This is a genomic window from Martelella sp. AMO21009, assembly GCF_053484295.1.
Window position 1 is genome coordinate 1 of sequence record NZ_JBAKFR010000002.1, and the last position, 57,671, is coordinate 57,671.

The window sequence follows — 57,671 nt, forward strand, 5'->3', positions numbered from 1 at the left end:
CAATCCAGCGGCCCGCAGCTGCATCACAACAATAGCGCAGATCCAACAAACAATGGTCGGGCTGGACCCAAGCATCCAGGCCCACACGGAGAACTTTGCATGGACCCTCGGGTCAAGCCCGAGGGTGACACGCAGGGCGGGAAGGAGCGGCCTCGTCCAGCTTCACTTCAACGCCGAAATCAGCGCCTTCAGCTCGTTTTCCACCTTCGGACGGATATCGTCGCGTTTCAGGGCGAGCGCCACATTGGCGATGATGAAGCCTTCCTTGGAGCCGCAGTCGAAGGTTTGGCCGTCGAACTTGTAGCCGTAGAAATCCTGTTCCCTGGCAAGCGTCAACATGCCGTCGGTAAGCTGGATCTCGTTGCCCGCGCCGCGTTCGGTCTTGCCCAGGATCGGGAAGATTTCCGGTTGCAGGATGTAGCGGCCATTGATGAAATAATTCGACGGCGCGGTGCCCTTTTCCGGCTTCTCCACCATCTCCGTGATCTTGAAACCGCTGCCCACCGCCTCCCCGACGCCGACAATGCCGTATTTGTGCGCCTGTTCGGGATCGCATTCCTCTACGGAGACGACATTGCCGCCGGCGACTTCGTAGACATCCATCATGCCCTTGAGGCACGGCGTCTCGGCATCCATCACCATGTCCGGCAGGATCAGGGCGAACGGGTCGTGGCCGACGATCTCGCGCGCGCACCAGACCGCGTGGCCGAGCCCGTGCGGCTCCTGCTGGCGGGTGAAGGTGGAGGTGCCGGCAGTCGGCAGAAGGCTCGAAAGCAGGCTCAGCTCGGCATTCTTGTTGCGGGCCTTCAGCGTCGATTCCAGCTCGTACTGGATATCGAAATAATCCTCGATGACGTTCTTGTTGCGGCCGGTGACGAACACGAAATGCTCGATCCCCGCCTCGATCGCCTCATCGACCACATACTGGATGATCGGCTTGTCGACGACGGGCAACATTTCCTTCGGCACCACCTTGGTGGCGGGAAGAAACCGCGTTCCGAGCCCCGCGACCGGAAGCACTGCCTTGCGAACCTTCTTATGCTGAGCCAAGCCCCTCTCCTTTATAGACAATCATCGAAAATGAATGAACTCTGGCAATATTGTTCAGGTCTAGCAAGAGACAAGGGGCAGCGCAATCAAGCCGCCGCCCCTCGCAGAAATTTATCAAAAAAGGTCAGCCCGCCGGGAGCGGACCCGCGGCTTTACCGCGGCAGCAGGGTCTCGCCCATCAGCGCCTCGTCGATGGCGCGCGCCGCCTGGCGTCCCTCGCGGATCGCCCAGACCACCAGCGACTGGCCGCGGCGCACGTCGCCCGCCGTCCAGAACTTGTCGACCGAGGTCTTGTAGTCATCATCATTGGCGACGACGTTGACCGAGCCGCGGCTGTCGGTGTTAAGCGTCAGCCGGCCTTCGAGATCGGCCAGAACGCCGCTCTTGAACGGTCCCCTGAAGCCGATCGCGATGAAGGCGAGATCGGCCTTGATGACGAATTCCGTGCCGGGAATCGGCTTGCGCTTTTCATCCACATGGCAGCATTTCACGCCGGTGAGCACGCCATCCTCGCCAACGAATTCGAGCGTCGCCACCTGGAACTCGCGGACAGCGCCTTCGGCCTGCGAAGACGAGGTGCGCATCTTAGTGGCCCAGAACGGCCAGACGGCGAGCTTGTCTTCCTTTTCGGGCGGCTGTGGGCGAATGTCGAGCTGGGTGACCTTGACGGCGCCCTGGCGGAAGGCGGTGCCCACACAGTCGGACGCCGTGTCGCCGCCGCCGACGACCACGACATGCTTGCCGCCGGCGAGGATAGGCTCGGACGGCCAGCCGGTGCTGTCGATATTCTCGCGGCCGACGCGGCGGTTCTGCTGCACCAGGAAGGGCATCGCGTCATGCACGCCATGCAGATCGCCGCCGCCGATGCCGGAAGCGCGCGGGGTTTCCGAGCCGCCGCAGTAGAGCACGGCGTCGTAATCGGCAAGAAGCTGGTCGACCGTCACATCGACGCCGACATTGACGCCGCAATGAAATTCGACACCTTCGCCGCGCATCTGCTCAACGCGGCGGTCGATGAAGTTCTTCTCCATCTTGAAGTCGGGAATGCCGTAACGCAGCAGCCCGCCGGGCTTGGACTCGCGCTCATAGAGGTGAACCTCGTGGCCGGCGCGGCCAAGCTGCTGGGCGGCCGACATGCCGGCCGGACCGGAGCCGATGACCGCCACCTTCTTGCCGGTCTTCACTGTTGCCGGCTGCGGAACGATATAGCCCAGCTCATAGGCCTTGTCGGCGATTGCCTGCTCGACCGTCTTGATCGCGACCGGGATATCCTCGAGGTTCAGCGTGCAGGCCTCTTCGCAGGGCGCGGGGCAGACGCGGCCGGTGAATTCCGGGAAATTATTGGTCGAATGGAGGTTGGCAATCGCCTCTTTCCAGTTGCCGTTATAGACCAGATCGTTCCAGTCCGGGATCTGGTTGTGGATCGGACAGCCGGTCGGGCCATGGCAATAGGGGATGCCGCAGTCCATGCAGCGGGCCGCCTGCTTCTGCACCTCGGGGTCCGACATCGGGATCGTGAATTCGCGGAAATGACGGATGCGATCGGAGGCCGGCTGATACTTCGCGACCTGCCGGTCGATTTCCATGAAACCTGTAACTTTACCCATGATTTTCCCTGAATTACTCGATGACGACCGCAGTGCCGGAAACCGATACCATCAGCATGGTTCCGCGATCGGAGGTAATGTTTTCATAGTCGAGATCGACCCCGATGACGGCATTGGCGCCAAGCCGCTCCGCCTGATGTTCCATTTCCGCATAGGCGGTTTCGCGCGCCTCGCGCAGCGAGGCTTCATAGGCCGCCGAACGCCCGCCGACGATATCGCGGATGCCGGCCATGAAATCGCGGAAAATATTGGTCCCGAGAATGGTCTCGCCGGTGACGATGCCTTTATAGGCCACGATCTTGTGGCCTTCGAGCGTATTCGTGGTGGAAATCAGCATTGCGACACCTCGGTTTCAACCGGAGCCTTGCGGCTCATCCAAACTCTATTCACGTTCCCAGTTCTCGACCTTGAGGCCTGGAACCCGCTCAAACTCTCTCTCATTCGCCGTCACCAGCACCGCATCGAGCGCAAGCGCGTGGGCGGCGATCAGCATGTCCATCTGGCCGATCGGCGTGCCGGCCTTTTCAAGCGCCAGCCGCAATTCGGCATATTTCCACTCTGCCGGGCTCTCCCATGGCTGGATGTCCAGACTGCCAACCAGCGCCTCGACATCCCTCTTGAGCCGCTCGGAGCCCCGTCTCAGATAACCGAACCGAAGCTCGGCCACCACGACGATACTGGTACATAGCGAAACCGCATCTTCCTCGAACAATCTCCGGCCGACGGGTCCGGCCGGAAATTTCAGCGCATGCGATATCGCATTTGTATCCAGCAGATACCTCATTTCTAAAGATCGACGTCCCGCGGCGGCAGGTCTTCGATCTCCGGCAACCATTCATCTTCCGGCAGAGGCGGCTGCGCGCGAAGCCACTCGATAACCTCCCGTGGCGTCATCTTCTTCTTCACCGGCTCGATCGTGATCAGGCCGCTCTCTTCCTGTCTGATGATGACCTCGTCGCCTTCCAGTTCGAATTCGCTCGGAATTCGCACGGCGCGGCTGCGGCCATTCATGAAAATCCGGGACTTTCTTTCCTTGGTGATACGGTTGGACATCTCAGCCTCCATACCTGTGATATGACATTGTCATATCACAGGCATTTCGAAGCAACAATCACTCCGCCGCCACGCCCATGCGCATGCGCTCCATCTCTTCCAGAGCGCGGCGATATTCGACCGGCATGACCTTGCGGAACATCGGGCGGTAATGCGCCCAGTCGTCCAGGATCGCCTTGGCGCGCGCCGAACCGGTGTAGAGCAGGTGGTTGGTGATCAGCCGCACAAGGCGCTCCTCGTCATGGCGGGTCATGTCGCCGGAAACGTCAACGCGGCCCTTGTGCATGATGTCGCCGCCATGGTGGTGGAGCTTTTCGAGCATGTCGTCTTCTTCCGGAACCGGCTCCAGCATGACCATGGCCATGTTGCAGCGGTCGGCAAAGCCGCCATCCTCGTCCAGCACATAGGCAACGCCGCCGGACATGCCGGCCGCGAAGTTGCGGCCCGTCTGGCCAAGCACGACGACGATGCCGCCGGTCATGTATTCGCAGCCATGATCGCCGACGCCTTCGACAACGGCGGCCGCACCGGAGTTCCGCACCGCAAACCGCTCGCCGGCCACGCCATGGAAATAGCATTCGCCCGAGGTCGCGCCGTAAAGCACGGTATTGCCGACGATGATCGATTCCTCCGGCACGATCGGCGTGTTTTCCGGCGGACGGATGATGATCTTGCCGCCCGAAAGCCCCTTGCCGACATAGTCATTGCCGTCGCCGACGAGATCGAATGTCACGCCGTTTGCAAGGAACGCGCCGAAGGACTGGCCGGCCGTGCCCGTGAGCTTGACCGTGATCGTGTCTTCCTTCAGGCCCTTCTCGTTCCAGCGCTTGGCAACCTCGCCCGAAAGCATCGCGCCGGCGGAGCGGTCGACGTTCTTGATCTCGGTCTCGATCGTGACCTTTTCCTTGTTCTCCAGCGCCGGCATCGCTTCGGCGATCAGCTTGCGGTCAAGAATGTCGTCGATCGGGTGCTTCTGGCGCTCGGTCCAGAAGGTCGCTTCCTTGGGTGCTGCCACCTTGTGGAAGATCCTCGAGAAATCGAGACCCTTCGACTTCCAGTGCGCGATCGCCTCGTCCTTGTCGAGATATTCGACAGCGCCGATGACGTCGTTGAGACTGGTGAAGCCGAGTTCGGCCAGCAGCTCGCGCAGTTCCTCGGCCACGAAGAAGAAGTAGTTGACGACGTGTTCCGGCGCGCCCTTGAAGCGCTTCCTCAGGACCGGGTCCTGGGTCGCGACGCCCACCGGGCAGGTGTTGAGGTGGCACTTGCGCATCATGATACAGCCGGCCGCAATCAGCGGCGCGGTGGAGAAGCCGAATTCATCGGCCCCCAGCATTGCGCCGATCAGCACGTCGCGGCCGGTCTTCAGCCCGCCATCGACCTGCAGCGCGATGCGCGAGCGGAGCCCATTCAGCACCAGCGTCTGCTGGGTTTCGGCAAGGCCGATTTCCCAGGGGCTGCCGGCATGCTTCAGCGAGGTCAGCGGCGAAGCGCCGGTGCCGCCGTCGAAGCCCGAGATCGTGATGTGGTCGGCGCGCGCCTTGGCAACGCCAGCGGCAACCGTGCCGACGCCCACTTCCGACACCAGCTTGACCGACACATCCGACGTCGGGTTGACGTTCTTCAGGTCGTAGATCAGCTGCGCCAGATCCTCGATCGAATAGATATCGTGGTGCGGCGGCGGCGAAATCAGGCCGACGCCCGGCGTCGAGTGCCGGGTCTTGGCGATCGTCGCGTCGACCTTGTGGCCGGGCAGCTGGCCGCCTTCGCCGGGCTTTGCGCCCTGCGCCACCTTGATCTGCAGCATGTCGGCATTGACAAGATATTCGGCGGTGACGCCGAAACGGCCCGACGCGATCTGCTTGATTGCGGAGCGTTCACGCGGATAGGAGCCGTCCGGCAGCTTCAGATAGCGATCGCTCTCCTCGCCGCCCTCACCGGTGTTCGACTTGCCGCCGATCTGGTTCATGGCAATCGCGAGCGTGGTGTGGGCCTCGCGCGAGATCGAGCCGAACGACATCGCCCCGGTCGAGAACCGCTTGACGATTTCCGAAGCCGGCTCGACATTTTCAAGCGGCACCGGCTTGCGGCCGATCTCACTCGCATTCTTGATCCGGAACAGGCCGCGGATCGTGTTCATGCGCAGCGCGGTGGCATTTTCCATCTTGGCGAAGGCATCGTAGCGGTCACGGGCATTGCCGCGCACGGCGTGCTGCAGCTCGGCCACCGCATCCGGCGTCCAGGCATGGGCCTCGCCGCGCATGCGGTAGGCATATTCGCCGCCGATATCGAGCGTGGAGGACAGCACCGGGTCCTTGCCGAAGGCAGACGCATGACGGGCCACGGTTTCTTCCGCAACCTCGGTCAGGCCGACACCCTCGATCATCGAGGCGGTTCCGAAGAAGAACCGTTCTACGAATTCCGAAGACAGGCCGATCGCATCGAAAATCTGCGCGCCGCAATAGGATTGATAGGTCGAAATGCCCATTTTCGACATGACCTTGAGCATGCCCTTGCCGACCGCCTTGATGAAGCGATAGACCACCTCGCCGGCATCGACCTCCTGCGGGAACATGCCCCTTGCATGCATGTCGGAGAGCGTATCGAAGGCAAGATAGGGATTGATCGCCTCCGCGCCGTAGCCCGCGAGACAGCAGAAGTGATGCACTTCGCGCGGCTCGCCGGATTCGACCACGAGGCCGACAGAGGTGCGAAGCCCCTTGCGGATCAAGTGGTGGTGTACGGCGGCGGTCGCCAGCAGCGCGGGGATCGCGATCCGGTCCGGGCCGATCTGCCGGTCGGACAGCACGATGATGTTGTAGCCGCCGCGCACGGCAGCTTCAGCGCGCTCGCACAGCCGGTCGATCATCGCCGGCATGCCTTCCGCGCCCTGCTCGACGCCGTAGGTGATGTCGAGGGTCTTGGTGTCGAAACGGTCCTCGGTGTGACCGATGGAGCGGATCTTTTCAAGATCGCCATTGGTCAGGATCGGCTGGCGCACTTCCAGGCGCTTTTCACGCGAGGCGCCCTCATGATCGAGGATGTTCGGACGCGGACCGATGAACGAGACCAGGCTCATCACCAGTTCCTCGCGGATCGGGTCGATCGGCGGGTTGGTGACCTGGGCGAAGTTCTGCTTGAAATAGGTGTAGAGCAGCTTCGACTTGTCCGACATCGCCGAAATCGGCGTATCGGTGCCCATCGAGCCGATCGCTTCCTGGCCGGTGGTCGCCATCGGCGACATCAGGATCTTGGTGTCTTCCTGGGTGTAGCCGAAGGCCTGCTGGCGGTCGAGCAGCGACACATCGCGGCGCAGCGCCCGGGGCTCCACCGGGTTCAGGTCCTCAAGGATCAACTGGGTGCGGCCGAGCCAGTCCTGATAGGGGTGCATGCCGGCGAGCTCGGACTTGATCTCCTCATCGGAGATGATCCGACCCTTTTCCATGTCGATCAAGAGCATCTTGCCGGGCTGGAGGCGCCACTTGGCAACGATGTTTTCCTCTTCCACCGGCAGGACGCCCGCTTCCGAGGCCATGATGATCCGGTCATCCTTGGTGATCAGATAACGCGCCGGACGCAGGCCGTTGCGGTCGAGCGTCGCGCCGATCTGGCGGCCGTCGGTAAAGGCAACGGCGGCGGGGCCGTCCCACGGCTCCATCAGCGAGGCATGGTATTCGTAGAACGCCTTGCGCTCCGGGCTCATCGACATGTTGCCGGCCCAGGCTTCCGGGATCAGCATCATCACGGCATGCGCCATGGAATAGCCGCCCTGCACCAGGAATTCGAGCGCATTGTCGAAACAGGCGGTATCGGACTGGCCCTCATAGGAGATCGGCCACAGCTTGGTGATATCGTCGCCGAACAGCGGCGAGGACACCGACGCCTGACGGGCCGCCATCCAGTTCACATTGCCGCGCAGCGTGTTGATCTCGCCGTTATGGGCGACCATACGGTAGGGGTGCGACAGCTTCCAGGACGGGAAGGTGTTGGTCGAAAACCGCTGATGCACGAGGGCGACGGCCGATTCGAACCGCGGATCGGCAAGGTCCTTGTAATAGGCGCCAACCTGATAGGCGAGGAACATGCCCTTGTAGACGATGGTCGAGGACGACATCGACACGGCATAGAAATCCTCGGTCGCCTCCGGGCTTTCGGAGAAGATCGTGTTGGAAATCACCTTGCGCAGCACGAACAGGCGGCGCTCGAACTCCTGCTGCGAATGGGCGCGCTGGCCGGCCCCGATGAAAACCTGCAGGTGATAGGGTTCGGTGGCGGCGATATCGGGCGCCTTCGACAGCGAGGAATTGTCGACCGGCACTTCGCGGAAGCCGAGGAAAGTCTGCCCCTCGTCGACGATCACCTTCTCGATGATCGCCTTGTAATGGGCAATGCGCGCCTCGTCGCGCGGCAGGAAGAAATAGCCGACGGCATATTCACCGACCTTCGGCAGAGTAACGCCTTCCTTGGCCATCTCCTCACGGAAGAAGCGGTCGGGGATCTGCATCAGCATGCCCGCGCCATCGCCCATCAGCGGATCGGCGCCGACAGCGCCGCGATGGGTGAGGTTTTCCAGGATGAACAACCCGTCGCGCACGATCTGGTGCGACTTCTCGCCCTTCATATGGGCGATGAAGCCGACGCCGCAGGCATCGTGTTCGTTGCGGGGATCGTAAAGACCCTGACGTTTGGGGCGACGACCGGTAGCTGCTTTGGCTTCGGTCGCCACGGAGGCAAGCTCAGTGACCGGTGCACCATCAAGCGCTATGGGCGTCATCTTCGTCATTCAAGATCTCCTAAAATCCTGCCGGATGCAGGCGAAGCCGGGGCACACAGGCGAGCCGGGACGATTGTCCCTCTCCGGCCTGCCATCAATTTCACTTAAGTCCGAAGCGGAAACCATGAACAACCGTCATGGAAAACCGACCGGCCGTGTCCTGACTGATAAGACGCGGAAGCTTCCCGTCGTCCGAAAGGGCCACTATAAACCCAAAGCGGTATGACGTCAGCCCCTCGGCGGCAATCGTGCCAGACACAAAAATAGGACAGCATAACTGTCCTATCTGCCCTTCATGCCAGAAACAACATAAACTGGCAAGCAAAATCACAATGCCGGGCCCGCTGAAATGAGCAAAAATTACCGAAAGGTCGCTATCCGCGCAATAAAGTTACCCACGTCGGCCGCCATTCGCAATTCGTGAAACAAAGAGGCTATTTTCGGGCAGATTCCACGCCTGTTGGCTGCAATCGCGCAATCTTTTCTCGACATCTCACCAGCGCAGCTTTTTCAATGGCCGGCCTTTACAAAGCCGACTTTCTTCCCCGATATCCGCAGCATCACGAGATTTGAGGTTTTTCCGCCATGTTCTTTGCTTCCGACAACTGGTCCGGCGCCCACCCCGCCATTGGCGAGGCGCTGATGCGCGAACAGTCCGGCTACGCCAACGCCTATGGCACCAGCGCGCTCGACCGCAAGATCGAGGCGAGGTTCAACGACGTGTTCGAGCGCGAGGTCGCGGTGTTTTTCGTCGGCACCGGCACGGCAGCCAATTCGCTGGCGCTTTCCTCCGTCGGTCGGCCGGGCGGCGTGGTGTTCTGCCACAAGGATGCGCACATCGCCAATGACGAGGGCGGCGCGCCGGAATATTTCACCGGTGGCGGAAGGCTGGCGACGGTTTCGGGCGAAAACGGCCGGATGAACCCGGCAGCGCTCCGGCGCATGATCGGGCGTTACCCGGCCGATTTCATCCATCACGGCCAGCCGATGGCGGTGTCGCTGACGCAGTCCACCGAGGTCGGCACGGTCTATGCGCTGGACGAGATCGACGCGATCACCGCCGAGGCAAAGGCCCACGGCCTGCCCGTCCACATGGACGGCGCCCGTTTTGCCAATGCGCTGGCGGCCCTTGACGTATCACCCGCCGAGATGACCTGGAAGCGCGGCGTCGACATTCTCTCCTTCGGCGGCACCAAGAACGGCTGCTGGTGCGCCGAGGCGATCGTGTTCATGAATCCCGATCAGGCCCGCGACATGCCGTTCATCCGCAAGCGCGCCGCCCATCTGTTCTCCAAGACCCGGTTCATCTCCGCCCAGTTCGATGCCTATCTCGAAGATGGGCTCTGGCTTGAACTCGCCCGCCACTCCAACGCCATGGCCGAGCGGATGCGTCAGGCCTTCCGCGCGGCCAAGACCGCCCGGCTTGCCTGGGAGACCGCCACCAACGAGGTGTTCATTATCCTGCCGGAGGAAGCGGCGGACGCCGCCCGCAAGGCCGGCGCGCAGTTCCACAACTGGCCGACGCCCGCCGACCAGCCGGACCTGATCGGCGAAGGCGAGGCCCTGATCCGCTGCGTCACCAGTTTTTCGACCGAGGAGCAGGAAATCGACCGCTTCGTGTCGTTTCTGTAATCGTCTCCCCGCGCCGCTCACGCCCCCATCACGGACCGGTCATCCGCCGTGACAAATGGATGACGCGCCATTGATTTCCAGTTGAAGCCTCTCTTTGCCACACTTCATCACGCAAGGCCGACCTTGCTTACAACCGATGAAGAGGAGAGCTTCATGTCCAAGACTTCAAAATTCAGCGCGGCAACACTCGCCGGCGCACTCGCCGTCGCCGCCGGCACGATTGCCGCCACCACCCCCGCCCAGGCCGCCAACGTCAAATGCTACGGCGTTGCCATGGCCGGCCAGAACGATTGCGCCGCCGGCCCCGGCACCACCTGCGCCGGCACCTCCAAGGTCGATTACCAGGGCAATGCCTGGAAATATGTCGAGGAGGGCACCTGCACCGAGATGATGCTGCCGGGCGACCGCATGGGCTCGCTGGAGCCACTCGACCGCGACATGCCGGCCATGTGAGCCCCGCCGCCGGCGTCCCCCGCGCCGGCGGTCTTTTCCCGGAGGCGACGATGCACGCGATATCCAGAAAATTCGAAAGCCACGGCGTCATTCCCGCCCGCGCCGGCGCCGGCTTCAAGACCGCCCATGCCGATGCCATTCTTGCCGATGCTTATCGCGTCGGCTTTCTCGAAGTGCATGCGGAAAACTACATGGGCGAAGGCGGTCATCCGCATCGCGTCCTCACCCGCATGCGCGCCGACTTTCCGCTGTCGATCCACGGCGTCGGCATGTCGATCGGCGCGCCAGGCGGGCTTGATCCCGCCCATCTCGCCCGGCTGAAACGGGTGGTGGAGCGCTACGAGCCCGGCCTCGTCTCCGAGCATCTCGCATGGTCCACCCATGAGAGCGCCTATTACAACGACCTGCTGCCGCTGCCCTATACCGAGGAAACGCTGGCGCTGGTCGCCGCCCATGTCGATGCGGTCCAGACCGCCATCGGCCGCACCATCCTGCTCGAAAACCCCTCCACCTATGTCGCCTTCGCCGAAAGCGCGATCCCCGAGACCGAGTTCCTGGACGAGATCGCCCGGCGCAGCGGCTGTGGCCTGCTGCTCGACGTCAACAATGTGCACGTCTCCGCCATCAACAACGGTTACGACGCGGTCGCTTACCTGAAGGCCTATCCGCTGGAACGGGTTGGGGAGATCCATCTCGCCGGCCATGCCGAAGACAGCGACGATAACGGTGCGCCCCTGCTGATCGACGCCCATGACCGGCCGGTGGCCGATGCCGTCTGGGGACTTTACGAGTTTGTTCTGAAACAGGCCGGCCCGCTGCCGACACTGATCGAATGGGACAATGACGTGCCCGACTGGCCGGTGCTGAAGCGCGAGGCGATGATTGCCGATACACTGATCGCCGACCATACCGGCTGCTCCCTGCTGGGGGCGCGTCATGGCTGAGCCGGCGAAGACGCAAGCCATAGCGACCGATTTTCCGGCGTTCGCCGCAAGCCTGATGCGGCCCGACGCCGCTGTGCCGGACGGCGTGATAAACCCGCTTGGCGGGCAGGCGGAGAGGCGTTACGCGGTCTACCGCAACAATGTGGCGATGAGCCTGAAGGGCGCGCTCGGCGATATCTTTCCGGTGACGCGGCAGGTCGCCGGTCCACGCTTTTTCGACGCCATGGCGCTGGAGTTCCTGGCGGGAAACCCGCCCCGCTCGCCAATCCTTGCCGAATACGGCCGCGACTTTCCGGATTTCGTGGCCGGGTTCGCGCCGGCGCGCAAACTGTTCTTCCTGCCCGACGTCGCAAGGCTGGAGCGAGCCTGGCTCGACGCCTATCACGCCGCCGACTGCCCGCCGCTTGCGTCCGAAACGCTGCTGTCGCGCGATCCGGAGGCATTGATGGCAACCCGGCTTTCCCCTCATCCTGCCGCCCGGCTTCTGGAGCTCGGCTCCGCCGCGGCCAGCATCTTTCTAAAGACAAAGGCCGGAGAAAGCCTGAAGGGCCTCGATCCCTCGCCTGCCGAAATCGCCTTGATCACCCGCCCGCATTACGACGTCGCGGTCCACCGCGTCACACCCGGCGATGCCGCCTTCGTGAAGACGCTGTTTGAGGGCGAGGCGATCGGCGAGGCCGCAGAGCGCGCAGCCGAGGCCGATGCCGGCTTCGATCTTCCGTCAGCCTTTACGCTGGCGCTCACCACCGGCGCGTTCACCGCGATAAGCCCGGAGGATGCCCCCAAATGAACCTGCCTCATCGCCTTTGCGGGCTTTACAGCGGCACCGCCAAAGCCCTTGAGCGGGCCCTGGCCTTCTGGCTACCCGGACTGCTCGCCCGCTTCGTCTTTGCCGCCACGCTCTGGTTCTACTTCCTGAACTCGGCGTTGACGAAGGTCGGGACCGGAATTGCCGGCTTCTTCATGGTGCGCGACAGCGCCTATTACCAGATCGCGCTGCCCGCCGTGGAGGCCGCCGGCGGCGACATTTCCCAGGTGCCGTTCCTCTGGAATCTTGTGGTCTATCTCGGAACCTATGCCGAATTCCTGCTGCCTCTGATGGTGGTGCTCGGACTGCTGACGAGGCTCGCAGCGCTTGGCATGGCGATCTTCATCGCTGTCCAGACCTTGGTCGACATCACCGTCCATCAGGTCGGGCCCGAGACCATCGGTGCGCTGTTCGACCGCTTCCCCGACGCCGTGATCCTGGACCAGCGCCTGCTGTGGCTGTTTCCGCTCGCCTACCTCATCATCCACGGACCCGGCCTTATCTCGGTGGACGGCTTGGCGGGCCGCGTCCTTTGCAGGCGATAGAGACAAAAACGGCGCCCCTCGTGTGAGGAGCGCCGCCCGTTCATCTCAACCGCGCTGATCAGGCCGCGGTTTTCTCACTGTTCTTGCCGACATCGGCAGAGATCATTCTGGTCTGGTCGCCATCGCGGGTTTCGATCGCGATCCGGCGCGGCTTCATGGCTTCGGGGATGTTGCGAAGAAGCTCTACGTGCAGGATGCCGTTCTTCAGGCTGGCGCCGCGCACTTCCATGTGGTCGGCGAGCTGGAACCGGCGTTCGAAGGCGCGCTTGGCAATGCCGCGATAGAGATATTCGCGACCGTCATTGGCTTCTTCCTCGGCCTTTTCGCCACGCACCGTCAGCACGTTGGCATGGGCTTCGATCGAAAGCTCGTTTTCGCCGAAACCGGCGACGGCCATGGTGATCTGGTAGTCGTTTTCACCGGTGCGCTCGATATTGTAGGGCGGATAGGTGGGGGCCTGTTCAGGCTGGCCTACGGTATCAAGCAGGTTGAAAAGCCTATCGAAACCAACAGTGGAACGATAAAGGGGCGAAAAATCGACGTTACGCATATTGTCCTCCTTTGAGCGACGCGTTTGCGGTATATTCCCGGCAATCCCGAGACCGGCGATTGCTGGGAACGGTTACGGACCCGAGCTTCGGCGTCCGACGCGATTTATCTGGGATTTGGCCGGTATTTTTTCAAGAGTTTCGCTGCCCGCAAGCGTCACGCAACTTCGGACACGCTATCCGCGATTGCAGATGGCGCCAACTCGCCTTATGGATGAACGGGAAATGAATGCCGTATTGCAGCTCCGTTCAGGGGAAATGGGGCATTCATTTCCTCGCCGGGAACTACGGCGCACCCGTCCCGGCACCGTTGTCGCTCTTGACCCAGCGGCGGCGGGGAACCTTGGCCGGAACCGAGCCGCTTTTACCCCTGTTCAAGCGGATGGTTCCGGTCCTTTTTTTGGCGGAAATCCGGCACTCAGGGCCGGTATTCAGGCGTTGAGCACCGCAAGCGCCGCGGCGTGCAGCGCCGGCGTTGCCGCCGCAACGATGTCCCCGCCATCTTCCGCCCGACCGCCCTCAACCGTCGTGACCACGCCGCCCGCCTGCTCGATGATCGGGATCAGGGCGCCGATGTCATAAGGCTTGAGGTCGCTTTCCACCACCAGATCGACAAAACCCGCCGCCAGAAGGCAATAGGCGTAACAATCGGTGCCATAGCGGGCGAGACGCACACGCGCCTCGAGCCGGTCGTAGCCTGCCTGAAGGTGGTCGGCGATGATGCGCGGCGAGGTGGTGAACATCACCGCGTCTTCAAGCGTCTCGCATCGCCGCGTTTTCAAAACGCGCGGCCCGCCCGGGCCGGCATAATGGCTCTGCCCGCCATCGGCGAAATAGCGCTCGCCGGTAAACGGCTGGTCCATCAGGCCCATCAGCGCCCGGCCATTACGATAGAAGCCTACCAGCGTTCCCCAAACCGGCACGCCGGAGATAAAGGCCCGCGTACCATCGATCGGATCGATGACCCAGACATGTTCACGCTCCAACCCCTCCGCGCCATGTTCCTCGCCGAGAATGCCGTGATCGGGATAATGTTCGCCGATCAGCGACCGGATCGCCTGTTCCGCCGCCCGGTCGCCTTCGGTGACCGGATCGAAACCGCCGGCCAGCTTGTTGTCGACATCCAGGCCGGAGCGAAACCGCGGCAGGGTCTCGGCGGCGGCGGCGGCGGCGAGCGTCTCGAAGAATTTGCGGTCGGGCAGCATGTCATGTCCTTGGTTCGGTATTGGTCGGCTTTGACGCGTATCGCGCGATTTCGCCCGGCTCGCCACAGCCTGATGGAAAGAAAATGGATATGGATCGGGAAAACGGCTTTGCCGGGAAGAAACCCGCGTAAAAAATAGGCTCTACGCGTAAAAATTAGACATTGGTCGATGATGCGCAAATATCAGGCAAATTTGCTTGACAGTCATCAACCCGTCATCTAAGGTTCAATTACAGTCTTTCGACTGTGAATACCCTCCTTGGGTGTTTCCTCCCTAGACTTAACCGCGCCACAAGCGCGGTTTTTTTTGACAGGCTCATTCCGCCGCAAGGCCGGGTGCCTCCCCCTCTGCCCTCAAAAACGCCGCGAACTCGCCGATGAACAGGTTGATCGCCTGCTTGACCGCGATGAATTCCGGCTTCTTCTGCAGGCTCGCCTCATCGGCATAGAGCCGGCGCGAGACCTCGATCTGCAGTGCATGGCAATCAGCGGCCGGGCGGCCGTAATGCTCGGTGATAAAGCCGCCGGCATAGGGCTTGTTGTAGGCGGTGGAGAAACCCATACCTTCCAGGATCGAGATCGCGGCATAGGCGATGGCCGCCGAGGCGCTGGTGCCGTAGCGGTCGCCGATGATGAAATCCGGCCGCCGGCGATGCCCGCCGACCGAGACCGTTCCGGGCATGGAATGGCAGTCGATCAGCACCGCGCGGCCGAAATTGCGCCGCGTCTCCTGCAACAGCGCCTTGAGGCTCTGGTGATAGGGCCGGTAGATCCACTCGATGCGCGACAGCCCCTCCGCCACGTCGAGCGGCGCGTCATAGATCGGCATGTTCTCCGCCACGATCTTCGGTATGGTGCCGAGCCCGCCGATAACCCGCGGCGAGACTGCGTTGACATGGGCAGGCAGCGGGCCGGCAAACATCCGCGGATCGAGCTCGAACGGCTCGCGATTGACATCGAGAAAGGCGCGCGGAAAGAAGGCCCGCTGCAACGGCGCGCCGAAAGCGGGCGCGGCCGAAAACAGCTCGTCAACATAAAGATCCTCGGAGCGGCGAATCTGCTGCGCATCAAGCCGCGAGGCGGCGAGGAATTCGCGGGTATAAACCCGCCCCGAATGCGGCGAGTTGAAGACCAGCGGCAGGGCCTGCTCCTCGGGGCGGATCACCTCGAAGAACACGTTGCGGCCTTCGCCGCTCGCCTGACGCTCCTGTCTGCTGCCTTCTGTCACCCTTGCTCCTTCGGTGCCTCGATGGATGAAATCTAGGACGCGCGGCCCCTCCTGCCAAGCCGCCTTGGAAGCGCTTCAAAACTTTGGGGCCGTATTTATTGCTTGTTTACGACAGAGGGTCTATCAGACCGTTAAGATGCGCCGATGTGGTTGAGCTGATGCTGATGAAAATCCTGCTTGCGGAAGATGACGATGACATGCGCCGTTTTTTGGTGAAGGCGCTGGAAAAGGCGGGCTATCAGGTCGCCGCCTTCGACAATGGCGCAAGCGCCTATGACAGGCTCCGCGAGGAGCCGTTCTCGCTGCTTCTGACCGACATCGTCATGCCGGAAATGGACGGGATCGAACTGGCGCGCCGCGCCACCGAGCTCGACCCCGATCTCAAGGTGATCTTCATCACCGGCTTCGCCGCCGTGGCGCTGAATGCCGATTCGCAGGCCCCCAAGGATGCCAAGGTGCTTTCCAAGCCGTTCCACCTGCGCGATCTGGTCGATGAAGTCGAAAAGGTGCTGGCCGCTTAGAGCATCGGGCGAAAAAGTGGAAACCGGTTTTTCGACAACCCGATGCGGCAAAACAAACACCTGGATCATCGGGCGGTTCAGATTAATCGACCGATGATCTAAGTGACCCGAAGCCCCCGTCAAAAAAGCTTCAGAAATAAGTTGACGCCGCCGCCAAAGTTTGGAATACACCGCGCCACGGATGGGCGTGTAGCTCAGCGGGAGAGCACTACGTTGACATCGTAGGGGTCACAAGTTCGATCCTTGTCACGCCCACCATCCCATTCATGGAATTTGAAGGGCTTTCGCAATGCGGAAGCCTTTTCGCGTTCTGGACGCCCGGTCCAGGCGAACAAACCCACCTCTCCTTAGCCGCATTTCGCGCATTCCAGGCGATTCCCCATGGCGGCGAAATGCGATAGGTCTTTTTGGGCCGCCGCCCATTCATCCCGGAGCGCGGCGGACTGAGGGAATGGACATGGCATTTTGCGTTTTGAGTTTCGATATCGGCGGCACGTCAATCCGGGCGGCGACGGCGGTTGATGGCGGCGCGCCGGGTGCGGTTTCGCGTTATGATACGCCGGCGCATGATCGCGAGGCCTTTCTCGCACGCCTCGCCGGCATTGCAGCGGACCTTTCGCAAAAGCCCGACGCGATCGCGATTTCGCTTGCCGGCGTCGTCGATCCCGAGACCGGGCGGATGATCGTCGCCAACATACCGGCGATCCACGACACCGATCTTGCCGCCGATCTCGAAGCACTGACCGGCATACCCGTCGTGATCGCCAATGACGCGGATTGCTTTGCCGTGGCCGAGGCCGTGTTCGGCGCGGGGCGCGGCCACGAGATCGTGTTCGGCATCATTCTCGGCACCGGCGTCGGCGGCGGGCTGGTCTCCGGCGGACGGCTGATCAATGCCGGCGGCGGCTTTGCCGGCGAATGGGGCCACGGGCCGATCGCGCCGACCATGGCGGGCGGAATCGCGATACCGCATTTTGCCTGCGGCTGCGGCCTTTCAGGCTGCCTCGACACTGTTGCGGGCGCCCGCGGCATTGAGCGGCTGCATGCCCATCTTCACGGCGCTCCGCTCGATTCGAGGGCCATTCTAGAGGCGTGGCGAGCGGGCGAGGTTGCGGCGACCCGCACCGTCAGCGTCTATCTCGATCTCATCGCGGGGCCGCTCGCGGTCTGCGTCAACCTGACCGGCGCCACCATCGTGCCGGCCGGCGGCGGACTTGCCGGCGCGCACGATCTGCTCGCTGCAATCGACGAGGCGGTGCGTCCGCTCACGCTGTGGAAGTTCGACCGGCCGCTGGTGGTGCCGGCGGCAAGCGGCGCGGAACCGGGCCTTGCCGGCGCGGCCGCCATCGCCTTTCAAGCGCGCGCTCAGTCCTCGTAGCGGCCGAAGCGGGTCAGCATCGCCTTGGTGGCGATCCCGAGCAGCACCGAGAAGATTACCAGCGCCAGCGAGAACGACATTGTGTTGGTGGAGAACCAGTTGGTCAGCACCAGACGGATATTGCTGATCGAAAACGGCGTATCGAAGATGAAATCGGTCGCGCCGATGGCGACATTGTCGATCACCCCGGTATTGCGGTTATAGGTCGTGACCCTTCCCTGCACGGCGTCCCAGTGCTGGCGCTTCATCAGCGCGGCCATGCCGTTGGAAAGGTTTTCCTGGGAGGGCGCAGAGATCATCGTCCAGGCGCCATCGCCATCCGGGCTCGGCTCCTGCGCGACGATCATCGACACCGAGTTCGGCGGCAGATAGTCGGAATCCGGGCGCGGCAGGAAGCGCAGCGTCTCGAAGGAAAGGTCGTAATTGCGCTTGAGATATTTCTCGACCTCGAAGATCCAGTTGTACCAGCCGGCCGTGACCTGCTCGTCCCACTCTTCGATCGTGGTTTCGGGGGCTTCGTTGTAATTGGCCTCGCCGCCGACCTGCTGCGTCCACACGCTGCGGCTGGTCTGCGAGATCTGGGTCTGCCGGAGCGCCTGCGCCGGCAATTGCCCTATGGAGCCGAGGAAAATTGCGTCGCCCTCGCCCACATCCTCGATCGAATGCACCACGTCCACCGGAATCTGTTCGCGCGCGGCATTGGCAAGCTTGGCGACGAAATCGGATGCGGAGGCAAGCGTATCCGGGCTGAGCGTATCGATATAGAGCGGAATGCGCGCCTTGTCGCGCGAATACGGGAAGCCCGTGCCGCTCGTCGCCCAAAGATCCGGCACCTGCGCGACGCGACCGAAATTCGGCATCACGAATTCGGTGGTGTCGAACACGGCGAAGCGCGGCGTGTCGTCGGCTGTCGCGCCCGGCAGGCAGGCGGCGTCTTCCTTGGTCAGAAGTGCTGCTTCCAGCACGATCTTGTTCACGCCCGGCTTCATGTGACGCATGGTGAAACGCACCGGCGTGCGTCTCAGCACCGCGCCGTTGACGGTGCTGATCGGCCATGTGGCGGCAAGCTGATCGTTGACGAACACGTGCAGGCGGCTACCCGGCAGCACGATCGGCCCGTAGGCGGCGTCGAGCATCAGCCGCGCCTCGCCATAGGCATCGGCGTAGAAATCGGCGGGCAGGCCGATCGTGAATTCAGCGCGGAACACGCGGCCCGAAAATTCCTGCGTCGGAATGCCGAGCTGCTCGAAGGTCAGCGTCTTGCGACCGGTCAGGAGCTGGGTGTCCTGCTTGCGCCAGGAATGGGTGGAATAGGCCTCGTCCTTCATCGCGGCGCTGCGGGCGGCAGGCTGGGTGATGCCGTCGATCAGCGGACCGATCCGCTGCCAGGACGGCGCGACCAGAACCAGCACGCTCTGGCCGAGCGCGTTGGTGCCGATGAAGCGTGCCGATTGCGCCGTGCCGATATCCGGCAAGGCGTCACCGAGCAACGGCCTGAGCTCATCCGGCGTGCCGACATAGACCGGCAGCACGCCGGAGGCGAATTTCACCGGCTCGGAGGTGGAGTAGGTGAAATAGGTGTTCGGCATGTCCGCCAGCAGAGCAAGACCCTGCGCAAGTTCCAGCAGCGGATCGCCCGCGATCGTGTCGGCAAGGCCAGGCGCTACGATATGAAACTGGGTTCGCCCGATCGCATCGACGCCGACCGCGCGGATATCGCCGATCGAGGAAAGCTCGGCGGTGGCCGGATCGTTGAAGATCAGGAAGGTCCGTTCCGGGTCGATGTCGGTCCAAAGGTCATAGGTCGAATCGAGGTCGCAATCGGTGCGGTGGCGGAGCTTGTATTTGATCGAGAACTGGTTGTAGCCCGGCTTCAAAACGCCCGCCGGCACCTCGAAACGCAGATCGGATTGGCGCTCGGACGAATCGAGCGGGGGTGCTGCGATTTCGACATTGTTGAATGCGATCGACAGCTTAGAATATTCCGGGGCGACGAAGATCGAGTTCTGATAGCCGATATTGAATTGCGAGGCCGATTTCGCCTGCGCTTCGGTAAGGTACACAGACCAGGCCCGCTCGCCGTTTTCGCCCTCGAGCCGCATCTGGTCGGCCGGCACGATATAACGGAAAAACGGCACCGTTTCGGCAACCGGCTCGGGCGTGGCAGCCGGCGAAGTCGGCGTAGGCGGGGCGGAAGGCGCGCGCGGAAGCGGGCCGGAGCCGTCGCTGCCCATGTCAAAAGGCGCGACGGTGCCAGACGCGGCGGGCGGCGTTGTCGTCTGTGCCGAGACGAGCGGTACGCCGGCCAGGAAAAATGCCAGAAAAAGCAGGATCCGTTTCATCAGCTCTTGCCCTTCGCCCGTGCGGCGCCGCCGCCCGTGTTCGGCTGATACTTCCCGATGAAATAGCTCATGCCGCGGCCCATCTGTCGCACCGACATCTTGATGAACCAGAATGTGCCGGCAAGCGTGCCCGGGTCATTCTTGCGCGATTGGAGAAGCTGTTGCCAGCGCTCCGAATTGGCGAACATGAGATCGGAAATCACCGAGAAATGCAAGCTTGAGACGGGCGCGTAACGGCAGCCGACCATGGCGAGTTCGCCAAGCGAGCGGGCGTGGCGGATCATCACCGGCACCTCGCCGGCATCGCCGCCCTTGTGCGGCTCCACACGCAGCAGCGCATGGGTGCCGGGTCTCAGGCGGTCAAGATCGCGCACCTGAACCTGCAGGCCGGCGCCATCTGTGGACACATCCTCGATCGTGCCGCGATAGACGCTGTCACCGATCACCAGCTCGCAGCGGCGCGACATCTTGATGCGCCGCGCCTTCTGGCGTTCGCCAGCTTCCGAGACGACGCCGAGCGCGGCCGCCGTCAGAAACAGGTTGAGGAAGTTCCAGCCGCCCACCACCCAGGTGACGCCGGCGAGATAAGGTTCTGCATAGAGCCGGTAGACCATCATCACGCTGGCGGCGACGAATATGAAGAAGATGATGAAGAACGGCCGGCTGATTTCCGAAAGCCGGCTGTGCTCGATCGACTCGTCCTTCGCCGTCACCTTGAAGGACGGCTTCTTGGGATTGATGATCGCCGAGACCACTGCCGGCATCAGGTGTACCGTCTGGATGTATTCGTAGAGTTCGGAAATCCAGGGCCAGCGGAACTGGCCGAACAGATAGTTCTGGATCAGCATGTTCACGATCAGATAGGACAGCGTATAGGCCAGGAACTCGCCGCCGGAGGCATCGAAGATCTGCAGGCCGAAGAACAGGTAGCAGAGCGGCGCGATCATGAACGAGGCGCGCGCGAAGGGAAACAGCCAGAACAGGTTCGACGACATGTAGCAAAGCCGCTGCGGCAAGCTCAAACCGCGCAGAAGCAGCGGAAACTTGAACCGCAGGATCTGCATCATCCCCTGCCCCCAGCGGCTGCGCTGACCGATGAACGAGGAGAAGGTTGCCGGCTGAAGGCCTGCAATCAGCGGGCGGTCGACATAGACGCTGTTCCACCCGTTGGAGTGCAGTTCGACGGCGGTTTCGCAGTCCTCGGTGATCGAAACGCCGGAAAAGCCGTTCACGGAGTTCAGCGCCTCGCGGCGCAGCACAGCGGCGGACCCGCAGAAGAACGACGCGTTCCACTTGTCGAGGCCGCGCTGGATGATGCCGTAGAACATCTCGTTCTCGCTCGGCATCATCTCATAGGTTCTGAGATTTCGCTCCAGCGGATCGGGGTTGATGAAGAAGTGCGGGGTCTGGACCAGGAAGAGCCTGGGGTCTTCCATGAAGTAGCCGACCGTTTCCTCAAGGAAGTCGTTGGCGGGCGCGTGGTCGGCATCAAACACCACGATCAGGTCGCCGGTGGTGTACTGAAGCGCGTGGTTCATGTTGCCGGCCTTGGCGTGCTCGTTGCGCGGGCGGGTAATGTAGCCGACGCCAAGTTCGGCGCAGATCTGCCTCAGTTCGCGATGGCGCGTCTGGGCAAGGCTCGCCTCCACCAGGTTCTTGGAGTTGCGCTTCTGCTCGGTCCCGCCATCGTCGAGCAGGTAGACCTTGAGCTTTTCCGCCGGATATTCCATGGCCTTGGCTGCGGCGAGCGTGTGGGCAAGCATCGTCGAGTCTTCGTTATAGGACGGGACGTAGACATCGACATAGGGCAGGTCACCCTCGAGCTTGCCCCAGCGCGGGCGCACCGGCAGCGGCAGCGCGACCACGAACAGGCTGAGCGCCAGCATCCCCACCGAAAACATCTCGGCGCAGTATAGCAGCACGCCCGGAATGAAGTTCTGCAGTTCGGTGATCGGCGGAAGCGTGCTGGTGGTGCGCCAGAATACATAGCGCAACACGATAGACGTACCGAAAGCCAGCGCGATCAGCCGCCAGTTGCCCTCGGCATGCATCTGCTTGAGGACCAGCATCACCGCCACGGCGACAAAGCTCACCACGATCTGGGTGCGAAGATCGATCGGGAGCGTGACAAGGCCGAGGATAAAGATCGCGGTAATAATCCAGGCAATGGTAATTGCGATCTTGCGCATTAAACAGGTCCTTACGAACGGGGTATTCCGGACTTATACGCAAGAAAACTAAAAATTGTCTTGCGAGGATGTGGTTTTTTTCCGGTATCACGCGGCGCGGCGGCCCGTGCGTCAATGCATATCCGCTCTATCCGTCTGATTTTTAGCAATTTTGCGATCCGATGGCGATATCCGCCCGAACTGATCGCGCAATCCGCCGCCCGACACTACTCGCAGCTTACCGTCGTTGAACCCGGCAGCAGGCGGCACGGCGGCGCCGGGATTGACCGGCTGGACGACGCCGGCGCTCCGAAGTTCGTCGCAGCCGGGCTGGCCGGCGCTGTCGCCGACGCGGCGGCGGCCGGGCGCGCGGGGACCGGAATGCTGGACGAAGCCGGGGCGGAGGCCGGCGCGCCGATCGTGGGCGAGACGGACGCCGGCGCGGCGCTTGTCGAGGCGGTGGGCGTCTGACGGCCCGGCGTCGGGATGGTCGAGGCCGGCGCGCCGGCGGCGGGCAGGCCGGGCGTATAGGCCCCGGGCATGGCGGGCGTGCCGACGTAACCGGCCGACGGCAGGCTTCCCGGCGGCAGGCGCACGACATCGACATTGATCTCGTCGCCTGTAGAGATTGGACGCGTCGTCACGCGGGTCACCGGCGCGGTGCTGGCGGTCGAGGATTTCAGCACCTTCTCGGTGTCGGCGACGCGTTCGGGCCGCGGGTCATAGGCCTTGCGTGGATAGGTCGGCGCGCCGGTCTCGCCCAGGAGCGGCGGCGGGCCGGCCTGCTCCCCATAGGGGTTCCAGCCGAAGGCATCGACCGCGGCGGCAATGGTGTAGCCGTACATAATGCCGAGCAGATCATCCTCCGACGCTCCGGCCTCGCAGAACCGCACCCGCACCTGGATCGTGCCGGCCTGGCCGAAGGCCGCGAGGCTATCCTGCCCCGGTCTGATCTGCTGCCAACCATACATGCACAGATCGTCGCCCCGGCCATGGCCGAAGGCATAGCCGAAGGGGCCGTAATTGTTCTGCACGTAATAGGGCGAGCGGACCATGCGCACGCCGGGCAGTCGCTCGCGCATCTCCTCATCGATGCGGCGGTCGGTAATCGACTGGTAGGACAGGCTGTTGCCATTCATCCGCGCGTAGTTGCGGGTGCCGAAGAAGACGGCGTGGATCGCGTTCTGGCCGGGCGTTCGCGCATCGGTGCGCAGCATGATCTGCTGGTCGATGGCGTTGGAAAACTGCTCCTCGAGCACCGAGACGATCGCCGGGCCGCCGGGCGGCGGCATGATCACGGCCTCTTCCGGAAGAAGATTGCGCACCGAAGACGTATACGGCAAGAGATTGCCGGCGCAGCTTGCCAGAAGGCCCGCGGCGACAAGGCCCAAAGCCGCGCGGCAGCGGGACCTGATCTGACGGGCAACGGCAATTGACATCTTTAAGCACACCTTGGTTTGTCGCCGCCGGGGCGGCATAAAGCCCGGACCGGTCTTTTATATTCCGCATTCATATTTTTCAGAGTTTGGTAAATAAAGAACTAACGCAGGGCGGTGGCGATGCATCGGAAAATTAACGGATTCTCAAAAACTTCGGCGACATTCGCCCCGTTTTTAATATTTCTTAACGACAATACGTGTTTGTAGTGAATCACATTACGTTCGCCGCAAGCCGGATACAGGGACCCGACATGCCAAGCCGCGCAAATTCCGCTGCAACCAAGCTCGAAGGCTTGCGCTATCGCGACAGCGCGGGCGGTGAACACACGGGTAATAATGCGGGCACAGCCGGTTCCGGTATCAGGAACCGCCGCTCGGCCGGAGTATGGATGCCATGAAGCTGACTTATGTTGCACTGACGGCAGGCGCGATCGCCATGATCGGTGCAATCAGCATGGGCAGCATGGGCGCGCCCGGCCGCAAGCTTCCGGTCTCCACCGCCCTGGCCGAGCCGACCGACGCGTTCAGCCAGGCCTATGAACAAATCGTCAACGACGACGCTCCTCCGCCCACCCCGGCGGCCGAACCGCGCTTTTCGGCGGTGAACGAAGCCCAGGCCCAGGAACCCTCCACCAATCTGCGCAATCTGCCCGATAGTCCGACGCCGCAGACCAACGCCTCGACTTCCCAGCCGGCCCAGCAGCCTGCCGCCCAGCCGACCCAGGAGCCGGAACGCCCGGCGGTCGATGAAAGCGCGCTGCGCTATTTCGCCCAGCAGGGCGATCTGGAACGCCTTCAGGCGGAAATCTCGCGGCTGCGCTCGCTCTATCCCAACTGGACGCCGCCGGCCAACCCGCTGGCCGTCGAGGACGGCGAGGACGAGCAGCTCAACGCCATGTGGCAGGCCTATGCGCGCGGCAATTACGACCAGGTGCGCCAGTTGATCCAGGCCCGCCAGACCGAAGAGCCCGACTGGTTGCCGCCGGCCGACCTGATCGACCGTCTGCAGATCGCCGAAAACCGGTCCGAACTGATCCAGGCTTCGGAGGATGGCGAATACGAGAAGGTCATCGATCTGGCGTCACAATCGCCGAGCATCCTGACCTGCGCGGAAATCAACGTCCTGTGGCTGGTGGGCGAGGCCTTCGCCAAGACCGACAAGCTCAACCGCGCGATGGACGACTACACCTATATCATGAAGAACTGCGACAATACGCAGGAGCGCCTCGCCACGCTGCAGAAGGCGCTGGCCGTCATGCCCTATGAGGACATGAAGACGCTGATCGGCTTCGAGCGTCCCGACGAACAGGACATGCCCGAATTTCAGGAGATCAGCGAAAACCTGCTGCGCGACCGCTTCGCCGAAGCCGGCGACGACGAAACCGTCGTCATCTCCCCCGAAGATCTCGCAGCGATGGAGAAACTCGCCAACACCTCCAATTCGGCCAATGATGCGGAGCTGCTGGGCTGGTATTTCCTGATCCGCGGAAGCGAGAATGCCGCCGAACCATGGTTCCGCAAGGCCCGCGAGGAAGGCGATTCGGCCACGATCTCGCAGGGCCTGGCGCTGATCCTGATCGAGCAGGACAAGGCCGAAGAGGCCGAGTCGGTGATGTATCCCTGGCGCAATGACAGCGATGAGGCGCTCGATACCTATCTCAACGCCGTGGTCCGGATGCTCGGCCGGATTCCGCGCAAGGATTATCCCACCGATGTTCTGAGCCGCATGGCCGAGGTTATCACCGAAGCCAAGAGCATGACCGCCGCCCAGCAATTTGGCTGGTATTCCAAGGATTTCAATCAGCCGCTGGCGGCGCTGCAATGGTTCGAGGCAGCGCTTTCCTGGCAGCCCTGGTATGAGCCGGCTGCCTATGGCGTGACGCTGACGCTCAATGACATGAACTACAAGCCCGGCGTTTACCTGATGCAGAAGATCTGGGCGCCTTATTCCGAGCGCATCGCCTGGCTGAATGATCCCAACGCGCCGGTGACCACGCTTGAAAACATGATGGCGACCGTGTTCGAGCTGACCGTGCTGAAAGAGGCGAACGGAAAAAGCCGCACCGTGGCCGTCCCGATCGCCGAGATCGACCTCGCCACCGGCCAACAGACCCCGATCGGCGCGACCGCCATGCCGTCATCGCCCGGCCAGCCTCAAAACGGCGTGGCCCTGACGGCGCCGGTCGCGTCGCCCGGCGCGCTCGGGCTCGGCGCGGAGGCCGATACCGCGCCCGCCAATTACGTGCCGGAATACTACCAGTATTACTATGGCGGCGGCGCGGCGGCCGAGACTACAGCGCCGGGAAGCCCCGCAAGCCGCGTCCAGGCGCTGGAGCGGCTCAGCATTCCGCGCTCGATGATCCGCACCGATCCGGTGACCGGCGTGCAGACCGTGACCGTGCTGAACACCGCGTTGCAGCCGGAGCAGAACCGCTATCAGCCCTCCGCGGCCCAGATCCAGGCGGCGTTCTACACCACCGGTCAGCCCTCGGAGAAAACCGAGATCTATCGGTTCGACGAACAAGCCTACGCCAATCGCGACTATCTGCGCCAGTTCCAGATCGCCTATTATCTGAACGTCGTCGGCGCCGCCGATGCGACCGGGGACCAGATCACGGTTTCGAGGCTTCCCGCCGGCACGCAGCTGCCCGAGGGCACGGCGATACCGGTGGCAGACGCCGAACCCGCCGTGGTGCGCACATCGAGCTCGACATCGTCGTCGACCCGGCGCGTGGCCTCCAGCGGCACGTCTTCCTCCTCCGGCTCGAGCTGCTGGAGCGGGCGTTCCGCCGAAAACCTGTCGCCCGATGCGGCGCTGCGCCAGGGCTGGTGCCTGATGGATCTGCAGCGGCCGACCGAGGCCGCCCGCGCCTTCGAGACCGCGCTCGGCTCCTCATCGGCGAAAAACCGCGAGGAAGCCGCCTATGGCCAGAGCCTTGCCTATATGCGCCTCGGCCTGACCAACAAGGCCGCCGTCGCAGCCTCCCAGGAGCCGCTCAGCCGCGAACGCCAGCTCAACCTGCAGGTCGATATCCTGTCGGCGCGCGCAATCGCCGCCTATCAGGGCGGGCATTACCAGGATGCACTGCTGCTTTTGAACCAGCGCAACCAGCTTGCGCCGGAGGAGACCGGCCTGATGGTGATCAAGGGCTATGCCTATTACAATCTCGGCCGCTTCACCGACGCCCACAAGGTGTTCAGCGCACTTGCCGAAATGGGCAATCCCAAGGGCATGGAGGGCCTCGCGCTCACCCGCAACCGGCTGGGTCTGCCGGGCAGCAACTGATGACGAGAGCGCGTTTGGCTGGGTTTACGGCTTGTCCGTCGGAAGCGCGCCGGCGCGCCTCTCCGCCTCGAAGGAGGCCTGCGCATCGACATAGGCCTCCTGGCGGGCGACGCTCCAGTAGCGCAGCTCCTCCAGCGGAATGTGCTTGCCCGTGACGGCGCAGATCACGTAACTGCCGGGGGTCACAACCTCGAAATTGGCGTCGAGATAGCGGATCCGCGCCGCGCCCTTGCCGCTTCCATCAAAGATATTCACCGCTTGATCTCCAGTTCCGAATGCCGTTTCGCCATCAGCGCCCGAACAGGCGCTCGATATCGGCGAGCTTCAGTTCGATATAGGTCGGCCGGCCGTGATTGCACTGGCCGGAACCCGGCGTGGTCTCCATCTGTCTGAGGAGAGCATTCATTTCGTCGACGCGCAAGCGCCTGCCGGATCGCACCGAACCGTGGCAGGCCATGGTTGCCGCCACGCTTTCGAGCTTCGCGCGCAGGCCATCGGCGGTTTCCCACTCGCCAGCCTCGTCGGCAAGCTGGCGGATCAGCGCCGCGGCATCGACCTCGCCGAGCAGCGCCGGGGTTTCGCGCACGGCAAGCGCGCCGGGGCCGAAGCGCTCGAACACGAGACCAAGCCGCGCAAGCTCGTCGGCAAACGGCATCAGCCGGTCGCAGTCTTCCTCCGGCATGTCGACGATTTCCGGGATCAGCAGCATTTGCGAGGCAAGCCTGTCTTTGGAGAGCGCTGTCCGCAGCGCCTCGTAGACGAGACGTTCATGGGCGGCGTGCTGATCGACAATAACAAGGCCGGTATCGGTCTGGGCGACGATATAGTTTTCATGCACCTGCGCCCGCGCCGCGCCGAGCGGATGGTCCGGCGACGGCTGGACGGCGGGGCCCGGCTCCTCGCCGCGCGCCGAGGGCGCGGCAAAACCTGCGAAGCCGGCCGGAGCTTCAGCGAAGCCGGGCGCCGTCTCACCGAAGCGCGGCACGGCCTCTTCGCGGAAACCCTCCGGTCGATAGGGCGATTGCTGCGGCGACCATTGGGCATTGGTCGCCCGCTCATAGTCCCCCCTGTACACCCGGGATGCGGCGGCGGGCTCGGGCGAAAATCCCGGGCGGAACGCCTTCAGCATCGCATCCGCGCCGGTGGAGGACGCGCGGTCGCCCGACCGCGTCAGCGCCTCGCGGATCGCGCCGACGATCAGTCCGCGCACCAGCGCCGGATCGCGGAACCGGACATCGGCCTTGGCCGGATGGACATTGACATCGACCAGCGCCGGATCGAGCGAGAACCACAGCACCGCCACCGGATAGCGCCCCTTCGGCACGGTTTCGGCATAGGCCGCGCGGATTGCGCCGAGAAGCAGCCGGTCCTGCACCGGCCGGCCGTTGACGAAGGCATAGAGATGGCCGGAATTGCCGCGGTTGAAGGTCGGCACGCCGGCAAAGCCGGAGAGCGCCACATCCTCGCGCGCGGCATCGATCTCGATCGCGTTCGAGCGGAAATCGCGGCCGAGCACCTGGGCGATGCGCGCCAGCCGGTCGTCGCCGGTTGCCGGCAGTTCCAGCGTGGATCGATCCGAGCCCGACAGCACGAAGCGCGTCGCCGGGAAGGCCAGCGCCATGCGCTTGACCACCTCGGTAATCGCCCCCGCCTCGGCGCGCTCGGTTTTCAGGAATTTCAGCCGCGCAGGCGTGGCGAAAAACAGGTCGCGCACCTCGACGATCGTGCCGGCATTGACCGGGGCCGGCTCCGGCTCGCCGGAGCGCCCGCCCTCCAGCGCGATGCGATAGCCCTCGCCCGCCTCGCGCGTGCGGCTTGAAATCGAAAGCCTGGCGACAGAGCCGATCGAGGGCAGCGCCTCGCCGCGAAAGCCGAGCGTGCGGATATCGGTGAGGTCGGCGGTGATCTTGGAGGTGCAGTGCCGCCTGACCGCGAGCGCCAGATCTTCGCGGCTCATGCCGGAGCCATTATCCGTGACCCGAAGCAGCGCCTTGCCGCCGCCGGCCGTCGCGATCTCGATCCGGGTCGCCCCGGCATCGAGCGCGTTTTCGACCAGTTCCTTGGCGGCGCTCGCCGGCCGCTCGATGACCTCGCCGGCGGCGATCTGGTTGATGACGGTTTCGGAAAGCTGTCTGATGCTCATGGCGCAGTCATAACAGATTCGCCCCGTCGCGCCACGGCATTTGGCGCGCGCTCAGCGTCCGGCGCGATAGGCCGGATCGAAGCGCGGCTTGGCGCCCGTCACCAGCGCGAACGTGTTGCCGGCATTGGGTTCCTCCTCGACGCGCGTGCCCTGGGCGGCGCTCGTCACCATCATCCAGCCGCCGTCACGACCGATAAAGGCCGGGCAGGTCGGCTGGCGGGCGGGAAGCTGATAGCGCGCCTTCAGCTTGCCGGCCGGATCAAACTGGTCGAGCACGCCGGCGCCATAACGGGCGTTCCAGATATTGCCATCGCCGTCGCAGACCGCGCCGTCCATGCCGCCGGTCATATGCGCGGTGTCGATGAACACACTGGCCGGGCCCGTCGGCAGGCCGGTTTCCGGCGCGATCGGAACCGACATCAACTGGTTGACGTCGGTGTCGACATAATAGCCGGTCGCTCCATCCGGCGAAAAGCAGATCGCGTTCGGGATGGTGATCTTGTCGAACAGCTTGGTCACCACGCCTTCAAGCACATGGTAGATCGCGCCGGCGCCCTTTTCGGCGTTCTTGCCCATGGTCGACACCCAGAAGGCGCCGGAGGCGTGAACCCGGGCATCGTTCGAGCGGGTGACGGCGTTATCGGCCTCGATCGCCACATGCAGCGACAGCGCGCCGGTGGAGGTGTCGCGGAAATAGAGCCCGGTCTCGGTGGAGATCACCTGGCGGTGCTCATCCACCACCGCTAATGCGCTTGCCATTTCCGGAAGCTGGATGATCCGGCGCTCGCGGCTGGACGCGTTCAGCAGATGCAGCTTGCTGGCATTGATGTCGAACCACCAGATCATGTCGGTGTCGCGGTCATAGCCCGGCCCCTCGCCAAGCGACATCCGGTCCGTCACCAGGATCCTGCCCTCGAATACGGTCTCTGTGATCATTGTCTCTCCCGATGCCCCTCATTTCTTGTTTTGTTACCGCCGCGCGTATCACGGAAATTCCCGGCCTTTCCAGAGGAAAGACAAGGACCGGCGATAAATCAAGCGCTCAGTTGGGCCGCATGCCGGGATGGAAGTCCCCCGCCGGCACTTCGACTCGCTTTTTTTCAAGTCTGCGGCGGAAGCCGGCAAAAGCGGGGCGGAGGCTTAAAAAATAAGCGGAGTCAATAATTTGTGCAGTGCAGCAAATCGAACAGAATCCGATCTCGCACTACATTGAGTCTAAATCATTGTTCCAGCCGTAAAAAAGCTGCTTGCAAAGGCAAACCGAATAGTCCATCTTCTCGACAGTTCCAGAGGGGATGAAAACAAATACGCGCCCAAGAGCGCGGACTTAAGACAATAGAAACGCCGGCGCCTTGAACCTTCGGGTTCCTTCAAAAGCGCCGGCGTTTCTATCGTTTTGCTTGGGCGATCCCCGGCACTGTTCTTTCTGGCGACTTGCTGCCGCCCTTTGTCCGGCTGCTCCGGATGTCGCCCCCTTGCCAAAAACCATTGCGCCGAAAGTCTGGATTCCGGCTTTGCCATTGGCGCGTGCGGCATTTCCCATTATCTAGGGCTTACACCCAAGGATCAGTTTCATGACCGAAATCACCAGCCAGCAGGTTCTCAGAAGCCTTGAAGCCGTCAACCTTCCCGATGGCAAACCGCTTGCCTTCAGCGGGCTTGTCTCCGACATTTTCGTGACCGACGGGAAGATCTATTTCTCGCTGACCGTGCCGGGCGGGGACGCGAAAGCCTTTGAACCCGTGCGACAGGCCGCGGCCAACGCGGCCGAATCCATCCCCGGCGCCCGCCAGGCCTTCGTGACGCTGACGGCCGACAAGCCGGCCAGCGATCAGAAACCGCGCTCGACCGAGCCGCCGAAAAAACCGGAACAGCCCGCCAAGCCGGATATTCCGGGCATCGGATCGATCATCGCGGTCGCCTCCGGCAAGGGCGGCGTCGGCAAGTCCACCACCTCCGTCAATCTGGCGCTTGGCCTTGCCGCCGAAGGGCTGAAGGTCGGCCTGCTCGACGCCGATATTTACGGGCCGTCCATTCCGAGACTGTTCGGCCTTTCCGGCCGTCCGATGCAGGGCCCGGGGCGCACCATCATGCCGATGGAAAAATTCGGCCTGAAGGTGATGTCGATCGGCTTTCTGGTCGACGAGGGCACCGCCGTGATCTGGCGCGGGCCGATGGTGCAGTCGGCGCTGATGCAGATGCTGCGCGAAGTTGCCTGGGGCGAGCTCGACGTGCTGGTGGTCGACATGCCGCCGGGCACCGGCGATGCCCAGCTCACCATGGCCCAGCAGGTGCCGCTCGCCGGCAGCGTGGTGGTCTCGACCCCGCAGGACCTGGCCCTGATCGACGCCCGCAAGGCGATCGCCATGTTCAACAAGGTCTCGGTGCCCGTGCTCGGCATCGTCGAGAACATGAGCACCTTTATCTGCCCCGATTGCGGCGCGACCCACAATATTTTCGGCCATGGCGGCGCGAAAGACGAAGCGGAGAAGATCGGCGTCCCGTTTCTGGGCGAGGTGCCGCTCGCGATCGACATCCGCGAAAAATCGGATGCCGGCACGCCGGTCGTCGTCGATCAGCCCGACGGACCGCATGCGGCGGCCTACCGGTCGATCGCCAGGGCCGTACATGAAGGCCTCAATGCCCGCACCCGCTCGGCGCCGTCGATCGTTTTCGAATAGCGCCAGCTCGACGTCTGACAGAGGTCAGGCCCGACACACCGGACACGGCCTCAATAGAGACTAGCCTCATTTCGGAGCTGAAACCGGGCGGGGTCGTAGATCGCGTGCGCCAGGAGTATCAGCTCGTCATCCCGGCTGAACACTTCCGATTCAATCGAAAGCGCCGGGGAAAGCGCCGAAATGCCGATGGCATCGGCGGCCGCCGGCGGACAGGCGATTGCGCTGACATTCTGCACAACCCGCTCGACCGGCCGGTCATAGATTTCCGCGACCAGGCCCGAGACCGAGGCAAGTCCGTGGCGCGCCAGCGCCGGCTCGAGCCCGGCATAGCGGCCGGGAATGAACATGTGGTTCCAGCAAAACGCCCGCAGCCGGCCCGACATGCGCCTGACGCCGATCACCTCCAGCCACTTCCCGTCGTGACACCCCCTGCCCCGCAACAGCGGCTCCTCGCCCTCCGCCACCATTCGGGTGGTCCAGATGTCGAGCACGGTTTCGCGCTCAAGGCGCATCAGCTCCGCCAGTGAATTGGTTCTCATCCGGAAATGAAGCTGGGGCGTGAGCGCGGTCACGATCGTACCGACCCGCTTGCGCCGGGCCACAAGACCCTCCGCCTCCAGCTCGCTCAAGGCCCGCCTGAGCGTGGTGCGGCTCACGCCGCGCTGGGCGGCAAATTCCACTTCAGGTGGCAGTCTGTCGCCGACCTTGAATTGGCCGGAGGTGAGCTCCTCACGCAGGGCCCGGGTCAGTTGCTTGTGTCGCGGTGCGCTCATTCACTTTCTCCGAAAACAGAGAGTGATCCGACGAATAATCGTCAGACGCTGGTAAAGAACCTGGATTAGGCCGGAAATGCGGCATAGGCCGCGCAGGCAATCTCGGCGCTGCGGCTTCGACATCGCCGCCGGGCCTTCATCGAGACCTGTCGCTCGAAATGTCCGGACGCGTCACCAGATCGTCCGGTGGCGTTCGCCGCTCCAAAACCTCCGGCTGCAATGCCGGACAGGGGAAAACGCCGGGGCCCCGATCGGGCACGCGGCGACGGCTGAAAAAGAAGACTGAAAGCGATGAAAATCAGAAAATGTCATCGGAAATACAACTCGGTTGACCCTTCCTGCCCGCACTTTAACGTTGTGACAGGTTGTACACTTGCCTACAGCGATTACGCGGAAGTTGCAAGCCGCCGCGCCGGTTGTAAATCGATTTGCATTTTTTCAGCGGATGCGATGCGGAAGACTGGCGCAAAGCCCCCCAAACAAAAAGGCGGCGCCCGCTGGGGACGCCGCCTTTGAATACGCTCAGCCACGTTTGGCTTAACGCGGCTCGCTTCTGAGCCCTTTCACGATTGCAAAGCAGGCCAGCAACAGCACGAAGGTGAACGGGAAACCCGTCGACACGGCCATCGCCTGCAGCGCCGTCAGGCCGCCGCCGAGCAACAGCGCGATCGCCACAAGTCCCTCGAAGCTTGCCCAGAACACGCGCTGCGGCACCGGTGCATCGACCTTGCCGCCTGCGGTGATCGTGTCGATCACGATCGAGCCGGAGTCCGACGAGGTCACGAAGAACACGATGACGAGGACGATGCCGATAACCGATGTGATCGTCGCCAGCGGCAGCGCCTCCAGCATGATGAACAGCTTCAGATCAAGCGGCGCCTGGGCAAGAGCCTCATAGTTGTTGACGATGATCTCGCGGATCGCGGTATCGCCGAACACCGTCATCCATACGATCGAGACAACCGACGGAATGACCAGCACGCAGGTGATGAACTCGCGCACCGTTCGGCCGCGCGAAACGCGGGCAATGAACATGCCGACGAAGGGCGACCAGGAAATCCACCAGGCCCAGTAGAACGAGGTCCAGCCATCCAGGAAGTTCTTGTCGCTCCGGCCGAACGGATTGGCAAGCTCCGGCAGATAGCGGGCATAGTCCACGAAGTTGGTGAATATGCCGCTGAGAATGGCAAGCGTGGGACCAACGGCGACCACGAACACAAGCAGCAGGGCCGCAAGCGCCATATTGATCTTCGAAAGCCGCTGGACGCCGGCATCCATGCCCGCGACCACCGATGTGAGCGCGATGCCGGTAATGAAGACGATCAGCACCACCTTGGAGACTTCGCTCACCGGCAGACCGAAGATATGGTTGAGGCCGGCATTGGCCTGTTCCGCGCCGATGCCGAGCGAGGTCGCGAGCCCGAACAGGGTCGCGAGAACCGCCAGCACATCGATGACATGGCCGGTCCAGCCCCAGACGCGTTCGCCGAAGATCGGATAGAACACCGAACGCATGGCGAGCGGCAGGCCCTTATTGTAGGAAAACAGCGCAAGCGCCAACGCGACGATGGCGTAGATCGCCCAGGGATGAAGCGCCCAGTGGAAAATCGTCGCCGACATGGCAAGCGACTGCGCCTTCACCGTGTCGCCCGGCGCGCCGCCGAGCGGAGCCCAGCTTTCGGGCGTTCCGGCATTCTCCGCGATCGAGCTTGTATAATGCGAAATCGGCTCGGAAACGCCGTAGAACATCAGCCCGATGCCCATGCCCGCGGCAAACAGCATCGAAAACCAGCCGGTATAGGTATAATCCGGCTTGGCGTCCGCGCCGCCGAGGCGGATCTTGCCGTAGGGCGAGAAGATCAGATAGATGCCGAGCAGCACGAAGACGTTGCCGGCCAGAAGGAAGAACCAGTCGAAGGTCGAGGTCAGCCAGTCGCGCAACCCGTTGAAGACGGTCTCAGCCTGATTCTGGAAGGCAAGCGTGACCAGCACGAAGGCGACGACGGCAAGACCCGAGATCAGAAAGACCGGGTTGTGGATGTCGAGACCGAAGGGCCCGATATTGGTGGTGATATTGTCCTGGCCGATTTCGTAATCGGTCTCGATGATGTCTGTCTCGCCCTCAGGCTCGGGTATCCCCGTGTCGGACATGAAATATCTCCTTGTTTCATTTCGACGCATCGGCCCGGACTGGGCGCCCGACGATCCGCGATGTCTAATCTTGAAACGGCTCAGCCGCGAACCAGAAACACCGAGGCTTTGGTGTGGGTTGCAAGCTGCCCGCCATGGGAATGCATGAAATGGTCGGCAAGGTTGGGCACATGGGTTGCCATCACCACCAGATCGCAGCCAAGCTCATCTACGGCGCGTGCGAGCGACTGGTTGATGTCGACGGCCGGATCGTGGGCGACGACAACATGAATGTCGGTCGCCAAGCCGTGTTCGGATTCCTGCGCTTTCGCAAAGGCGTCGAGCTTTTGCCGGTATTCTTCCGGATTGTGGCCAAGCGCCCCCGGCGCCGATGACGTGACGCCGACATAGACGACGGATGCGCCATAGAGCTTGCCGAGATCGCCCGCAGCCTTCAGGCCGCGCTCAAGCTTCTCCGCATGGGCCAGATCGACGGGTACCATGATTTTCGTAAACATCGCGATTCCTGGATTTGCGGGTTTGCCGACCCGCCGGTTTCCTTCCCTCTTCCACAATCCCTGTGGGACCTTTCGCCAGCACGACATATGCCGATCACGAAAAAGCCACATTCTGTTTAGCATTTCGGTGCATGCCCCGCAAATCGAGCGAGGCATATTGTCGCTGTGTCGGGCTGAAGCGGACGCAAAAAAAGCCATGGCGCGCAGGGGCAGCCATGGCTTTTCAAAAAAATCGGAGGACGGCGATCAGGCCTCTTCGAGCTGGGGAAGAATCTGCAACTCGTAGAGGCGCCGGTAGGGCCCGTCATGGGCGAGAAGCTCTCGCTGCGGCCCCTGCTCCAGGATCTTCCCGTTTTCGAGAACGACGATGTTGTCGGCCGATGTGATCGTTGCCAGCCGGTGGGCAATCACGATCGTGGTGCGATCCTTGGTCAGCCGCTTCAGCGCATCCTGCACCAGCGATTCGGCATAGGAATCCAGCGCGCTCGTCGCCTCGTCGAGGATCAGGATATCGGCATCGCGCAACATCGCGCGGGCAATGGCCAGACGCTGTTTCTGGCCGCCGGAAAGATTGCCGCCGTTTTCGCCGACGAGCGAGTCATAACCATTGTTCATGTTCATGATGAAATCGTGCGCATGGGCCGCCTTGGCCGCCTCGATGATTTCCTCTTCGGTGGCTCCCTGACGACCAAGCTCCAGATTGTCCCTCACCGTGCCGTTGAACAGGAATGTATCCTGACCGACATAGGACATGTGCGCGCGAAGCGACTCGAAAGACACCTGCCTGAGGTCGAGACCGTTGACCGTGATCGTGCCTTCATCGGGGTCGAACATGCGCATGACGAGATTGATGATCGTCGATTTGCCGCCGCCGGACGCGCCCACCAGAGCCGTGGTCTTGCCCGCGGGAAAGACGAGGTTCAGGTTCTCGAACAGCGGTTTGTTCTCGTCATAGGAGAAACCGACATTGTCGAAGATGATTTCGCCACCGCCCGGAGGGACCGGCTGGGGGTTTTCGGCTTCGGTCAGCATGATTGGATGGTCCTTGAGCTCGTACATCATCCTGACGCCGACCATGGCCGATTCAAGATTCACACGCATGCGGGCCAACCGCTTGGCCGGCTCATAGGCCAGAAGCAAAGCGGTGATAAACGACATCAGCTCACCGGGGGTCTGGCTGCCGCCGACAACCCAAAGACCGCTCAGCGCGATCACGCCGGCGATTGCCAGACCCGACAGCGTTTCCATGATCGGGCTTGTGGCCGCGGAAAGCCGGGCGATGCTGTTGGCCCGATGCTCCACCTGGGAGACCTGCAGGTCCATGCGCTTGCGCATGTGCTCCTCAAGGCCAAACGCCTTGATGATGCGCACGCCTGTGGAGGCTTCCTGAACGCTTTCGATGATCTTTGCGAAGGCGGTGAGTTCCTGCTGCATGATATGGCGGACCTTGTTGGTCAGGTAGCGAACGCCGATAAAAGCTGCAGGTCCGAGAATAAAGGAAACAAGCGAAAGGATAGGCTGCTGGATGAACATCACGATGACCAGCCCGATCAGCGAAAACAGGTCGCGGATTGCCGAGGTCAGGATCAGATCCATCGCCGTCCTTGCTGCCTGGGCGTTGTTGGTCAGGCGCATGACAAGGTCGGAGGACGGAAACCGGATGAAGAAGTTCAAGTCCTGCTGCAGGATCCGGCTGAAGATGCTGCTTTGCGTCTTGGCGATGATATTGTTGCCGGCCTTGCTCAGGATCACGATCTGGAAGTAGGTCGCGATGCCCTTGACGATGAAGATCAGCGCCACGCCGCCCGCAAGCATGAACATGCGGTTCATGTCTTTCGAAACCACGGTTTCGTTGACGATGTCCTTCATGATCCATGCGCTCATGGAGGTCATGCCGGCGACAATCAGCATGGCGACCGTCGCCAGAGCATACCATGGAGCCTGGTCGCGCAGGTTCTCCGACAGCAGCCGATAAAGCAGGCTGCGGTTGGCCATGGGAATAAATCGCGCTGCGACCTTGTCGAGCAGACGCTTGAAAACAGAGGTTCTGGGCATTGGGATGCGTTGTTCCATATCGATTAGGGCCCTTCGCTGTCGCGCGGCAACACTGTCGTGCGCTCATCGTCCCATTCGGCATTGGGCGCCGACAAATAGGCCAATCGTCGCGCAAGGGCAAGGCCCGCACGTCCCGGTGAACGAAGAACAAGACAGAGGTGTGTCTTATCAGCCCCTCAAATACCGCAGCGCCGGGGCGCCCTCGCGCGGAAGATGCGAGGTCCGTCTGCGGGTCACCGTCAGCACCTTGTCTTCGCCCGGCAGCAGCGTGAAGCAATTGTCGGAATAGATGTCGTCGCCGCCGTGATCATAGGTCACATAGAGCGCCGGCCGATCAGTTGCGAGTATGATCCGGTCGTCTTCAGCGTGGACGGCGATGTTCGGCTCCCCGAAGCGATAGGCTTTCGACCGCTGCGGCAGATACTCGTTTTCGCCGAGATGATTGCCGTCGCCGTCGCGCCAGTCGAACAGAAGGAAGGTGCTTTCGCCAAGGCTTTCGGGACGGATGCGGGTGATCTCAACCACGGCATCCACGCTGGTGACCACGTCATAGGTTCCCAGTTCGGAAACCGTGCCATCGGCGGCATTCACGGTGCGCAGCCTGACGGTGATCGGCTTTTCGTCCTCGATATCGGAGACCGCGAGCAGAACGATCGCGCCGGTTGCCGGGTCCGGTTCCGCCGTCACCATCAGCGGCGCGAAGAAGCGGCGGGCGAGATACTGCGTGGTCTTCCAGCCGCCGCCATATTCGAGGCTCGACCAGCTTGCCACCGGCCAGGTGTCGTTCAACTGCCAGAACAGCGTGCCCATGGTGCGCGGCTTGTTTGAACGCCAGAATTCGATCGCCGTCTTCATCGCCAGGCCCTGCGAAAGCTGGCTCAGATAGACCATGTCCTCGAAACTGTCGGGGAAGCGGAAATAGCGCGCGATGGTTTCAACGATCCGGCTGTTGCCGCCGATATTGCGCTGGTGGACGTCCATGACTGCGGAGGAGACATTACGGTCCTCCGGCGCGGTGAAGCTTTCGATCACCCGCATCGAGGGAAACGACTGGAAGCCGAATTCAGAGCAGAAACGCGGGCGGACCGTGCGGTAATGCTCGAAATCCTTGGCCGAGTGCCAGACATCCCAGAAATGCATGTCGCCGGAGGTATCGACATGCCAGCCATCGCCGAAATCGAGCCGCCCGACCGAGGGCGATGACGGGCGGAACGGCAGGCCGATCGCCTCATCCTCGACCGCTTCCTCGAGCGCGTGGTTGAGGCGGTCATAGATCGCCAGATAGCGGTCGCGGTTCTCGATGCTCTCCTCGTACCAGCTGAGCGCGCCCACCAGTTCATTGTCGCCGCACCACAGCGCGATCGAAGCGAAGCGCGACAGCCGGCGCAATTGCTGGCGGGCTTCCACACGGACCAGATCGAGAAAGCGTCGTTCATGGGCGGGATAGTGGCTGCAGGCGAACATGAAATCCTGCCAGACCATGATGCCGAGTTCATCGCAGAGTTCGTAGAACCAGTCGGCCTCATACTGCCCGCCGCCCCAGACGCGGATCATGTTCATATTGGCCTCGACCGCCGAGACCAGCAGGTCGCTTACTTGGTCGGGCGTCGCGCGGGCCGGCAGGGCGTCGCCCGGAATCCAGTTGGCGCCCTTCATGAAGATCTCGCGGCCGTTGATTCGGAAGGCGAAACGGTGGCCGATCTTGTCGGCGTTGGTCAGCAGGGCAACGCTGCGCAGGCCGATGCGGAAATCGCGGCGCTCATCGCCAAGCGAAACCGCGAGATCGTAAAACGCCTGCTCGCCGTGGCCCGCCGGCCACCAGAGCCGCGGATTTTCGACCCGCACCGTTACCGTGACCCGGTTCTCCCCGGGCCATGCGGTCAGCATGCCCGTCGCCCGCGCGCCGTCGATTTCGACCACCGCCTCGGCTTCGGAAGGCGCAAAGGCGAAGGCATGGAAGGTCACGTCCAGTTCCACCGCGCCGCCCTCGTGACGCTGACGGATCGCGACGTCGTCAAGCCTCAGATCGCCGGTGCGCACCAGCGTGATATCGCCATAGAAGCCGAGCGGCGACAGCGCGATCCCCCAGTCCCAGCCGCCATGGCATTGCGCCCGGCGCAGGAAGTTCAAATGGCCGATCCGGCTGTTCTTGGTATAGGGAATCGGGAAGTCGGAGGCTTTCGCGCGGCGTTCGGCCTCTCGCGAATTGGAAAGGAACCGCACCGCGATCTCGTTCTCGCCCGCACGCAACAGCCCGGTCACGTCGAAGTCATAGCGCAGGAACTGGCTCTCGCAGCGTCCGGCAGGCTTGCCATTAACGCTGACCTCGGCCAGGCAGTCGACGCTTTCGAAGCGCAGCGTGAACCGGCCGCCCTCGATATCGGAAAGCTGGAAGCGCTTGACGGCGACCCATTCGGCCTCGTGGACCCAATCGGTTCTGGGCTCGTTGTCGCGGTAATAGGGGTCCTCGATCGCGCCGGCGGCCAGCAGCGCGGAATGGACATCGCCGGGCGCGGACAGCGTGACGGAACTGTTGTGAGCGTCGGAGGAAAACACCCAGTCGTCGTTGAGATCGAGAATATCCGTCATGCTGCTTCCGTCCGTTGAATTGAAACGACACCTTACTAAAGGCTTTTTGGTTCTCTCTAAACCGATTTTAAAGGGGCGGCGGTAGAATTTTGCGGCGTCTTGTCGCGCAGGGCGCATTTGACCCCTGCGCAATCAGCAGGCACATTTCCCGTATCCGTCCCTGGAGACCATGATGCGCCGTCTTTTCCTTCTCGCCCTCCTGCTTTTGCCGCTCGCGACGCCGGCCGCCGCCGGCGAGGTCACCGTCGCCGTTGCCGCCAATTTCACCGGCACCGCGGAGGAGATCGCCAAAGCCTTTCACGAAGAGACCGGACATGATGCGGTGCTGAGTTTCGGCTCAACCGGCAGGCTATATGCCCAGATCATTCACGGCGCGCCGTTTGACGTGTTTCTCGCAGCCGACGAGGCGCGCCCCGCGCGCGCGATCGCCGAAGGATACGCGGTGGAAGGCAGCGCCTTCGTCTATGCGCTCGGCGCGCTGGTGCTTTACAGCACCGATCCCGACCTTGTGGACCCGGAAGGCAAGGTGCTGTTCCATCCCGACCGCTTCGCAAAACTGGCGATCGCCAACCCGCGCACCGCTCCCTATGGCGCGGCGGCAGTGGAAGCGATGATGGCGCTCGGCCTCTACGAGACGCTCGCGGAACGGCTGGTCGAGGGGGAAAGCATCACCCAGGCCTACCAGTTCGTTGCCACCGGCAATGCCGCGCTCGGCTTCGTGGCCCTATCTCAGCTTGTCGGCAAACCTGGCGGCTCGCGCTATGAGGTGCCGGCCGATTTGTACAGCCCGATTGCCCAAGGCGCGGTTCTTTTGAACAAGGGCGAGAACAATATCGCGGCGCGGGCGTTTATGAGCTTCCTGAAGGGCGATACCGCCCGCAAAATTGTCGGAAATCACGGCTACCGGCTGCCGTCGTGATTCCTGGCCGTCGGGAATGGGCCCTGGAGCGGAAATAATGTGGGAAGCCGTATTCCTGACGCTGAAACTTGCCGGCGTCACGACCGTGTTCTTGATGATATTGGGCGTGCCGCTTGCGTGGTGGCTGGCGCGGTCGCACACATGGTGGAAGGAAGTGATCGGCGCAATCGTCGCCCTTCCGCTCGTCCTGCCGCCGACGGTGCTCGGCTTCTATTTGTTGATCGCGCTCAGCCCGCAAAGCCCGCTGGGCGCTGCGATCGGCGAAACCATCGGCTTCACCCTGCCCTTCACATTCGCGGGTCTCGTGGTTGGCTCGGTGATCTATTCGCTGCCCTTTGCCGTGCAGCCGGTGCGCAACGCCTTCGAGGCGATCGGCAATGATCCGCTGGAGGCGGCCGCGACGCTGAGGGCCGGACCGGTCGACCGCTTCTTCTCCATAGCCCTGCCGCTTGCCCGCCCCGGCCTCATCACCGGCGCGATCCTCGGCTTTGCCCATACCGTCGGCGAGTTCGGCGTGGTGCTGATGATCGGCGGCAATATTCCCGGCAAGACCAAGGTGCTCTCGGTGGCGATCTACGACTATGTCGAGACCCTGCAATGGGGCAAGGCGCATATCCTCGCCGCCGGCATGCTGGCGTTTTCCTTCATCGTCATCCTGTCGACAATGCTGATCGAGCGACGCATGCGGAGGCGCTTTCCATGAACGGTGACAGACTTTCCGCCCGCTTCGCCGGCCGTTTCGGCGCGTTTTTGCTGGATGCATCGTTCCGGTTTCCGAAAAGCGGGGTCACCGCGTTGTTCGGTCCCTCCGGCTGCGGCAAGACCAGCCTGCTGCGTTGTTTCGCGGGACTGGAACACCTGCCGGACGGGGAATTCTCGATCGATGGCGAGGTCTGGCAGGACGGCAGACGTTTCCGGCCGCCGCATCGCCGTGAGGTCGGCTATGTGTTCCAGCAGGCCAATCTGTTTCCCCATCTGACCGTTACCGACAACCTCCGCTATGGCGAGAAGCGGGCGAAGCGCGATGGCAAGGCGCGGTTTGACGAACTCGTTGAATTGCTCGGTCTTTCCAACCTTCTGGAGCGCATGCCGGCGCGGCTTTCCGGCGGCGAGCGCCAAAGGGTCGCGATCGCCCGCGCGCTGCTTTCGCAGCCGAAACTGCTGTTGATGGACGAACCGATGTCGGCGCTCGACATCCACGCGCGCCAGGAGATCTTTCCCTATCTGCAAAACCTCAGGCAGAGCCTTTCGATTCCGGCGCTCTATGTCACCCACGCGCCGGACGAGGTGGCGCGGCTCGCCGATCATCTTGCGGTAATGCGGGACGGCCACATCATCGCTTCCGGCCCCACTGCCGAAACGCTTGCCCGCCTCGACCTGCCGATGGCACATGAACACCGCGCCGGGATTTCGATCGACGCGCGGATCGCCGATATCGACCTCCACTGGCATCTCGCGCTTGCCAAGTTCGAAGGCGGCGCGCTGTGGATCGCCCATACCGGAAAACAGGTCGGCGAGCCGGTGCGCCTGATGATCCATGCCCGCGACGTCTCGATCGCGCTCACCGACAATCCGCACGTGTCGATCATCAACCGCATCCCCGCCACGGTGCGCGAGATGGCACGGGGCGATCATCCCTCCACCATGATCGTGCATCTGGAGATCGGCAAGAAGATCGTGATGGCGCGCGTGACCGCCCGCTCGGCGCATCTCCTCGACCTGGAACCCGGCATGACCGTCTATGCCCAGATCAAGTCGGTAGCGATCATCGGTTGACGCGGCCGCTATCCGACAGCGCCTCGGCCCGCCGCTATCCGCCCGGCACCCAGGCGCTTTCCGAGGATACTTTGCGGCAGAAATCGGCGGCGCTGCGGCGGGCGTGCTCGGCGACGCCGCGCAGGATGTTCTGGCCAACGGCCGTCTGATAGGTGGCGACGATCGGCATTGGCGGGAAGGGTTTGGCAACATTGACCCGGCACAGCAGGCCGTTCTCCAGTTCGCGCGCGATCGCGACCGAGGGGATCGCGGCGAGGCCGAAGCCGCCGATCAGCAGATTGATCATCGCAAACAGCGAGTTGGAACTGGTCAGTTTGGAGGCCAGCACCCGTTCGTCCTGAAAATAGGGCGCGACATAGGCATAGGGCGGCGTGCCCTTGGGGAAGGTGATGATCGGCATCCGCGACAATTCGTCGACGCTGTAGGTGGTGTTGCGGTCGACCGCCGCGGGGGCCGCAGCCCAGACCATTTCGTAATAGCAGATGATGAAGGAGCGGTAACTGTCGCCGATCGCGGGCTCGATCCCGAAAATCAGGTCGAACTCGCCATGGGCGAGGCCGGCGATGAGATCGCGCGTGCCCTCGATCGTCAGTTCGACCCTGAGATTCGGCATCGCCTGGCTCAGCGCCTCGATGAAATCGGGCATCCAGGTGGCGACCACGGAATCGATCGCGCCAATGCGCACGATATAGGCGGCGTCGCTGCCGCCCTCCTTCAGGTCGGATTTCAGCGTGTTGAGCTTTTCCAGCACATCCTGGAAAACGCGCAGCGCCTCCTCGCCCGCCGGCGTCAGCCGGAATTCGCGGTCGCCGCGCTCCACAAGCCGGCAGGCGTAATCGCGCTCGAGAATGGCAAGGCGCGAGGAAATGGCCGGCTGGGTGGTGTTCAGCTCCCGGGCGGTGCGGCCGAAATGCCGGTTGCGGGCAAGCGCCACGAAGGTGGCCATGTCGATGATGCGCATCGCCATACGCTACCAGCCTCCGCAGGGACGCACAATCAGGGTCAGCGGGCAAGAACGCGAATGCGTTCGGGATCGATGGAAAGCGCGACCTCGTCGCCCGGCTGCAGCACGGTCTCGTTGTCGGTCAGAAGCCGGATGGTCTCGCCTGCAAGATCCAGCACATAACGGTTGCGGGCACCGAGATAGACCCGGGTCTTGACCTTCGCCTTCAGCCCCTCGCCTGAAGCTGCGACGGCCAAATCCTCCTGCCGCAATACGACCGAGACCGGGCCGGCCGGCGCTTCCGTCGAAACCGCGAGGCGTTGCCCATCCTCCAGCACCACGATGCCGCCCGCCTCAAGCTCGCCCTTCAACACATTGGCAGAGCCGATGAAGCCGGAGACGAACGCGGTCGCCGGGCGGGCGTAGATCTCGGCAGGCGCGCCCTCCTGCTCGACCTTGCCGGCGTTCAGGAGCACCACCCGGTCGGAGAGGCTCAGCGCCTCCTCCTGGTCGTGGGTCACGAACAGCGTGGTGAGCCCGAGGCGGCGGTGGATCTCGATCAGCTCCACCTGCATGTCCTCGCGCAGCCGGGCGTCGAGGTTGGAAAGCGGCTCGTCGAGCAACAGCACTTTCGGGTTGGAGACGATGGCGCGGGCCAGCGCCACGCGCTGTTGCTGGCCGCCGGAAAGCTGGCGCGGATAGCGGTCGGAAAGATGGCCGAGCTGCACCGTCTCCAGCGCAGCCTTGACCCGCTCATCCTGCTCCTCGCGCATGCCGATCCGGCGCATGCGCAGCGGAAAGCGGACATTCTCGTAAACGCTCAGATGCGGCAGCAGCGCATAGGACTGGAACATCATCGCGATATCGCGCTTTTCCGGCGGCAGTCCCGTCACATCCTGGCCATCGATGACAACATGACCGCCGGTGACGGCCTCAAGCCCGGCAACGGTGCGCAGAAGCGTGGTCTTGCCGCAGCCGGATGCCCCCAGCAGGCTGACGAATTCGCCAGAGGACAGCGCGAGGTCGATGCCGTGAAGGACCTCTACCTTGCCGTAGGACTTCCTGATCCGATCGAGATGAATATCCGACATGATTATATTCCTAGGCCGAGGCGAATTTCCGGATACCGAGCACGCGGTCGATAACCAGAATGAGGATGACGGTGAGCGCGATCATGATCGTGGAGACCGCGGCGACGGAGGGGTCGGGGCTGAATTCGAGCTGGCCGTAGATCTGCACCGGCAGCGTGGTCATGTCCGGGGTGCGCAGGAACAGCGACAGCACCGCCTCGTCGAACGAGATGTTGAAGGCGAAGAACGCGCCGGCGGCAAGCCCCGGCCGGCATTGCGGCAGCACCACGAACACGAGCCTCTGGATGCGCCCCGCCCCCATGGTGCGGGCCGCCTCCTCGATGAAGGGATCGGACTCGCTCAAAACGGCGAGCGTGGTGCGCACCACATAGGGCAGCGTGATCGCGGTATGGCCGATCCACAGCGTGACGAAGGAGACCGGCCCGAAAGCGGCGCTCCAGAACATCAACAGGCCGATGGCGTAGATGATCGTCGGCAGGATCAGCGGCGACAGGAACAGCGCGCCGAGCAGCTCCGATTGGGGCAATTGCCTCCGGTGGATCGCGATCGCCGCCGCGCCGCCGATGGTGACGGAGGAGAGCGTCACCAGCAGCGCGATGCCGAGGCTCAAGGCCCCTGATGAGAGATAGGCGCTCGATGACAGCACCTTCTGATACCATTCGAGCGAGAAGCCTTTCGGCGGGAACGCGATGAACTGGTTGGCCGAAAACGAGGTGCCGATCACCACCACCAGCGGCGCCAGCATGACCAGCACGATCAGCGCGATGAACACCACCGTCGCGATCTTCAGCCATAGCGGAACGGCCTTAACCATGACGGCCTCCCGTCAGCCTGAAATAGGGGATGAGGGTGAGCGCGATGCCGAGGAACAGGATCACGGCCTGGGCGGCGGCGAAGTGCCAGTCGAGGGTTTGCGTGACCGAGGAATAGATCGAGGCCGCCAACACCTGGAGACGCGGCCCGCCAAGGAGACTCGGCGTCACGAACGAACTCGCCGACAGCGTGAAGGCCAGGAGCGAGCCGGCGGCGATGCCCGGCATGGCAAGCGGCAGCACCACATGCCGGAACGATTGCAGGAACGAACAGCCCATGGTGCGCGCGGCTTCCTCCAGCCGCTGGTCGATGCGGGTAACGACGCCGAGGATCGACAGCGTCATGAACGGCAACAGCACCTGCACCATGCCGATCACGATCGCGGTTTCGGTGCGCATCAGCGTGAAATTGCGCTTCACCAGCCCGAGATCGTAAAGCGTGGAGGAGATGATGCCGCCGCGCTCGAAGATCACCATCCAGCCGAAGGTGCGGATCACCACGCTGGTCATCAGCGGCAGCAGGATTACGATGATCAGCCACAGCCTGAGCCGCGGCCCGGCGCGCGCCATGATATAGGCAAGCGGAAAGCCGACAAGCGCTGCGATCAGCGTGATGATGAAGGACAGCCGGATCGTGCGCCACAGCACGTTGAGATAATAGGGCTCGCGGATAAATTCGGCAAAATGGGCAAGGGTAAAGCCCTCCGGCCCCATGACCGACAGCATCAGCATGCGCGCGATCGGCAGGAAGAACGCCAGCGCCAGCAGCAGCAGGCCGGGCGACACCAGAAGCGCGTTTTCTGCACGGTCGGACTTCATCCGCTGGATTTCCTCTTGTTGATGCTGCGCGCGGTAGAAGCGTCTAAACATAGCGCATCCGTCCCGCATAGCCCCCCAATCTTCTCGCCCCGGCGGGGAGAGATGTCGCGAAAGCGACAGTGAGGGGCGAGTCCATCCACTTGGATGCCCTCACGAATGGGCACGCCGTTTCATCCCACCGCCCTTTTCGGGGCAGTTCTCCCGCAAGCGGGAGAGCGTAACGGGCGCAAGCCGCAGGGTCGATGCGGCTCCGACTTCAATGTTTCACCCCGCACCCCGGCCAAGCCGGGATGCGGGGCCGGCGCACCGCCTTATTGCGCGATTGCCTTGTTCCACTCAACCACCCAGTCGGCGCGGTTGGCCTCGATCGTTTCCGGGTCGAAACGCAGCAGGCTTGCCACGCCTTCCTCGCCATAGGCGACGTCGGCGGCCACTTCGTCCGGCAATTCGGCCTTGGAATTGGTCGGCGTATAGCGCAGCGCCTCGGCGAAGCAGGCCTGGGCCTCCGGCGAAAGCTCGGTATCGATGAACTTCAGCGCCAGATCCTGATTGTCGCGGCCGGCCACCAGATTGGCCGTGATGTAGCTTGCCGGCGTGCCTTCCGCGCCCTGCTGGAACTTGATCGGAAGGCCGGCCTTTCTGAGCGTATAGGCATAGTCGGAGGCATAGGGCGCCACGAAAGTGCCGCCCTGGGCGAAGGCCTGCTGGATTTCCGGCGATTTCGAAACCACGAAAGCGCCGTTTTCAAGCATGGCCTTCACCGCGTCGAGCCCCGGCTGGATATTGTCGAGATCGCCGCCGGCAACCTGGTTCAGCATCAGGAAGCCGAACAGGCCGTAGGTATTGGAGATATCGGTGAGCACCAGCCCCTCGGCAAGCTCGGGCTCCATCAGGTCCGCCCAATTGGACGGCGCTTCGGAAAGCTCGTCGCTGTTGTAAAGCAGGCCGATGGCGGCAATCTGGTAGGCCGGGCCCTCGCCTTCCGCCATCTTCGCGCCGGCGAAGGGGTAGAGGTCTGCGGCATTGGAAAGCTTCGCCGCATCGATCGGCGCGAGCAGACCTTCCTTGGCGCCGACGATTTCCTGGCCGCCGGAGAAGTGGATCACGTCATATTGCGGCGCGTCCTTCTGGGCGCGAAGCTGGGCGAAGGCATCGGCCGAATAGGCGGTGACGATCTTGACGTCGGCGCCGGTTTCGGCCGTGAACGGATCGATCACGCATTTGCGGTGCGCCTCCTCATAGGCGCCGCCGAAGGAATTGATGGTGATTTCCGCGGCGAAGGCGGGCACGGCGGCAACCACCGAAACACCGGCCAGCATTGCTGTAACAAGTTTCATGCTATTCCCTTCCTCTTGGTTATCGGATGATCAGGCGAGGCGCCCGATCTCCACTTTCTTTGCGCCCTCGGTGCGGATCAGCCGGCACTGGGCCGCGACCGCCTCGAGATTTTCCGTCATCTTGCCGAAATAGGTGCAGGGTATCCACCCGGTCGGGCCAAAAGTGCGCCCGCCGACGCCGTAGAACATGCCGATCTCCCAGAACTCGTCGGGATCGATCTTGAAGAAGTTCTTCGGCTGATAGAACCACAGCAGTTCGCCCGGCTCGGGCAGGATGGTCTGGTTTTCCGGCGGCAATTTGGTCGGGTCGAAATTGCGCGCCTCCTCCGGCAGGCCCATCATGATTTCGGGTCCGGAGAAGATCGCGTGGGTCGCTGGCCACTGGATCGGCTTTTCGAGCGCGCCCCACAGGGCGGCGCAGGTCTCGGGGGCGTTTTCCCAATAAAGGGAAATTATGCCCTGAACATTAGCATCCACGAATTTAAGATAAAGTTTTTTATCGCTCACAGAAGGGCTCCCAATCATTTCAACGAGCAGGAAACCGGAAATTCGCGAGCGCTGTCCAATTTCAATTTCGCATGCGCCGATCAGAAATTTTTATCGTGCCTCGCGCATCGCCACGCTTTTAGGGAACGATCCAAATGCCGCAAAGCCTCGGCCCCTGTTCGCGTCGCTCACGCGCTCGCGCGAATGTGAGCGGACAGGTCGCTGATTTTCGGCATCGCCGCTTGCCTTGGCCTATTTCGGGCGGTCTACTGCCGGACGATAACGCGGAGATGAACATGATCGACAGACGCACGATTTTGACGGGAATGCTGGCTGCCGGCGGGCTTTCCGCCTTGTCTCTGCGCCCCGCCCTTGCCCATGAGCCATCCCCGAAAGAGGTCTTCGCCGATCCGGCCGCCCCCGTGCTCGGCAATCCCGAGGGCGATGTGACGGTGGTCGAATATTTCGATTTCCAGTGCACCTATTGCAAGCGCGACTATCCGATGATCCGCGACGTCGTCGCCAGAGACGGCAATGTCAAGCTGGTGATGAAGGATTGGCCGATCTTCGGGCCGGTCTCGGTCTATGCCGCTCAGGCGGTGCAGGGCGCGGCAGCACTCGGCGACTACGAGACCGCGCTCGACGCGCTGATGCGGGCCAAGACCCGGCTGACCCATGAAAAGGTCGAGGAAATCCTGACCGATGCGGGGCTCGATTTCGATGCGATCGCCGCGAGCGTGACAAAAAACCAGGATGCGATCGGGGCCCTTCTCGACCGCAATTACCATCAGGCCGAAGCCTTCCAGTTCAACGGCACACCGTCCTTCGTGATCGGCCGGACGGTCTATCCGGGCGTTCTCGACCGCGCGCTTCTGGAAGAAGCCATCGCCAAGGCCCGCGCCGCGTAAAACGGCGCGATAAGGGGCTGGACCGCCAGCCAACGGGCCTATAGCCTCTCGGTTTCCAACAGCACGAGAGCCGAGCATGAGCACACTGACCCGCTTTTCCGTCGCCCCCCTTTCAGACATGACCCGAAAGCTTGCCGATGTCGCTTCCGGCAGGGCTGATCCCGATCTGGTGATCGCCGGCGCGCGGCTGCTGTCGACCTATAGCGAGCGAATACTCGAGGACCGCGAAATCTGGCTTTCCGGCGGGCGGATCGCCGCCGTGAAGCCCGCCGGCAGCTATCAGGGCCGCTCGGCCGCAAGCTATGACGTCAAGGGCGGCATCATCGCGCCCGGCCTTGTCGACCCGCACCTGCATATCGAGAGCAGCATGGTGACGGCCTGCGCCTATGCCGAGGCGGCGCTCTTGAACGGCACCACCACGATCTTCTGCGACAGCCACGAGATCGGCAATGTCATGGACGTCGCCGGCGTCGAGGCGATGCTGGAGGATGCCCGCCAGGCGCCGCTTTCGATCTACCTCACCGTGCCCTCCACCGTGCCCGCGACATCCGCCGAGATGGAAACAGCCGGCGGCGACCTGACGCCGGACAAGATCGCCCAGATCTTCGACAAATGGCCGGAAGCCCTGGCGCTTGGCGAGAAGATGGATTTCGTGCCGGTTGCCATGAGCGACGAGCGCTCGCATGCGATCATCGCCGAGGCGCTGAAACGCGGCCGGCCGGTCTCCGGCCATGTCTATGGCCGCGAGTTCGTGGCCGCCTATGCCGCGGCCGGCGTCACCGACACCCATGAGGCGATCGATCGCGATATCGCCAACGACCTTCTGGAGGCCGGCGTCTGGATCTTCCTGCGCGGCGGTCCGCCGACCACGCCGTGGCATTCGCTTCCGGAAGCGATCAAGGCGATCACCGAGCTCGGCGCTTCTCACAAGCGCGTGGCGGTGTGCACTGACGACCGCGATGCCGACGATCTCCTGATGTTCGGCCAGGACTGGGTGACGCGCCAGGCGGTGAAGGCCGGCATGAAGCCGGAACAGGCCTGGGCGATGGGCTCGCTCCACGGCGCCACCCGCTTCGGCCTCGGCGACGAGATCGGCGGTCTCGGCGGCGGCAGGCGGGCCGATCTGGTGCTGCTCGACGATACGCTGCAGCCGATCAACACCTGGTATGGCGGCGAACTGATGGTCGAGGACCGCAAGGTGACCGCGACGCTCGACGAGGCGCTTTCGGAGCGCTGGCGCTATCCCGATGCCGCCTATCACACCGTCAAGCTGCCCAAGGAAGTAAAGCTCGTTCCCGAACTGCCGGTCGAGCGGGTCAAGGCCCACTGCATCCGCACCGAACTGCCGGGGATCATGGCGGTTCACGAGGTGATCGAGCTGGAGCCGGCCAATGACTGGCAGAGCCATTTCGACCGCCACGATCTCTGCTTCGTCTCCGTGGTCGAGCGCCACGGCAAGTCCGACGGCAATGTCGCCCACGGCCTGTTGTCGAACTTCTCGCTGAAGCGCGGCGCGGTCGCCTCCTCGGTTGGTCATGACAGCCACAACATCATCGTCGCCGGCACAAACGAGGCCGACATGCAAGCGGCGGTGCGCGCGATCGAGGAAAAGCAGGGCGGCGTCTGCGTGGTTGCCGACGGCAAGGTCCGCGCCATGGTGGAACTGCCGATCGCGGAGCTTCTCTCCGACAAGCGCGTTCACGACGTGGCCGACGACCTGCGCGTGCTGAAGCTTGCCTGGGAAGAGGCCGGCTGCTCCATCCCCTATATGGGCTTCAACCTGATCCCGCTTTCCGTGATCCCCGAAATCCGGATCACCGACAAGGGCCTGGTGCTGGTGCCGGAGATGGAGATCACCGCCCTGTTCGAGCCGGTCTGAGGCCGGCCCCCCTCAGTTCAGCCGTTCGCCGCTCTTGCGGTCGAAGATGTGCAATGCGCCATGGCCAAGCTGCAGCGCCTGGCCTGCGCCGATCTCGAAATCCGGACGATCCCGGAGCACCACCGAAAGCGGCTGATCGCCGAAGCGGAGCTCGACAAAAGTTTCCGATCCGGTCGGCTCGATATTCTCGACGCTCGCCTGCAACGGGCCTTCCGATGCCAGCCGGATTTCCTCCGGGCGCTTGCCGATCAGCACCTCATGACCCTCGGCAAGGCTCGCCGGCGCTGCAATGCCCGAAGGCGCGCCGCCTGCAAGCGCGAGCTGCCCGCCGCTGACAGTCGCGGGGAACAGGTTCATGGCCGGCGAGCCGATGAACTGGGCGACGAAAGCATTGGCGGGGCGATCGTAGAGTTCCAGCGGCGAGCCGACCTGCTCGATCCGCCCGCCCTGCATGACCACGATCCGGTCGGCCATGGTCATCGCCTCGATCTGATCGTGCGTGACATAGACCATGGTGGTCTTCAGCCGGCGATGCAGCGTCTTGATCTCGCCGCGCATCTGCACGCGAAGCTTGGCGTCGAGGTTTGATAGCGGCTCGTCGAACAGGAAGACCTGCGGATTGCGCACGATCGAGCGGCCCATGGCCACGCGCTGGCGCTGGCCGCCGGAAAGCGCGCGCGGCTTGCGCTCCAGAAGCGGCGTCAGGCCGAGGATTTCGGCGGCCTCGCGGACCTTTCGCTTCTTTTCCTCCTTCGACGCGCCGGCAAGCGTCATCGAGAACGCCATGTTCTCCTCAACCGTCATATGCGGATAGAGCGCGTAGTTCTGGAACACCATGGAGATGTCGCGGGCCTTCGGCGGCAGCGCGTTGACCACCTTGCCGCCGATCGATATCTCGCCGCCGGTAATATCCTCGAGCCCCGCGATCATGCGCAGCAATGTCGACTTGCCGCAGCCGGAGGGACCGACCAGCACCACGAATTCGCCATCCGCAATCTCGGCATCGACGCCATGGATGACCTCGACGCTGCCATAGCGCTTGGCGACCTTGTTGAGCGTTACACTTGCCATGGGGTTTTACTCCTGAACCGGCCGGACCCGGATGCGGGTGGATGACAGCGCGCCCTCATGGACCAGCATGCCGGCGGCGCCGCCGGGGAAGCTGTCATCGGTGGCTTCGATGCGCGTATCGCCGATCCGGGCCGCGATGCGGTTGCCGGAAACGCTCGCCGTCATGGTAAAGGCGCTTTCGAGCGCGGTTTCATACGGGGTGGAGGCAAGCACGTCTTCAACTCCATCCTTGCGCCGCACGATCTCGAGCGCGCCGTCGAGCGTGACCCGGGCAAGGTAGTAGCGGCGCTGACCCTCGGCCCTCAGCACCAGCCCGCCATAGGCGCCGAGATGCAGCATCAGATCGGCCTCTATCGTGTAATCCGTCCAGCTTCGCCCGCCCTGCAGGATAAGGCCGTCGCCGCGGTTCTGGCTGATGCGGATATCCTGCTGGAAATGCTTGGAGAAGAAATGGACATTGCTGACCCATGCGCGCCGCCAGAAATCGCCGGTGCCCGCCGGACGCTTGAAGGTGACGTCCGGGCAGCCATCCCACCAGAGCCTTTCGAGAAGCACGCGGCCATTGCTGCGGCCCGCCGACGCGGTGAGCACGATGCCGATCTCGGCGATCGGCTGATATCCGGTTTCCGGCACCACCCATTCAAGCGTGGCGGATTTGCCCGGGGCAAGCGGAGCGGCATGCGGCATGTCGCAATCGATGAGCGTGTCGGTTCCGTCGTAATGGCGCAGGCGCAGCTTCGCCTCGACCGCGCCGGAATTGCCGCCATCGGCGCGCACCTCTGCCCGAAGCGTCTGCCCGGCATGAATGCGCGGGCTTGCGACCAGATCATAGGTGCGCATGCGGGTCGCATCGCGCGGGGAGAAGACCGCCGTCATCGCGGCCGCTTCGCGGCCCGGCGCTAGGGCGTGATAGTCGAGCGCGAGCGCCGAACCAGTTCCCGTCACCTTCAGGCCGGCAAGCGCGGTATCGCCGCCCTGCGGCAGGAAGCCCTGGACCGAGCCCGGCAACGAGAAATGGAACTGAGCGCCGCCCTTCGGCGCGGGAAGCGCGTCTTCGCCGGCAAGCTTTCGTCCGAGATTGGCAAGCCAGAGCGAAATTTCCACCGCATCGGACACCGAACGGCCGCCATCCGCCGTCGACATGTAGAGCCGGTCGGCCACCGGGCCGCGCCAGTCCGGCCCCGCCTCAAGTCCGTCAAGGCCGAGCATGATGCCGTGCAGGCAGCCGAGATTGCCGGCATTGCAGTCCGTATCCCAGCCCGACGTATTGACGATCATCTGCCCGCGCTGGAAATCGTGCGGGGCATGGAGCAGCGCCATGATCATCAGCGCGTGGTTGGGCACGACATGGCAATTGCCGGGATATTTGTCGTAACCGTAATTGTCCTCGATCCGCTGACGCGTGGCCTCCCAGTCCTCATTGCCCGAGGTCCAGTCGCGGATATCCGCGATCAGCTTTGCGATCAGGCTGTCCTTCGGAATGAAGGAAAGGCCAGTGTCGAGCAGATGATTGACGTCATTGCTGACAAATGCTTCCGCCTCCATCGCCGCCCACAGCACCGCCGCGTTGACCGCCTCGCCGTCATGGCTGACGGAGCCGGCCGCGCGCGCAAGCTTTGCCGCCTGCGCCGGATTGCCGGGCGAGACCAGCGCCCAGCCATCGATGAAGATCTGCGCGCCGATCTGCTCGGCGACCGTGGTCCCGTTGGTTTCGATCGATCCGGAAGCGGGTGCCGGAATGCCGCGGGTGAGGTTCAGCCAGGCTGTGTGCTCGGTCGAATTGCCGGCTCCGCCCCACCACAGGATCGAGCGTTCCTCGATGATATAGTTGAGCCAGGCCCTGCCGATATCCTCCGACGACAGATCGGCGGAGACGCCATAATCATCGAGCGCGCGCGGAAAGGTGAAGGTGCCGCCGATATCGTCATCGGTCACGATCAGCGGATCGCCGAGACGGTCGTGGACGTAATAGGTGATCGGACCGAGCTTTTCGAGAATGTCGCGATAGCGCCAGTTCTCGAACGGGCGGCCGAGATAGACGCCGATCAGCTTGCCGAGCACGCCGGCATAGACGCGGTCCTGATAGTCTGCGGGAATGGACATTGAATGCTCCTTGTCAGCCCTTCACCGAGCCGCCGGCCATGCCTTCGATGAAGCGGCGCTGCAGCAGGACGAAGAGAATTACGATAGGCAGAATGATGATGAGCGCCGCCGCCATGACCACGCCCCAGTCGGACGAGTACTGGCCGGACAGCAGGAAGAACGAGACCACGGCCGTGAGCCGGTCCTGGCCCTGCAGGAAGGTGGTCGCGATCAGGAACTCGTTCCATGAATAGAGACCGATGATCAGCGCCACCGTCAGGATGCCGGGCGAGACGATTGGCAGGAATACGCGGGAAAACACCTGCCAGTGGGTCGCGCCATCGATCAGCGCCGCCTCTTCCAGCTCTTTCGGGACAGCCAGGAAATAGGTCCGGAGCAGCATGATCGCGAAGGGCGAATAGACGGCGGTGTAGATGAAGGCGACGGCCACCGGATTGTTGATCAGCCCCAGCCGGGCGAAGCCGAAATAGAGCGGAAACAGGAAGAGCTGGATCGGCGCAGTGGTGCTCGCCAGCAGATAGAAGGTCAGGATCTTCCAGGTCTTGATCTTGCGCCGCGCCAGAACATAGGCCGTCAGCGAGCCGGTGGTGCAGACCAGCACGATGGTCATTCCGGTCAGGAGCGTCGAGTTCAACAGCGTGCGGCTGAAATTGGCGTCCGACCACGCGCGGGTGAAATTGTCCCAGCGCAGCTGCGACGGCAGCGCCAGCGGGTTCTGGACGATCTCCTGCGAACCCTTCAGCGAGTTCAGCACCAGAAGCGCGATCGGAAACAGGGTGATGGCGAGCAGAACGCCGAGCGTGATGTAGGCGATGATGCGCGTCAGGCGGCTTTCGGTCGTGTTCATTGCTCGAATTCCTTCGCCTGGCTGCGGATGTAGAAGATGGTGGCCGCAAGGCCGAACAGGCTGATCACCACGGAAATCGCCGCCGCCTTGCCGACCGCCAGATCGTAGAAGGCGGAGCGATAGGCGAAAGTTGACAGCACTTCAGAGGAAAAGGCCGGGCCGCCCTGGGTGAGGATGTAGACGAAGTCGAACACGAGGAACGACCAGATGATGGTCATGATCATCATCAGCGTGATCGTCGGGCGTATGCCGGGGAGCAGCACGTAGCGGATGATCTGCGTGAAGGTCGCGCCTTCCACCCGCGCTGCCTCCACCTGCTCGGCCGGCACCTGGCGGAGTGCCGCAAAGAAGATGACGCATAGAAAGCCCCACCAGTGCCAGAGGTCGACGGTGGCGATGCCGTAGAGCGCGGTCGAGGTTTCGGCCAGCGGATTGGAAACATCGAGCCCCATGCGCTGCAGAAGCCCGGCGATGCCGGTGATCGGCGAGAAGATCATGCCCTGCCATATGCGCGCGGTGATCGCTGTCGCGATGATGACCGGCAGGAAGTAGATCACCTGGAAATAGGTCGAGCCGCGGCGCGCCACCAGCATCATCGTCGCCGCCAGCAGGCCCATGGCGATCGGCACCGTCAGGAAGATCAGCGTCCAGATGATGTTATTAGTCAGCGCCGTCCAGAACACGCTGTCATTCCAGAGCGCCTCGAAATTGCCGAGACCGACGAAACTGGGCGCGGTGATGCCGTCCCATTCGAAAAAGGCCAGAAATATCGTCAGAAGCGCCGGCACGGCGATGATGACGATATTGATCAGCAATGTGGGCAGGACATAGAGGCGATGCATGAAATTACCTTTCCAGAGCGAAGACCTGCTTCTTTCCGGGTGCGCCTTGAGCGTTGGGCGGCGCGCCGCAAGGGCGACGCGCCGATAGGTCATCTGGATTATCGAGCCGGAACGGCCGGCGCCTTGCCGTCCTTGAATTCCTTCTCGAACGTATCGTTCAGCTTGGTCAGGAAGGCCTCGGTGTCGATCTTGTCGAGCCAGACTTCCTCGATGCCGTTGATCAGGTAGCTGTCGGTCGCCGGCGGCAGGAAGGTCCAGGTGGTGTAGCCGTAATTGCCGTCATTGACCGAGGCGGCGAGCGTCTTCATCGTGTCGGTGAACAGCGGCGACACGTCGTCCGCCATCTTGACGTTGGAGATATCCTTCAGCGGAATGTTCCACTCGCCCTGCCAGGCCGAATTCATCGAACCGTAGACTTCCGGCGAGAACACGAAGTTGATGACCGCGGCCGCACCATCCGGATTGCCGGCCTTTTCCGCAATCGAGAAGGTCGAACCGACGCCGAGCGGGAACACCGGCGCGCCATCTGCGCTCGGGAAGCCGACAAAGCCGGCCTCGCTACTATTTTGGCCGGTATAGGCGGCGACGTTCTGGAACTGCCAGGTGCCGGTCGGCATCATGCCGGCGCGGCCCGAGGTCAACATGTCGGCGGCCTGCTCGGAACTTTGCAAGGAAAAGTAGTTCTTGCCAAAATAGCCCTTTTCCCACCAGGAATTCAGCCGGTCGATCGCTTCAACGAAAGGCTCGGCGGTCCAGGGCATTTCGCCGCGCAGCGCCTTGTTCATGTTGTCCGGACCGGCGACGGCGTTGAGCGCCAGCGTCACGAACCATTCATTCGCGCCGCGCCAGTCGGCATTGCCGGCGGCAAACGGCGTGATGCCTTCTTGCAGCATCTTGTCGGCAAGCGCCTCCAGTTCATCGAGGGTCGTCGGGGCCTCCCAGCCCTTCTCCGAAAACAGCGTCTCGTTATAGAACAGGCCGAGGGTTTCATAGGTCTTGGGCAGGGCATAGAGCTTGTCGTTGTAGCGCCCCATTTCGAGGAAGACCTTGAGCACGCGGTCGTTCCAGCCATATTCGGCGGCGTAGTCATCCAGCGCCATCAACTGGCCGGACTGGGCCATCGGCGCGACATAGCTCGGGCCGGGCGTATAGACCACGTCCGGACCGTTGCCCGACAGCATGGCGACGCGCAACTGCTTGTCGAGTTCGTTGCCGCGATAGTCGACCACCAGATCATAATCCGGATTGGCCTTGTTGAACGGCTCGACGATATTTTCGGCAATCAGCTTCTGTTGGTCCGGCGTCGCCTGCTCGTACCACCAGGTCACCCTTTCCTGGGCTGCGGCAAACTGCGCCGTGCCGGCGACGATGGCGGCGGTGGTCAGCAATCTCATCATGTTCATGGCATTTCCTCCCTTGTTATTTCGAAAGCGCTTGGGCCAGAGGATCGGGCGGCCTGGCCACGGAACCTCTGATGATGATCTCGTAGGGCATTTCCTCGGCCCGGCCCGGCTCGTCCGCCCCGTTCGCCAGCCGGTCGAGCAGCTTTTCGGCCGCGGCAGCGCCAAGCCGGTCCTGAAACTGGGCAACAGTGGTGAGCGACGGCGTGACCAGCGCCGAGGCCAGGATGTCGTCGAAGCCCGCGACGGAGATATCGCCGGGGATGGACAGGCCGTGCGCGATCAGGCTCTGCATCACGCCGATCGCCATCATGTCGTTGGCGGCTAGGATGGCGGTGACCGGACGGCCGCTTTCCACGAGCGCGTCGGCGGCATGGCGTCCGCCCTCGACGGTGAAATGCTCGGCCTCGAGCACATTCGGCTCGGCGTCCGCCGTCGCCATGGCGTCGAGATAGCCCTGAAGGCGAACGCGTTGCGGACCGCCGGGCGCTGCGATCATGGTAATATGGCGGTGGCCGAGGGCCAGCAGCCGGTCGGTGAGCGCACGCGCCGCCGCCTCGTTGTCGATG

General features: G+C 63.0%; 46 protein-coding genes and 1 tRNA gene (1 of these 47 running past the window's edge). 15 read left to right on the top strand and 32 right to left on the bottom strand.

Going from position 1 to position 57,671, the window contains the following annotated elements:
- Positions 1–162: 162 nt before the first annotated feature.
- From galU to gltB, 6 genes are all read right to left on the bottom strand, one after another.
- Positions 163–1,050, bottom strand: a complete 888-nt coding sequence (gene galU, locus V6766_RS02220; RefSeq protein ID WP_448463205.1) for a UTP--glucose-1-phosphate uridylyltransferase GalU — start codon at positions 1,048–1,050, stop codon at positions 163–165.
- 152 nt (positions 1,051–1,202) lie between these two features.
- On the bottom strand, positions 1,203–2,657 hold the full coding sequence (locus V6766_RS02225) for a glutamate synthase subunit beta (protein WP_448463207.1): 1,455 nt from the start codon (positions 2,655–2,657) through the stop codon (positions 1,203–1,205).
- Positions 2,658–2,670: 13 nt separating this feature from the next.
- Entirely contained in the window at positions 2,671–2,994 is a 324-nt protein-coding gene (locus V6766_RS02230; RefSeq protein WP_018064849.1) for a heavy metal-binding domain-containing protein, read from the bottom strand.
- Positions 2,995–3,039: 45 nt separating this feature from the next.
- On the bottom strand, positions 3,040–3,492 hold the full coding sequence (locus V6766_RS02235; RefSeq protein WP_448463210.1) for a PIN domain-containing protein: 453 nt from the start codon (positions 3,490–3,492) through the stop codon (positions 3,040–3,042).
- Positions 3,444–3,710 carry an antitoxin gene (locus tag V6766_RS02240; protein WP_448430604.1) on the bottom strand — a complete coding sequence of 89 codons (267 nt, stop codon included), beginning with the start codon at positions 3,708–3,710 and terminating at the stop codon, positions 3,444–3,446. Before V6766_RS02240 ends, V6766_RS02235 begins: the two co-directional genes overlap by 49 nt.
- Before the next feature lie 58 nt (positions 3,711–3,768).
- The gene (gene gltB / locus V6766_RS02245; RefSeq protein ID WP_448463212.1) at positions 3,769–8,493 is read right to left on the bottom strand and encodes a glutamate synthase large subunit; all 4,725 of its coding nucleotides are present in this window, start codon (positions 8,491–8,493) and stop codon (positions 3,769–3,771) included.
- Between the two features lie 576 nt (positions 8,494–9,069).
- Here gltB and V6766_RS02250 point away from each other — a divergent pair.
- From V6766_RS02250 to V6766_RS02270, 5 genes are all read left to right on the top strand, one after another.
- A complete protein-coding gene (locus V6766_RS02250; RefSeq protein ID WP_448463214.1) occupies positions 9,070–10,116 on the top strand; it encodes a threonine aldolase family protein in 1,047 nt (348 codons plus the stop codon).
- Positions 10,117–10,269: 153 nt separating this feature from the next.
- The gene (locus V6766_RS02255) at positions 10,270–10,569 is read left to right on the top strand and encodes a BufA1 family periplasmic bufferin-type metallophore (RefSeq protein WP_230720171.1); all 300 of its coding nucleotides are present in this window, start codon (positions 10,270–10,272) and stop codon (positions 10,567–10,569) included.
- Between the two features lie 50 nt (positions 10,570–10,619).
- Positions 10,620–11,513 (top strand): MNIO family bufferin maturase, encoded by an 894-nt coding sequence (bufB, locus tag V6766_RS02260; RefSeq protein WP_448463216.1) that lies wholly within the window; start codon positions 10,620–10,622, stop codon positions 11,511–11,513.
- Positions 11,506–12,303 carry an HvfC/BufC family peptide modification chaperone gene (locus tag V6766_RS02265; RefSeq protein WP_448463218.1) on the top strand — a complete coding sequence of 266 codons (798 nt, stop codon included), beginning with the start codon at positions 11,506–11,508 and terminating at the stop codon, positions 12,301–12,303. The genes bufB and V6766_RS02265 overlap by 8 nt, the downstream gene beginning before the upstream one ends.
- The gene (locus V6766_RS02270) at positions 12,300–12,866 is read left to right on the top strand and encodes a DoxX family protein (protein WP_448463220.1); all 567 of its coding nucleotides are present in this window, start codon (positions 12,300–12,302) and stop codon (positions 12,864–12,866) included. Before V6766_RS02265 ends, V6766_RS02270 begins: the two co-directional genes overlap by 4 nt.
- Before the next feature lie 58 nt (positions 12,867–12,924).
- Here the strand turns inward: V6766_RS02270 and V6766_RS02275 are convergent, their stop codons facing one another.
- From V6766_RS02275 to V6766_RS02285, 3 genes are all read right to left on the bottom strand, one after another.
- On the bottom strand, positions 12,925–13,416 hold the full coding sequence (locus V6766_RS02275; RefSeq protein WP_230720167.1) for an Hsp20 family protein: 492 nt from the start codon (positions 13,414–13,416) through the stop codon (positions 12,925–12,927).
- Positions 13,417–13,845: 429 nt separating this feature from the next.
- Entirely contained in the window at positions 13,846–14,619 is a 774-nt protein-coding gene (hisN, locus tag V6766_RS02280; RefSeq protein ID WP_448463223.1) for a histidinol-phosphatase, read from the bottom strand.
- A gap of 315 nt (positions 14,620–14,934) precedes the next feature.
- Complete coding sequence (locus tag V6766_RS02285) at positions 14,935–15,846, bottom strand: N-formylglutamate amidohydrolase (protein WP_448463225.1); 912 nt, start codon at positions 15,844–15,846, stop codon at positions 14,935–14,937.
- 158 nt (positions 15,847–16,004) lie between these two features.
- Here V6766_RS02285 and cpdR point away from each other — a divergent pair, with 158 nt between their 5' ends.
- The 3 genes from cpdR (at position 16,005) to V6766_RS02300 (ending at position 17,745) form a co-directional block, all read left to right on the top strand.
- Positions 16,005–16,367 (top strand): cell cycle two-component system response regulator CpdR, encoded by a 363-nt coding sequence (gene cpdR / locus V6766_RS02290; RefSeq protein WP_018064862.1) that lies wholly within the window; start codon positions 16,005–16,007, stop codon positions 16,365–16,367.
- A 183-nt stretch (positions 16,368–16,550) separates the two neighbouring features.
- Positions 16,551–16,625: transfer RNA gene (locus V6766_RS02295), tRNA-Val, on the top strand.
- 193 nt (positions 16,626–16,818) lie between these two features.
- The gene (locus V6766_RS02300) at positions 16,819–17,745 is read left to right on the top strand and encodes an ROK family protein (RefSeq protein ID WP_448463228.1); all 927 of its coding nucleotides are present in this window, start codon (positions 16,819–16,821) and stop codon (positions 17,743–17,745) included.
- On the opposite strand, the gene V6766_RS02305 is transcribed toward V6766_RS02300, so the two are convergent.
- The 3 genes from V6766_RS02305 to bcsN form a co-directional block, all read right to left on the bottom strand.
- On the bottom strand, positions 17,733–20,087 hold the full coding sequence (locus tag V6766_RS02305) for a cellulose biosynthesis cyclic di-GMP-binding regulatory protein BcsB (protein ID WP_448463230.1): 2,355 nt from the start codon (positions 20,085–20,087) through the stop codon (positions 17,733–17,735). The two genes, V6766_RS02300 and V6766_RS02305, sit on opposite strands and share 13 nt — an antisense overlap.
- A complete protein-coding gene (bcsA, locus tag V6766_RS02310; RefSeq protein WP_448463232.1) occupies positions 20,087–22,276 on the bottom strand; it encodes a UDP-forming cellulose synthase catalytic subunit in 2,190 nt (729 codons plus the stop codon). The genes V6766_RS02305 and bcsA overlap by 1 nt, the downstream gene beginning before the upstream one ends.
- A gap of 206 nt (positions 22,277–22,482) precedes the next feature.
- A complete protein-coding gene (bcsN, locus tag V6766_RS02315; RefSeq protein WP_448463234.1) occupies positions 22,483–23,694 on the bottom strand; it encodes a cellulose biosynthesis protein BcsN in 1,212 nt (403 codons plus the stop codon).
- Between the two features lie 394 nt (positions 23,695–24,088).
- On the opposite strand from bcsN, the gene V6766_RS02320 reads away from it, so the two are divergent.
- On the top strand, positions 24,089–26,980 hold the full coding sequence (locus tag V6766_RS02320; protein WP_448463236.1) for a hypothetical protein: 2,892 nt from the start codon (positions 24,089–24,091) through the stop codon (positions 26,978–26,980).
- Between the two features lie 24 nt (positions 26,981–27,004).
- On the opposite strand, the gene V6766_RS02325 is transcribed toward V6766_RS02320, so the two are convergent.
- Genes V6766_RS02325 through V6766_RS02335 form a run of 3 tightly spaced genes read right to left on the bottom strand, consistent with a single transcriptional unit; the run spans position 27,005 to position 30,059 of the window.
- On the bottom strand, positions 27,005–27,235 hold the full coding sequence (locus tag V6766_RS02325) for a DUF2093 domain-containing protein (protein WP_448463238.1): 231 nt from the start codon (positions 27,233–27,235) through the stop codon (positions 27,005–27,007).
- A gap of 34 nt (positions 27,236–27,269) precedes the next feature.
- Positions 27,270–29,123, bottom strand: a complete 1,854-nt coding sequence (mutL, locus tag V6766_RS02330) for a DNA mismatch repair endonuclease MutL (protein ID WP_448463240.1) — start codon at positions 29,121–29,123, stop codon at positions 27,270–27,272.
- Positions 29,124–29,174: 51 nt separating this feature from the next.
- Complete coding sequence (locus V6766_RS02335; RefSeq protein WP_448463242.1) at positions 29,175–30,059, bottom strand: SMP-30/gluconolactonase/LRE family protein; 885 nt, start codon at positions 30,057–30,059, stop codon at positions 29,175–29,177.
- A 638-nt stretch (positions 30,060–30,697) separates the two neighbouring features.
- On the opposite strand from V6766_RS02335, the gene apbC reads away from it, so the two are divergent.
- Positions 30,698–31,804, top strand: a complete 1,107-nt coding sequence (gene apbC, locus V6766_RS02340; RefSeq protein WP_448463244.1) for an iron-sulfur cluster carrier protein ApbC — start codon at positions 30,698–30,700, stop codon at positions 31,802–31,804.
- A gap of 50 nt (positions 31,805–31,854) precedes the next feature.
- On the opposite strand, the gene V6766_RS02345 is transcribed toward apbC, so the two are convergent.
- The 5 genes from V6766_RS02345 to V6766_RS02365 all read right to left on the bottom strand — a co-directional run bounded on the left by V6766_RS02345 (position 31,855) and on the right by V6766_RS02365 (position 39,869).
- Positions 31,855–32,577 (bottom strand): GntR family transcriptional regulator, encoded by a 723-nt coding sequence (locus tag V6766_RS02345; RefSeq protein ID WP_448463246.1) that lies wholly within the window; start codon positions 32,575–32,577, stop codon positions 31,855–31,857.
- A 537-nt stretch (positions 32,578–33,114) separates the two neighbouring features.
- Positions 33,115–34,728, bottom strand: coding sequence for a BCCT family transporter (locus V6766_RS02350; RefSeq protein WP_448463248.1), 1,614 nt, complete (start codon positions 34,726–34,728; stop codon positions 33,115–33,117).
- Between the two features lie 80 nt (positions 34,729–34,808).
- On the bottom strand, positions 34,809–35,225 hold the full coding sequence (locus V6766_RS02355) for a universal stress protein (protein ID WP_448463250.1): 417 nt from the start codon (positions 35,223–35,225) through the stop codon (positions 34,809–34,811).
- Positions 35,226–35,471: 246 nt separating this feature from the next.
- Positions 35,472–37,220 carry an ABC transporter ATP-binding protein gene (locus V6766_RS02360; RefSeq protein WP_448463889.1) on the bottom strand — a complete coding sequence of 583 codons (1,749 nt, stop codon included), beginning with the start codon at positions 37,218–37,220 and terminating at the stop codon, positions 35,472–35,474.
- 228 nt (positions 37,221–37,448) lie between these two features.
- Entirely contained in the window at positions 37,449–39,869 is a 2,421-nt protein-coding gene (locus tag V6766_RS02365) for a beta-mannosidase (RefSeq protein ID WP_448463252.1), read from the bottom strand.
- A gap of 172 nt (positions 39,870–40,041) precedes the next feature.
- Between V6766_RS02365 and modA the strand changes: the two genes are divergently transcribed.
- From modA to modC, 3 genes are read left to right on the top strand one after another with little or no spacing between them, the layout of a single operon-like run.
- Positions 40,042–40,788, top strand: coding sequence for a molybdate ABC transporter substrate-binding protein (gene modA / locus V6766_RS02370; protein ID WP_448463254.1), 747 nt, complete (start codon positions 40,042–40,044; stop codon positions 40,786–40,788).
- 37 nt (positions 40,789–40,825) lie between these two features.
- Positions 40,826–41,491, top strand: a complete 666-nt coding sequence (gene modB / locus V6766_RS02375) for a molybdate ABC transporter permease subunit (protein ID WP_448463256.1) — start codon at positions 40,826–40,828, stop codon at positions 41,489–41,491.
- Positions 41,488–42,564 carry a molybdenum ABC transporter ATP-binding protein gene (modC, locus tag V6766_RS02380; protein WP_448463258.1) on the top strand — a complete coding sequence of 359 codons (1,077 nt, stop codon included), beginning with the start codon at positions 41,488–41,490 and terminating at the stop codon, positions 42,562–42,564. Before modB ends, modC begins: the two co-directional genes overlap by 4 nt.
- A 34-nt stretch (positions 42,565–42,598) precedes the next feature.
- Here the strand turns inward: modC and V6766_RS02385 are convergent, their stop codons facing one another.
- From V6766_RS02385 to V6766_RS02410, 6 genes are all read right to left on the bottom strand, one after another.
- A complete protein-coding gene (locus tag V6766_RS02385) occupies positions 42,599–43,531 on the bottom strand; it encodes a LysR family transcriptional regulator (protein WP_448463260.1) in 933 nt (310 codons plus the stop codon).
- A gap of 35 nt (positions 43,532–43,566) precedes the next feature.
- Positions 43,567–44,598 (bottom strand): ABC transporter ATP-binding protein, encoded by a 1,032-nt coding sequence (locus V6766_RS02390; protein ID WP_448463262.1) that lies wholly within the window; start codon positions 44,596–44,598, stop codon positions 43,567–43,569.
- 10 nt (positions 44,599–44,608) lie between these two features.
- Positions 44,609–45,412 (bottom strand): ABC transporter permease, encoded by an 804-nt coding sequence (locus V6766_RS02395; RefSeq protein ID WP_345899883.1) that lies wholly within the window; start codon positions 45,410–45,412, stop codon positions 44,609–44,611.
- On the bottom strand, positions 45,405–46,229 hold the full coding sequence (locus V6766_RS02400) for an ABC transporter permease (RefSeq protein ID WP_448463264.1): 825 nt from the start codon (positions 46,227–46,229) through the stop codon (positions 45,405–45,407). Before V6766_RS02400 ends, V6766_RS02395 begins: the two co-directional genes overlap by 8 nt.
- 311 nt (positions 46,230–46,540) lie before the next feature.
- Complete coding sequence (locus V6766_RS02405) at positions 46,541–47,566, bottom strand: ABC transporter substrate-binding protein (protein WP_448463266.1); 1,026 nt, start codon at positions 47,564–47,566, stop codon at positions 46,541–46,543.
- 30 nt (positions 47,567–47,596) lie between these two features.
- Positions 47,597–48,073, bottom strand: coding sequence for a DUF3830 family protein (locus V6766_RS02410; protein ID WP_448463269.1), 477 nt, complete (start codon positions 48,071–48,073; stop codon positions 47,597–47,599).
- A gap of 275 nt (positions 48,074–48,348) precedes the next feature.
- Between V6766_RS02410 and V6766_RS02415 the strand changes: the two genes are divergently transcribed.
- Both V6766_RS02415 and V6766_RS02420 read left to right on the top strand, forming a co-directional pair.
- Positions 48,349–48,960 (top strand): DsbA family protein, encoded by a 612-nt coding sequence (locus V6766_RS02415; protein WP_448463271.1) that lies wholly within the window; start codon positions 48,349–48,351, stop codon positions 48,958–48,960.
- 76 nt (positions 48,961–49,036) lie between these two features.
- Positions 49,037–50,839, top strand: a complete 1,803-nt coding sequence (locus tag V6766_RS02420) for an adenine deaminase (protein WP_448463273.1) — start codon at positions 49,037–49,039, stop codon at positions 50,837–50,839.
- A 12-nt stretch (positions 50,840–50,851) separates the two neighbouring features.
- Here the strand turns inward: V6766_RS02420 and V6766_RS02425 are convergent, their stop codons facing one another.
- The 6 genes from V6766_RS02425 to V6766_RS02450 all read right to left on the bottom strand — a co-directional run.
- Positions 50,852–51,910 (bottom strand): ABC transporter ATP-binding protein, encoded by a 1,059-nt coding sequence (locus V6766_RS02425; RefSeq protein WP_448463275.1) that lies wholly within the window; start codon positions 51,908–51,910, stop codon positions 50,852–50,854.
- A 6-nt stretch (positions 51,911–51,916) separates the two neighbouring features.
- Entirely contained in the window at positions 51,917–54,013 is a 2,097-nt protein-coding gene (locus V6766_RS02430; RefSeq protein ID WP_448463277.1) for an ADP-ribosylglycohydrolase family protein, read from the bottom strand.
- A 13-nt stretch (positions 54,014–54,026) separates the two neighbouring features.
- A complete protein-coding gene (locus V6766_RS02435) occupies positions 54,027–54,860 on the bottom strand; it encodes a carbohydrate ABC transporter permease (RefSeq protein ID WP_448463279.1) in 834 nt (277 codons plus the stop codon).
- Entirely contained in the window at positions 54,857–55,702 is an 846-nt protein-coding gene (locus tag V6766_RS02440; protein WP_448463281.1) for a carbohydrate ABC transporter permease, read from the bottom strand. The genes V6766_RS02435 and V6766_RS02440 overlap by 4 nt, the downstream gene beginning before the upstream one ends.
- A gap of 98 nt (positions 55,703–55,800) precedes the next feature.
- Complete coding sequence (locus V6766_RS02445; protein ID WP_448463283.1) at positions 55,801–57,105, bottom strand: ABC transporter substrate-binding protein; 1,305 nt, start codon at positions 57,103–57,105, stop codon at positions 55,801–55,803.
- Positions 57,106–57,121: 16 nt separating this feature from the next.
- Positions 57,122–57,671 carry the 3' portion of a LacI family DNA-binding transcriptional regulator gene (locus V6766_RS02450; RefSeq protein WP_448463285.1) on the bottom strand. The gene runs 491 nt beyond the window's last position, so the window shows 550 of its 1,041 coding nt (coding positions 492–1,041); its start codon lies beyond the right edge, outside the window; it ends in the stop codon at positions 57,122–57,124.

Coding starts and splice junctions, on each gene's coding strand:
- V6766_RS02305 (WP_448463230.1), bottom strand. CDS start 20,087: ATGAAACGGATCCTGCTTTTTCTGGCATTTTTCCTGGCCGGCGTACCG.
- V6766_RS02445 (WP_448463283.1), bottom strand. CDS start 57,105: ATGAACATGATGAGATTGCTGACCACCGCCGCCATCGTCGCCGGCACG.
- V6766_RS02385 (WP_448463260.1), bottom strand. CDS start 43,531: ATGGCGATGCGCATCATCGACATGGCCACCTTCGTGGCGCTTGCCCGC.
- V6766_RS02435 (WP_448463279.1), bottom strand. CDS start 54,860: ATGAACACGACCGAAAGCCGCCTGACGCGCATCATCGCCTACATCACG.
- V6766_RS02415 (WP_448463271.1), top strand. CDS start 48,349: ATGATCGACAGACGCACGATTTTGACGGGAATGCTGGCTGCCGGCGGG.
- V6766_RS02255 (WP_230720171.1), top strand. CDS start 10,270: ATGTCCAAGACTTCAAAATTCAGCGCGGCAACACTCGCCGGCGCACTC.
- V6766_RS02395 (WP_345899883.1), bottom strand. CDS start 45,412: ATGGTTAAGGCCGTTCCGCTATGGCTGAAGATCGCGACGGTGGTGTTC.
- V6766_RS02355 (WP_448463250.1), bottom strand. CDS start 35,225: ATGTTTACGAAAATCATGGTACCCGTCGATCTGGCCCATGCGGAGAAG.
- mutL (WP_448463240.1), bottom strand. CDS start 29,123: ATGAGCATCAGACAGCTTTCCGAAACCGTCATCAACCAGATCGCCGCC.
- V6766_RS02320 (WP_448463236.1), top strand. CDS start 24,089: ATGAAGCTGACTTATGTTGCACTGACGGCAGGCGCGATCGCCATGATC.
- bufB (WP_448463216.1), top strand. CDS start 10,620: ATGCACGCGATATCCAGAAAATTCGAAAGCCACGGCGTCATTCCCGCC.
- V6766_RS02390 (WP_448463262.1), bottom strand. CDS start 44,598: ATGTCGGATATTCATCTCGATCGGATCAGGAAGTCCTACGGCAAGGTA.
- V6766_RS02365 (WP_448463252.1), bottom strand. CDS start 39,869: ATGACGGATATTCTCGATCTCAACGACGACTGGGTGTTTTCCTCCGAC.
- V6766_RS02300 (WP_448463228.1), top strand. CDS start 16,819: ATGGACATGGCATTTTGCGTTTTGAGTTTCGATATCGGCGGCACGTCA.
- V6766_RS02265 (WP_448463218.1), top strand. CDS start 11,506: ATGGCTGAGCCGGCGAAGACGCAAGCCATAGCGACCGATTTTCCGGCG.
- V6766_RS02275 (WP_230720167.1), bottom strand. CDS start 13,416: ATGCGTAACGTCGATTTTTCGCCCCTTTATCGTTCCACTGTTGGTTTC.
- bcsA (WP_448463232.1), bottom strand. CDS start 22,276: ATGCGCAAGATCGCAATTACCATTGCCTGGATTATTACCGCGATCTTT.
- modC (WP_448463258.1), top strand. CDS start 41,488: ATGAACGGTGACAGACTTTCCGCCCGCTTCGCCGGCCGTTTCGGCGCG.
- V6766_RS02425 (WP_448463275.1), bottom strand. CDS start 51,910: ATGGCAAGTGTAACGCTCAACAAGGTCGCCAAGCGCTATGGCAGCGTC.
- V6766_RS02360 (WP_448463889.1), bottom strand. CDS start 37,220: ATGGCCAACCGCAGCCTGCTTTATCGGCTGCTGTCGGAGAACCTGCGC.
- V6766_RS02250 (WP_448463214.1), top strand. CDS start 9,070: ATGTTCTTTGCTTCCGACAACTGGTCCGGCGCCCACCCCGCCATTGGC.
- V6766_RS02270 (WP_448463220.1), top strand. CDS start 12,300: ATGAACCTGCCTCATCGCCTTTGCGGGCTTTACAGCGGCACCGCCAAA.
- V6766_RS02420 (WP_448463273.1), top strand. CDS start 49,037: ATGAGCACACTGACCCGCTTTTCCGTCGCCCCCCTTTCAGACATGACC.
- V6766_RS02235 (WP_448463210.1), bottom strand. CDS start 3,492: ATGGTTGCCGGAGATCGAAGACCTGCCGCCGCGGGACGTCGATCTTTA.
- gltB (WP_448463212.1), bottom strand. CDS start 8,493: ATGACGAAGATGACGCCCATAGCGCTTGATGGTGCACCGGTCACTGAG.
- hisN (WP_448463223.1), bottom strand. CDS start 14,619: ATGCTGCCCGACCGCAAATTCTTCGAGACGCTCGCCGCCGCCGCCGCC.
- V6766_RS02240 (WP_448430604.1), bottom strand. CDS start 3,710: ATGTCCAACCGTATCACCAAGGAAAGAAAGTCCCGGATTTTCATGAAT.
- bcsN (WP_448463234.1), bottom strand. CDS start 23,694: ATGTCAATTGCCGTTGCCCGTCAGATCAGGTCCCGCTGCCGCGCGGCT.
- V6766_RS02440 (WP_448463281.1), bottom strand. CDS start 55,702: ATGCATCGCCTCTATGTCCTGCCCACATTGCTGATCAATATCGTCATC.
- cpdR (WP_018064862.1), top strand. CDS start 16,005: ATGCTGATGAAAATCCTGCTTGCGGAAGATGACGATGACATGCGCCGT.
- V6766_RS02350 (WP_448463248.1), bottom strand. CDS start 34,728: ATGTCCGACACGGGGATACCCGAGCCTGAGGGCGAGACAGACATCATC.
- V6766_RS02400 (WP_448463264.1), bottom strand. CDS start 46,229: ATGAAGTCCGACCGTGCAGAAAACGCGCTTCTGGTGTCGCCCGGCCTG.
- modA (WP_448463254.1), top strand. CDS start 40,042: ATGCGCCGTCTTTTCCTTCTCGCCCTCCTGCTTTTGCCGCTCGCGACG.
- apbC (WP_448463244.1), top strand. CDS start 30,698: ATGACCGAAATCACCAGCCAGCAGGTTCTCAGAAGCCTTGAAGCCGTC.
- V6766_RS02335 (WP_448463242.1), bottom strand. CDS start 30,059: ATGATCACAGAGACCGTATTCGAGGGCAGGATCCTGGTGACGGACCGG.
- modB (WP_448463256.1), top strand. CDS start 40,826: ATGTGGGAAGCCGTATTCCTGACGCTGAAACTTGCCGGCGTCACGACC.
- V6766_RS02405 (WP_448463266.1), bottom strand. CDS start 47,566: ATGAAACTTGTTACAGCAATGCTGGCCGGTGTTTCGGTGGTTGCCGCC.
- V6766_RS02345 (WP_448463246.1), bottom strand. CDS start 32,577: ATGAGCGCACCGCGACACAAGCAACTGACCCGGGCCCTGCGTGAGGAG.
- V6766_RS02430 (WP_448463277.1), bottom strand. CDS start 54,013: ATGTCCATTCCCGCAGACTATCAGGACCGCGTCTATGCCGGCGTGCTC.
- V6766_RS02230 (WP_018064849.1), bottom strand. CDS start 2,994: ATGCTGATTTCCACCACGAATACGCTCGAAGGCCACAAGATCGTGGCC.
- V6766_RS02225 (WP_448463207.1), bottom strand. CDS start 2,657: ATGGGTAAAGTTACAGGTTTCATGGAAATCGACCGGCAGGTCGCGAAG.